The sequence below is a fragment of the Bacillus sp. RIT 809 genome (assembly GCF_016892495.1).
Lineage (GTDB): Bacteria > Bacillota > Bacilli > Bacillales > Bacillaceae_G > Bacillus_A > Bacillus_A cereus_U.
In genome coordinates this window covers 1-56387 of sequence record NZ_JAFEMR010000023.1, presented here as the reverse complement: position 1 = coordinate 56387, position 56387 = coordinate 1, and the positions used below count along the sequence as shown (strand labels likewise).

Below are 56387 nucleotides of genomic sequence, written 5' to 3'. Positions count from 1 at the left end.
CCTCCTTACAAACAAATTGAAATGTAATCACCTTCAGAAAGCGTTTTGTTTGGTTTCATTTGTTGTCCATTTAGTTGGATAGCTCCATTTTTAATTTTATCCACAATGATGGTACGGCTCCAATCTGAAATATATGTGGATAACACTTTATCAATCCTGTGGGAACCAAAAACGATGTCTAATACGATCGTTATTTCGGCTATACCACTTTCTTTGTATTGTGTAATGGAAATGGTAGTACTTGTTTCAGCCTGTTCTGGCTCAGTAATATCGACCGTTTCAACATGATCAGTAAATGATTTATAAATATGAAGTTTTTGATTCCACGTATGATCTTTCGGACATTTATAAATTGCAAATCGATATATGTTCTTTCCGTTTGCGTTATGCCTGCGAATGCTCGTGTCGGTAAAAAGGGTAGTACGCCTGCAATTTTTACAATACTTTTCGATTGTTGCTAGTTCGTTTTCATATAAACTCCAAGAAAGTTGTACTTTCTGCATTTTCCTTCACCTCTTATATATTGGTAAAGAAACGTAATACAGCTATTTGGATGTCTTGTAGTATGAAGACATGAGAAGTAGACAAAAATAAAAGGAGATTCCCCCAAGAGGAACCTCCGTAAACATCATACTACAGATGCGTTACGTTCCTTCGTAATGGGAATGGGCAGACTACTCCCTTGAAAAAGCACGGTGCTTTTTTGAGAGTAATGCTATCCAATTGCTGGTCCATTACAAAGTAAATGTTGGCATACGTAGATAACGTCCTTTCTATCCAAATAGATTTGTTCATAAGTATAACACGGAAGATTGAAAATTCAAAACTCTTATAATGAAAAAACACCAGCTATTTTAGCTGGTGCACCAGATAAATTATATAAGTTCAAATAAAAATGAGCGTAATTCTTCTGCATTTTCTTCAGACATCGAAAATGCATGCTCTAAGTAGCCTGGTTCGTTTAAATCGTCAGGACCGATGATAGCAAATTTGTTGCTCTGCATATCAAGGACTATCGTTTTACCGTAATGACGATCGGAGTATAGAAGCGCTAAATCATGACGCTCATTTTCCCCCAGAAAGCTAACGAAACGAGTTTTTGTAGCGACAGTATCGTCGTACAGAAAGAAACGTTCTTCCATACACATGGCTCCTTTATTAAATATCTAAGTTTAAGTGTGGTTTATGATCTAAATGGTGATGCGTTTTAATAAATCGTACCGTTCTTGTTTTGTAACGCATAACGATAGAATATGTTTCAGCTAAATCTCCGCCAAGGAATTTCACGCCGTCTAATAATTCACCAGCAGATACACCTGTTGCTGAGAAGATTGCGTCATCACCAGATACTAAGTCATCTAACATAAGAAGTTGACGAGGATCTTCTAATCCCATTTCACGACAACGAGCTTCTTCTTCTTCGTTCATTGGAACTAAGCGAGCTTGCATTTCACCTTCAAGGCATTTTAATGCTGCTGCAGAAATAACACCTTCTGGAGCTCCGCCTACACCTACGAATAAGTCGATACCTGTTCCAGGTAAAGCTGTAGCGATTGATGCACCAACATCTCCATCACCAAATAATTTTACGCGTGCACCTTTTGCACGAACACGGTCAATAATATCTTGATGACGTTCACGTTCTTGGATGATAACCGTTAGGTCACGAATTTTTTTATTGTTTGCTTCTGCTACAATATCAATTGTTTTTTCAATTGGATCATCTAAGCTAATTTTACCAGCTGCTTTTGGACCAACCGCGATTTTTTCCATGTACATATCCGGAGCATGAAGAAGGTTTCCTTTATCTGCGATTGCGATAACTGCCATTGCATTTGCAAGGCCTTTCGCAACGATGTTTGTACCTTCTAACGGGTCAACGGCGATATCTACTTCTGGACCGTTACCTGTTCCTAGTTCTTCACCAATATACAACATCGGTGCTTCATCAAGTTCTCCTTCACCGATTACAACTGTACCTGCCATGTTTACTGAATCGAACATATCACGCATAGCTGTAGTTGCTGCATCATCTGCTTCGTTTTTCTTTCCGCGGCCCATCCACTGTGCGGATGCTAAGGCTGCTGCTTCTGTTACACGGACAATTTCTAGTGCGAGTTCACGTTCCAAGGTTGCATTCCTCCAATTTCAAAAATCATACAAATATAACTATAACAAATAACGAGGAAAAGGTGAATTCGAAAAATTGTCGATTTTTTCAGAAGAAAGCGTTACAATTAAAATGTAAATGCTTTAATTTCCAGGTAGGTGACATTCATGTACTTCGTAGACAGAAAGAAAATAGAACAAATGCTAGTATGTTTAGAACGAGCAACAAATACATTTCAAGAGAAAAAGACATATGAAACCGAGTTTGAATTCTACGCATTAGAGCGCATGGCGCATCTTATTATCGATTGTATATTAGATGTAGGGAATGCGATGATTGATGGATTTATTATGCGCGATCCAGGAAGTTACGAAGATATTATTGATATTTTAATGGACGAGAGAGTTATAAGTGGAGAAGAGGGAGCGCATATTAAAGAAATTATTCTTCTTCGAAAAATGCTTACGCAAGATTATATTCAAATGAATCATGATGAATTATATAAGACGATTCAAAAACATATCGCCGTGGTAGAGAAATACCCAGCGAATATTCACAGTTATTTAGAAAAGGAATTAGGGCCTGTATCTGCATTTGTACCAGAATAATTGTGCTTATAAGATCCCCGGGGATTCCTTTGGGGATCTTATATTGTATATGAGAAAAGGGAGAAGGGCGAGTTATGGGGCAAGCACGTACGACGAAAGAAGAGATTGTACAATTGTTGAAGGTAAAGGGCGAGCATACTGTAGCAGAATTAGCCGAAGCTTTAGAAATTACGGAAATGGCAATTCGAAGGCATTTAAGTAATCTTGAGAAAGATGAGCTAATTTATTCAAAGATGGTAAGGCAGCATGTTGGACGACCAACATATTTGTATGGATTAAGTCAAAAGGGAGAAGATACATTCCCGAAAGAATATAAGCAGTTTGCTATTGATATGCTAGAAGATTTAGCTCGAATGGGCGATGAAAAAATGCTTCGTTACGTTTTACAAGCGAGAACGAAACGAATGGAAGAGCAGTTGCAAAAGAAGATAAGTAATCAAAGTAATTTAGCGTATAAAGTACAGGAAATAGCTGCTATGCAAGAGAAAAATGGTTATATGGTTCAAATAAAGAGAGATGGGGAACGTTCTTTCATACTTGAAAAGCAAAACTGTCCGTTAAAGGAAATAGCGGAGAAATTCCCGCAAGTGTGTGAAGATGAAAAAGATATGTACAAGCGGTTATTTACAGGTGCAAATGTGAAAACGTTAACGAACATGTGTGAAGGCGATTGTAATTGCTCGTATCAAATAAAAGAGAAAAAATGAACGTTATGGGACGCTTTAGGGTAAAGCGTTTTTTTCTTTTGAAAAAGGGGTTAATATAAGAGTGGTATGATAGGTGAGAACGTTAGCATAGAAGGAGAGACAAATAGATGTATAAAGGTTATTTAATTGACTTAGACGGTACGATGTATCGCGGAGAAGAACAAATTGAAGAAGCAAGCGACTTCGTAAAAGCATTAGGAGAACGTGGTATTCCATATTTATTCGTTACAAATAACTCAACTCGTAAACCAGAACAAGTTGCAGAAAAACTTGTTCGTTTCGATATTCCAGCAAAAGCGGAGCAAGTATTCACAACGAGCATGGCTACAGCGAACTTTATTTATGAGCGCAAACAAGATGCAACTGTATATATGATTGGTGAAGAGGGCTTACATGCTGCTCTTGTTGAAAAAGGATTTGAACTTGTGGATGAAAATCCTGATTTCGTCGTTGTTGGTTTAGATCGCGATATCACATATGAAAAGTTAGCAAAAGCATGTCTTGCTGTGCGTAACGGTGCAACGTTTATTTCAACAAATGGGGATATCGCAATTCCGACCGAGCGCGGATTATTACCGGGTAACGGTTCATTAACATCAGTTGTAGCAGTATCAACAGGTGTGGATCCAATCTTTATTGGAAAACCAGAATCAATCATTATGGAACAAGCGTTAAAAGTGCTTGGCGTAGAAAAAGAAGAAGCATTAATGGTTGGGGATAACTACGATACAGATATTTTAGCGGGGATAAATGCTGGTATGCATACCCTTATTGTCCACACTGGAGTAACAACTGTGGAGAAGTTAACAGAATATGAAGTACAACCGACGCAAGTTGTGCATAACTTGACGGAGTGGATTGAGAAGATGTAATGAAATGCAGGTAACCGGAGCGGTTGCCTGTTTTTTTTATGCATAATTGCATATGTACTATAGGCATATAAAATGTAAAATTTACATGTAATGATATAAAAGGGAGGGAATAAGAGTGTACTGGATGTCATGTATTATGTTTGTTTTTACATTATGTGTTTTGTTCTTTGTTCTATGGAAGATATATAAAATAAATGAAATGAAAAAAAGCGCGGGAAAACTTATTGCAACATATCCTCGGGTGAAGCGACGTTGGATTGCATTACTTGGACCAGCGTACTTCATCGGGCAATGTATGTATATATATGCTCAGTACATAAGTGGTGATATTGGTACAGTTGAACAGTTTCTCGTTCAGTTAGGTATTCATGCTGTAGCAAGTTGTTTTATGACTTTAATAGCTATCCATCTTATTAAAAGTGTACAAATATATGACAAAGGTGTAATAGACGGATTAAACTTTTATTCATACGAAGAATTAAAAGGCTATAAAACATCAACATGGGAAAATCCAAAAGAAAATATATTTTTATATCGCGGGCGAGAAAAAACGAATGACAATGTAAATTTACTTATTAGACAGGAAGATATGAATGAATTAGAAAGTATACTTCAAAGATATATTCCGAAATTGATGATGAAATAAAAAACTCCGGTTGTTATAACCGGAGTTTTTTATTAAAATGCACGATTCACAACGTCTTTAACTTCTTCAAGATATTGTTTACGCACACTGTCATCCACAGAAGGAACACTTGTATAGAATGTATGCTCAAGTGTTTCAATGCCTGTAAATTCAAAAATACCAACATCCGCTGTTTTCTTCATTGCGTCAAACATACCGCCTGCTGTGTATGCTTCTTTCGTATTACCCATTGTAGATAATAACAATCCTTTTTTACCGCTTAATAACTTTTCAATGCCACTTTCACCGTAAGCATAAGCGAAGCCGTGGCTAAATACACGGTCAACATATCCTTTTAAAATAGCAGGAAGTCCTGCCCACCAAACGGGGTAAATGAATGTAATGCTATCAGCCCAAGAGATATGCTCTTGTTCTTCTTTGATATCTTCTGGTGTATTTCCTTGAGAAAATGAGATGAAATCGGAAGCACCTAATACTGGATTGAAATTTAATTCGTATAGATCACGAACGCGTACTTCATGCCCTTTTCCTTCTAATTCACTTTTTACAGTTTCTAAAATTGCATGGTTGAAGCTTTCTGTATTCGGGTGTGCATAAACGATCACATGTTTCATTGTTCTTCCTCCTAATTGTGGATATGTGAATAGTTTTTATATATCCGTGTAACTATTATGGTTACCTCCGTTGCGAGAGTCAACTTTTCTGACGTGAGAAATAAAGTGAAATTTTAATCGGTGGGGGGTGTCTATCCCGCACTGATTATTTGCTCACACTAATCGGGCACTTACTGCCGGTTAATATAAATGTTAGTATGTGACAAAAAAATACAAAATAGTAGGTATTTTGCATTTTCGAATAGAATATATAGATTGGTAAATAGAGAGAAAAGGGGATATCGGGATGAATATTATTGAAATTGAAGGGTTAGAAAAATCGTTTGATATTGGGGATAGTAAAGATCTTAAAAGATATTAATGTTCAAATTCAAAAAGGTGACTTTGTTTGTATTATGGGGGCAAGTGGATCGGGTAAAACGACTTTACTTCAGCTGTTAGGTGGATTAGATATTCCATCGGTAGGTAGTATTCGAGTTGATGGTACGGAGATTTCAACATTAAAAGAAAAAGAGCTCGCTTTATTTAGAAGGCATAAAATCGGTTTTATTTTTCAGCAGTTTAATTTAATTCCAGTGTTTAATGCGGAGGAAAATGTAGGTCTGCCTTTACTATTAGATAATGCTTCGCAAAAGAAGGCAACGGTGACAGCAAATCGTTTATTAGAGCTCGTTGGATTGAAAGGAAAAGAAAAGCATTTACCAGCACAGTTATCAGGTGGGCAACAGCAAAGGGTTGCGATAGCAAGAGCTTTTGCAAATGAGCCAGCCATTATATTAGCGGATGAACCAACAGGGGCATTAGATTCAGAAAATAGCAAAAATATAATCGCGGCCCTTCGTAATGCATGCGATGAGTTAGGACAAACGGCTGTTATTGTAACGCACGATCCATTCGTAGCAGCCCATGCAGATAAAGTTGTTTTCTTACTAGATGGTGAAGTGATTCACGAACATGCAGAGAGTAAAGGATGGAAATTCCGTAATATTCAGCAGCAAGTTACTCACATTCAAGAAATTATGAATCATCACTTTAAAGTAGGAGGTAAAGGTGATGCGCTGGGTAATTAAGTATGCGGTGAAATCAATGAAACAAAATTGGTTAGGAAATATGTTGATTGCCCTTGGAGCAGCGTTAGGTGTTATGTTAGCGACTATGTTATTACTAGGTAATCAATCAGTCGAGCAAAGTGTGAAGGAACAAGTAGTAAGTCGTTATGGAGATTATAATTTGCAATTTGGATATATAAAAAATGATATGTATTTAAATAATGAAAGTTTAAAAGGGATAGATGGCTTAGAAAACGCTGAAAAAATATCAAAAGTACTTATACCGTATCCTTTACCAAATTATAAAGAGCTATCAGGAAAGCCATCTTATTGGGGGGTTGAGCAAGATTCTCCAGAAATGCGTTCTTATAAAGTTGCAGAAGGACGATATCCGAAAGAAGGTGCTGAAGTAGCACTGACAAAAGGGTATACAGACCGTGAAAATATACGTGTAGGAGATATGATCAAACTGCCGTTTCCGCCGCATGGAGAAAAGACTGTTAAAGTTGTCGGGATTTTGAATCCACCTTTAATGGCGGCAATGGGGCATGGTTCTTATTTTCCAATTAGTTGGCTTCAAAAAGAACTGAATCTACAAAATCAATTCAATCTCGTTCAAGTGAAAGCACAGGATGTAAATGTGAAAAGGGCAATTGCTCTTGATGTAAATAAGAAGCTTGAAAATATAAAGGTAGATCAACGTACATATGTAGATAAGGCGTTTGAACGACTAAATGTGATGAAGCCATTGATTTTTAGTTTAGGTGGTATTGCCTTATTTGTTGTAGCACTTTTAATAATGGGAAGCTTTTTCTTATCTGTTAGAAGTCGATTTAAGCAATGGGCATTATTACGTGCACTTGGTAGTAATCCAAATCAAATTATATTAGTCGTTTTATTAGAGGCTTTATGTATTGGGGCAATCGGATCACTAGCAGGAGTTATTCTTGGAGCAGGTACGCAAAAAATCGCCGCATCATTTATTAATAAATGGGTGAATATTGAGGGTGCAGGGAAAGAATCATTCTCGATTTCAGGCGAGATTTTACTCATTACGTTTTTACTAGGAATTGTTATGTCTATCATAGGGGCTATTATACCAGCCTTCATGGTTAGAAAGATTCCACCAGTTCAAGCGCTTAGGCCAGGTCTTCCTAGTAATGAGAAAAAAGAAAAAAGGTGGAGTGCTTTTAGTTGTAGCATTTTAATCATTGGTACTGTTATTGGACTAGCGGGTAACGTATTAGAGCGGTATATCGGTTTTAATCCAAGTGCGATAGGTGCGCTGTTATTTGCGGTCGGTTTGTTATTTGCGATTCCGTTATTTATTCGGATGATAGCACCAGTGATTGCAAAACCACTTCAAATGATATTACGAATTGAAACGACGATTAGTAGCCGAAATGTAATTCGTTATCGGAATAAGGCAGCTGTGTCTGTTGCTATATTAGCATTTGGTTTTATGTTAGCACTTGTTGGAACAATGTATGTAAACTCTATGTATGAAGGTACGAAGAAAGGATTACAAAAGCATTTACCAGCGGATTTAGTAGTACGTGTACCGATGGAGTCGCAAGGAATTGAGGTTCTACCGTTTAGTTGGATGGAGAAGATTAAAAAAGTTGCCGGTGTAGAAGCAAGTGTAGGGAATGCTACTGATTTCACAGCAAAACTTATAAATTATGACTTTAAAAAAGCTAATCAAGAATGGTATGAACATGTGAAAAAAAATAATCTTAACTATGACTCAATGGAAGTTATAGGTAATGATATTGTAGCGTATCAGAAAGTAACGAAGGCAAAAGTGATTTCAGGGCAAAATTTAAATAAGCCATTACAAGATGGTGAAGGAGTCGTTACGAAAGAAACGGCTAAAAATTTAGGGATTCAGTTACATGATACGATTGAAGTACAAGGGAAAGGGAAAGGGAAAGGGAAAGAAAAACAAACGATTAAAGTCGTTTCGATTATTGAGCAAGGATTAAGGCTAAGAGGATCAGATATTTTTGTGAATGAACAATGGGCCCGAGATAAGTTTCATGTACAAGGATATGAAGCGATTCAAATTATGACAAATTCTAATCAATCATTTGAAGAGATTAAGAAACAAGTAAAACAAATTACAAATAATAAAGATAACGTAGAGGTTATTAACAGCTACGATTTATTGAAGGAGCAGGAGCAGTTATTATCGCAAATGATGATGTTAATTCGCTTATTAGTTGTAATCGTTTTTATTATTTCAGGTATAGGACTAATGAATGCAATTGTTGCAAGTTTACATGAAAGACGTGCTGAAATTAGTATGATTCGTGCGGTAGGAGCTATTCCGAAGCAAATGAGACGGATTGTTTTATTAGAGGGCACTTTACTTGGAGCGATAGCTGGTTGTATTGGGGTTTTAGGTGGAATTGTATTTAGTTATATTGTGTTATCAAGCTTAGAGTTAACGGTTATTATCATTCCGTATAATCAAGTTTTAATATTGGCACTAGCTAGCATTATACTCGGAGCAGGAGCAGCAATGATTGCTTCATTACAATTAAGAAAGTTTAAATTGAGTGACACTTTAAAGGAGTTATCAGCATAAAAGATTACTATATCCCGCTCATACAAAGTACAAAGAAGACGAATAAAATGATAACAATACCAATACCGAAGTTAAATACGAGAGTACTATCCATATATGTAACCTCCTTGTTTGAAAGTAAAAAGCACTCTGGCTGGAGTGCTTTTTATTATCCGAATCTGTCGCAACGAACGCCGCAACATATAGAAAGGGAATAATGTGTTTAAGAGTTATATTAATTTATGCATTTATTTTGTAAATGAGCAGGTCCTTCTCAGGTATAGAAAAAAAGACACTCTTTCGAGTGTCTTTCATGATGACAACATGTGCCAATTGCTTGAATTTGATAAGACGTTAATTTTCCGGTTAACGGTCTTTCTTAATCAAGAAGTGTAACAACAGCGATTCAAATAAATTTTAGCATTTTTTAAATGGGTGTGCGCATGCAATTATGCATATTACGAGTAGAGGAGAATCAATCATGGAAAATGAATGAGTAAATACATATAGATTAGTAGAGTATTTGATAAGGAGCGAGATGAATGGATATACATAAGTTAACGGAGGCAGAAGCGAAAGAAATAAATACGTGGAAGTATGAAGAGTCGTATACGTTATATAGCTTTTCAGGAGATGCTGAAGTAATAGAAGAGTTGCTAGATGGGACGTATTACGGTTGTTGTGATGAGAAGGGAGAATTTATCGGCTATTTTTGTTTTGGAGAAAATGCACAAGTTCCAGGCGGAAGAGATGCCAATTTATATGCGAGAGAAGATGTTGTAGATATCGGACTTGGAATGAAGCCAGATTTAACAGGGAAAGGGATGGGGGAAATATTTTTTCAAGCGGGAATAGCATTTGCTACTGAGGAATTGAATTCGAAAATGTTTCGACTGAGTGTAGCGACATTTAATGAGAGAGCGATTAGGCTATATAAAAACATTGGATTTCAAGTAGGACCTGTTTTTTGGAGCCGTGGAAGAGAGTTTATGCTTATGGAATATGAAAGGCCGTCAGTATGAAACTGACGGCCTAGACACGTTACTCTGAATGCTCAGCACGGTGCGCTAAACGACTTGAAGCAGCGGCAGCGATTCCACCAACGATATCATCAAGGAATGTGTGCACCTTTCCAGTTGATTTATCATTTAAGTATTCTAAAATACCTGGTTTTAATTTATCGATATATCCAAAGTTCGTGAAACCGATAGAACCGTACACGTTAACGATAGAAAGCGCGATGACTTCATCAATGCCATATAGTCCTTCATCGCGTTTTACGATATCTTGTAACGGCGCGCTTAACATTCCCTTTTCAGCAAGGACATCAAGTTCAATGCCTGTAATAAGTGCGTTTTGTACTTCTCGTTTTGATAGTACACGCTCAACGTTATAGCGACATTCTGACATCTCTAAATTTGCATGGTATTTCTTTTGAAGAAAATGAACAAGATCAGCAATATCGTCAATTGTTACACCGCGTTCTTGTAATAGTTGTAATGCTCTTTCTTGTAGTTGATTTGAGTCTTTCATGTTTATCACCTTTTTTTCTTTTTAGTATTTGTATACGTTTCGTTGCTTTATCATGTGCATAGGAATGAAAGGCGAGCACAAGCTCATATATATAAAGAAAAACCATAGGTGGCGACTGCGATGATTCAGCATATTTATGAGCATTATCACATGCATGTTAAAGAATTAATCCCCCTTGGCCCCTATAAAAGCTTTTGGATTCGCAACAAAATTTATGTACTTGTTCCAATTGGAGAAATGGAGGAAGAAGTACTTGTAGAGATGAAAAAGCTCAGTGATTATATGAACCAGCAAGGGGATATAACTGTTGCGACTTTCGTTCCGACTATACACGGCTACCATGTAAGTGAGATAGAAGAAAAAAATTACTGCTTATTAAAAGGTATGCGTATGTTAGAGCGACATGCTACATCATTAGGAAGTGAGCTTTCTATATTCCATAAACGTGGTGCATTCTTTCCAGAAGAAGTTGAGCAATTAAGCCGCATTGGTGAATGGAAAGCATTATGGGAAAAAAGGCTCGACCAATTAGAAAGGTTTTGGCAATCGCAAGTGATGAACCATCCTTCAGACGTATTCGATCAATTGTTTATTGAATCCTTCCCGTATTACTTAGGAGTTGCAGAAAATGCAATTCAATATGTTGTCGATACAGAAATGGACGATACACCACAAATAACTGACGCAGCAACAATTTGCCAAGAACGATTTACACCGCTATTATGGCATCAAACGAAGCGCTTAAAACTTCCTTTTGATTGGGTATATGATCACCCAAGTAGGGATATAGCAGAATGTATTCGCTATATGATGATAGAGAAAAAGAAAGATTGGGAGCAAACGGTAGTTCAATTCATTACAGACTATGAACGTAATTATTCGCTCTCTTCATTTGGTTGGCGCTTATTATTCGCAAGGCTTCTGTTCCCGCTTCACTACTTTGAAACGGTTGAACGATATTATCAAACAGGAAACGAAGAACAAAAAGGCATCTATAGAGCTCGTTTAGAAATCATTTTACATGATGTGAAGCGCACTGAGCAATTTATGAATCATTTTTACGAGTCATTTCGTTTACCAGTTGATAAGTTAGGCATTAGGAAACTAGATTGGCTATCTTAAAAGTATAAAAAAGAGGCCAATTGAGGTCTCTTTTTTATACCACAACAGATACCCGTGTCCATCTTTATATAATAAGAAGCTATGCTCCTACTTTTTGATCTGTACATATAGTTAAAATAATGTGGTGTCTTTCAATTTTTTCATTTACCTTTTTTAATAATTCTTGTTGTATTTCTTTAAATAAAAATTGATAGCTCGTATTCCATGTCGGTATAGCGGGTGAAAGACTTAATAAATATTCTTTTTTCTGTTCTAATTCTTGAATTGTTACAAAAGTACTCCCTATTTTTGGCATACGTCGTCCCCCTATGTTTTTCGCTTTATATGTGTGAACGATTCACTATATATTAATTATCGCATTTTTTGAGAAGGATTTCCAATTTTGTTTTATGATGTTAATAGTGTAGGGGAGTATGTTTTGTTTGCGTACAAAAAAAGAGACCAAATATGGTCTCTTTTCTTAGAAGTAGCTTTGAACGAGCCGCTTCCGCTTTTAGATGTTATCTAGCTCCAGCGGCTAAAATGTTCGGTGGCTTCGCTTCTTCCGCCGAGGCAAAAAGCGCCTCTATGTCAGAAGCTCCATCCCCCTCACATTTTGAACGAGCCGCTTCTGCTTTTAGATTAAAATACTTGTTCTACTTCAATAACGCCTGGTACTTCTTCAAGTAGTGCGCGTTCGATACCAGCTTTTAGTGTGATTGTAGAACTTGGGCAGCTTCCGCATGCACCCATAAGGCGTAGTTTTACGATACCTTCTTCAATGTCTACTAATTCAACGTCTCCGCCATCGCGAAGTAAGAATGGACGTAATTTATCTAATACTTCTAATACTTGTTCTTGCATATGTGGGTTTTCCATTTTTATCGACTCCTTTCATCAGTTTTATTATAATCAAGATAGAGGGGAAAATCTATTTTTTCTGTTCTTGTTTTATTGTCGAAATATTTTATCATGTGTACAACGTGTTTTTTCAGTATAGGGGTATGGAATAAGTTTGTAAAATGATGTGCTTGTGCAATAAGACATCTGAATATACTGTTAGAACGAGAAGTGGGGGAGAAGAAATGGTTAATGTGCAAGTGTATGGGACGAAAGTGATTTGTGCGAGCTGCGTTGGAATGCCATCTTCAACAGAAACGTTTGAGTGGTTACAAGCGGCGATTGGTCGTAAATATGAAGGACAAGAAAATAAATTTCAGTTTGATTATATTGATTTTCAAGAAGAACAAGAAGATGAGGATAAAAAAGCATTCGCAGAGCGAGTAGTGGAGGAAGATTTATTTTATCCAGTCGTTCTTGTGAATGGAGAAATTGTTGGAGAAGGAAATCCTCGTTTGAAGGATGTTTACGAAGAAATCGAGAAATATTTATAAAACAGGAAGCCTTTGCGAATTTGCGAAGGCTTTTTTTAATGGAGGGATAGATGTGGAGAATGGAATAAAACATGCTTTACCAGAAGAAGTAAAGCAATTAATGGAGCAGTACATAGTAGAATTAAAAGAAATTTTTTCAGATGAAAAAATAGTGGGGGTATATATTTACGGATCCATCGCGCTAGGAGCATTTCATATAGAAACGAGCGATGTGGATTTTGTTACGGTAATAAGTGATTCCGTGAATGAAGCTGAAAAACAGCAAATTATAGAACTGCATAAAAAAATTAGGAAAAGTACGTTAGGTAAAAGAATGGACGGTATGTATATTCCGCTTGATGACTTAGGGAAATACAATCATGAAATCAATGAGTACGTGTATTGTGCAGATGGTAAGGCTGATATTGGTCATTGGGATATTAACGCGGTAACATGGTGGACATTGAAAAACCAAGGCATTACAGTTATCGGGAAAGAAGCAGAAGACCTTCCCTTTCAAATAAAATGGGACGATGTAGTAAATACAATGAAATATAACGTAGAACATTACTGGCTTGAAAAAGCGAAGCGTCCTTATTTATTTTTCATAGAAGAATGGGTAGAATCAGCTGTCGTTACGATGGGACGTATTTTATATACGTTAGATCATAAAACAATCGTTTCAAAAGATAGAGGATTGCAATATATGTTGGAACTTTACTCTCATAAGTGGGAGCCTTTATTAAGAGAAGTAGAGCGAATACGGCATAATCCAAAGGAAAAGCGAAAAATCTCTAGTTGGAGACGGGCTGATATGACGAAGAGGTATTTGCTTAGTGTGATTGAGGAGTGTAGGCGAAAGTGGTAGGTGAATAGTAAAAGCATCCTTTGTATGAAGGGTGCTTTTACTATTTTTATATAATGAAAAAGTACTTTACAAGGAATGAGAAGTCGAAAGATAATATTCAAAAACATATATATGCGGGGGAAGAGAATGAGTAAATATAACTTTCATATAAGTAAAGAACAACTATGGAAAGGATGTATTTTTAATTCGATTGCGAGTGCAATTAGTGTGGCGCATTATCCAGATTTCTCACCTGAAAGTTCGTGGGATGGTTTTAACTATAGTATGCAAGATAGTCAAGGCGGAAGAGGTACAATTACGTTTCATCCGAAGTACACAATCGTATGTCTTCAAGATGTGAATAGTGAGAGAGTTGACGAGTGGATTGATGCGGCAAATTATTTTGAAGGGGCACCTTCGGAAGTGATAGAAATTGCTAAAGAAGAAGCACTTCAATACGTATTAGAAGAAGTAGAAGGCGAAACAGTTCCTTTCATTACAACAGCGTTTTGGATTGATGATAACGGTGCATATTCAATCGATTCATTTGAAGAGATGGAAGAGCACGGTGGATTCTTATTAGAAATTCCACTACTTAATATGGAATCCGCAATTGAAAGATTGGAAGAAGAGTATGAACTGACAGAGGAGCAAATAGAACTTTTACAATTAGTGTATGAGAGAAAAATTCAAAATCCAACCGAGGGAATTACGTTGTCTAAAGAAGAGGTAGCGATGATTGGAACGGATGATGACGAAGGATTGGAAGTAAGTAAGGAGTCGTTTGAAGAAATGAATATTACTTGGGCGTTGTAGGAGAGGATATAAAAGGGGACTAAATATGTAGAACTGTGATAAAAAACTAGTAGAAAACAAATTGTGTTTTCTACTAGTTTTTTCATATGAAGCCCACATTTGAACCTAATCGAAAATGATAGAAAAATAATACGAAATATGGGAAGTTTCATGTGAAACATTTTTTATTATAAAATATGTAAAATGTTTAACTTAGTGTATTAAATGCATCATTCATAAGTATTTTAATATATTTAAAAGTAAAATGAAATATGAAACAGATAATTGTCGGAATATATTCGATTTCCGTTCATTTTTGTGAAATATATGTACTTTTTGTTAGATTCCTTCGATTTGTGCATATACAATAAAATTATATCGAAATAAGAGAAGGATGATGTACGTGAAGGAAACTGTTTTACAAGAAACCATCTCCCAGCAAGAACTACATAAAGGTGTTCGAAAGAATACAGCATATTACGATTTTAAGTGGGGACAAGTGAACAATCCCGAGAAAGAAAATACGTGGAATTGGGTAGCATTTATCTTCCCGCACTTTTGGTTAGCTTATCGTAAAATGTATCAGTTATTTATTATACTTACGTTATTAGCGGTACCTACTTTAATTACAGCTACTTTTATTGATATACCAATGTGGATAGATTTTATAATATATGTGGGGACGATGCTGTTTACTGGATGGCAAGGGAATCGATTGTATTATAAGCATGTTATCCGTATTTTACATAAGGCAGAAGATGTGCCTGATTATAAGAAAGAGTATTATTTACAATCAAAAGGCGGCGCTCATATCGGGCTTATGATTGGTTTACAAGCAATAGTAATTGCGGTATTTGGCGTGATAAGTTTCGGTTTAGCACATTTACCGACTGAATCTAATATTAAAAACGTTGTTCGCTTAAGTCTTGAAGGAGAGGCTTTAGAGTCTATCACAGACAAACCAAATTGGAAGTACGTTAAAAAAGAAAAAGATTATGACGTAGTAGAATTTACTGGTTATGATTATGAAGAAAAGAAAAATGTGAAAATTAAATTCGCTGTATATTTAAATGATGATTACTTTGAATGGCAAGAAATTTATTTAAATAATAAAAAGTTAAGTGAAGAAGAAGCAGAAGAGTATCAAATTTACGTTGAAGAAAATATGTGGTTTTTCTAGAGAGAAACTCGTTTATTTGGAAAGGAAGAATCTTGTAAAGGTTCTTCTTTTGTTTATTGGGAGCGGCATACTAATTAAAATTTTGTAAAATACAATAAAAAATGAGAATTTGAGGTAGGCTTGTCAATAACGTGAGACTATGGCAGTATAAAGAAATGCTATACAAATTTTATTTATCGACATGTAAACATCAGAAGTGATTTTTACGTATAAATAATGAACGGAGGAAATGAATTTATGGCTACTTTACCAAATTGTCCAAAATGTAATTCAGAATATACGTATGAGGATGGCGCTCTTTTCGTATGTCCAGAATGTGCCCATGAGTGGGGCCAAGAAGCGGAAGCTGAAAATAATGATGGTGCAAAAGTTGTAAAAGATGCGAACGGAAACGTTCTTCAAGATGGCGATGCTGTTACTGTAATTAAAGATTTAAAAGTAAAAGGAACTTCTTCAGTTGTGAAGATTGGTACGAAAGTAAAGAGTATCCGTCTAGTTGAGGGAGATCACGATATTGATTGCAAAATCGACGGTTTCGGAGCTATGAAGTTAAAATCACAGTTCGTTAAGAAGGCGTAAGTAAATAAAAAGAGGAGGCGAGTAGCCTCCTCTTTTTTTATTGTCAGTTTTTGTCGGTAAATCGATATTTCTAATAGAATCGTTGATATAATTTCATTTACTGTGACCGATGCATTATTCACCGCGCATCATAGTCCACTTCTTTCAACTGACACCTTTTATTAAAGAACGTTTTATACCCAAGCTGTAAGAAGATAATAACAGAGAAAGCTGTACTTCCAGAAATGCCAAGTATAATCGCAATTTGATATTGAATAGCTGTAAATGGTGATACACCGGATAAAATTTGTCCTGTCATCATGCCGGGAAGACTTATAATTCCCATTCCGACCATAGAATTAATTGTTGGTAAAATAGCAGAATCGAAAGCATCCCGAATGAGCGGAGCAGCTGCTTCTTTCGGTGTTGCGCCGAGCATAAGTGCACCTTCGATATGATCTCTTTGTGATTTCATACTGCTTAAAAAGGTATTTGCCCCGAGGCAAATACCTGTCATAGCGTTACCGATTAGCATGCCGGCAATAGGAACGATATATTGCGGAGCATACCAAGGATCGTGCCCGATAATGACAAAGATAAATAGTAGAAGAGGGCCAATTGACCCAGCAATCATGGAGAGGGCGGCTACTCGTTTTAATTCTTTTGACATTGGAATATTAATTCGTTTATAAATATTAAAAATTGCAAATGTAGTAATAGAAGTAATGAGAGCTATTGTATAAAACGGATTACTATTTTCAAATATGTATGTAAGAACATAGGCGACTAGTACAAGTTGAATCGTCATACGTAATGTAGCAATTGTAATTTGTTTCTCACGTGGTATTCCTTTTAATTTCACAAGCCCGATTAAAATAAGGATGAAAATATATGCAGCTGCAAGTTGCCAAATTTGTAATTCAATAACGCCCTTCAATTGATAGCACTTCCTTTCTAGTTGCACCGTTTGTTTTACTAATTTCAATAATATCGTCTGCAATTTCTTCCGGAAGTTGCTGTGAGTGTGTAATGAAGATAACTGTTTTTTTCTTTTCTCTTGCTAGTAGAGTGAATTGTTTCATAACGCGGCGTTCTGTATCACCATCTAGTGCCGAAGTTGGTTCATCTAATAAATAGACGGGCGGATCCATTAGTATAATGCGAGCGAAAGCAAGTCTTTGTTTTTCGCCACCTGATAAAGAAGAGGCGTTATCTTCTAATTTTTTATCTAGACTAACAGTCGTTAATGCGTCCCGCAGGGCATCGTCATTTGGAAATGGCTTTTCAGAAAATCGAAGTCCCATTAATAAATTATCTTTAATTGTTCCATCAAAAATAGGCGGAGTTTGTCCGAGCATGACAACTTCACGGCGTAATTGAATGGGAGGGTAATCTAAAATAGATTTTCCGTTATATTCAATTGTGCCAGATGTTGGCGATTGTAAATCGTTTAACATACGAAGTAATGTGCTTTTTCCGCTACCACTTTCACCGATAATACAAGTTATTTTTTCTTGTTGAATTTGTAAGTAAGGAATGTGTAGAATATCTTTATATTTGATGTCTTTTAATATAAACATAAATTGCTCCTTTCTAAATAGACGTGAAAAGGCTGACTACATAGTAGACAGCCCTTAAAGTATTAACCCTTATGATATTTGTACATCCAAAGAAGACCGGATTTTAATAATCTCGGTACACGCCCCATTAATGGTTGGTTTGCTAGTAAACCAAATCCGTGTTTTTTACCGAGAGAACCGAGGACACCTTTTAATTTAATAACAGGAAGTTCATCAGGAAGTGGTTCGTTATTCCAACGTTTTAATAATATTTGGACAATTTGTTCTCCTTGACCTTCAGCAAGTTGAGCAGATGGTGCGTGTGGAAGTGCTGCACAATCTCCTACAACATAAACGTGCTCGTTATTCGGAATATTGTGATATTTAGTTAAAACAACCCGTCCGCTACCATCTTGTTCAACTGGAAGGTTTCGAACAACTTCATTTGCTTGAATACCAGCTGTCCATACGATTGCATCACATTCAAGTGGTTCATCATGGTTGTATACAATGTTTGGTTCCACTTTTGTAATGTTAGAATTTCGTATAATGGTAACTTTATGTTTTACAAACCATTCTTCTACGTATCTACTTAATTTCTCTGGATACGGGAATAAAATTCTATCTTTTCGATCAAATAAATAGATTTTTAAATCTGAACGGCTCTCACGAAGTTCACTTGCGACTTCAACGCCGCTTAAACCAGCCCCAACGACAGCTACTGTTGCATTTGGTTCTAAGCTATTTAATTGTTCATATGTCTTACGTGTTTGTTCAATTGATTGTAGGCTATGTGTATATTCCTGCGCCCCAGGAACGTTGTGATATTTATCTTCGCACCCAAGTCCGATAATTAAATCATCATATGGGATTGCTTCGCCGCCATCGAGATGAACAGCCTTTTCTTCGAGATCAATATTTGTTATTGTGCCGTATTGAATATTGAGGCGTGGGTGTTCAGGAAACGGTATACGAATATGCGTTTCTGAAATTGTACCCGCAACTAATGCATAATATTCAGTTTTGAAGCAATGATATGGTACTTTGTCGATTAATGTCACTTGTACATCATTTGGAAGTTGATTGCTTGGAAGTAGCCGCTGCAGAATTCTCATTCCACCGTAGCCCCCACCCAGTATTACGAGGTGTTTCATGATGGATTACCCCTTTTCTGTTGAAATATCCCCTAATCATACAATTTTATATTAATAAAATATTTTGACTTTACACAATCAAATTATATCGAATTTGTGAACAAATAACAATGCATGAATGAATACTCTGTTGTACAATAAGAAGAAAAGTAAAGTAAACTGTTTTCATTTTCTAGTTACTATTTACTATTTCATTATGAGTAGTATGTTATATAAGGAAGACTATCTATTGTGAAGTGAAATAGTGAAGTAACTAAATAGTTTAGAATATATAACGAAAACAACAAGAAACAGCTTAGTTTTCTTCTTATAAATAAAGTGGAATGGTAACAAAGGGTTACTTATCCGTTTCGCAACTTAGGTATGCATTTCATGCCTGCTAAAGTAAATGGTAATTTGTTTAGAGATACAGGGGGGAGAGTTTTGATTAAACCATTAATCGAATTTTGTGTAGGTAACCTTGCAAGCGGTTCGCAAGCGGCTTTAGAAAAATTAGAAAAAGATCCTAATTTAGATGTCATGGAATATGGGTGTTTAGGGTATTGTGGCATTTGTTTTGAAGGTCCATTTGCACTTGTAAATGGTGAAGTTGTACAAGGTGCAACAGTAGAAGAACTTGTAAATAATGTATATGATTATATGGATGAAAATCCAATGTTTTAAAGCGTTGCAAACAGGCAACGTTTTTCTTTTTTCATTTATTAGGAGTGTTTATTTCGAAAAAAAAGGCCCTTTTAGAAGGGCTTTTTTCTTACGCGATTTGTGTAAGAACGGCTTATTGCCAAAATACTGTCAAATATGAGAAAGGGGGGACATTCGTATTGTGTTCTAAAAGCATGCATTTTATACTTGAAATAATAAATTATTTTTGGAGTGAATAAAAATGAGCCAATTTTCTTTTACAAAAATGCATGGTCTTGGAAATAGTTATATATATGTAAATATGTTTGAGGAACAAATTAGAGAAGAAGATTTAGCACTTGTAGCGGAGAAGGTTTCAAATATTAATACTGGTATTGGTGCAGATGGAATGATTTTAATTTGTCCTTCTGACGTGGCACCGGTAAAAATGCGCATGTTTAATAACGATGGTTCAGAAGGAAAGAGCTGTGGAAATGGTTTACGCTGCGTAGCGAAATATGCGTATGAGCATAAACTAGTAGAAGGTAAAGTTTTCACAATTGAAACGTTAGCTGGTATTGTTACGGCAGAAGTAACGGTAGAAGATGACAAAGTTACATTAGCGAAAATCGACATGGGGGCACCTCGTTTAACACGTGAAGAGATACCGATGCTTGGTGAAGGAGAAACACCATTTATTCGTGAAAACTTCTTATACAATAATCACCGTTATGCATTTACAGCTGTTTCAATGGGGAATCCGCACGCGGTTATTTTTGTTGATGATGTAGAAAAAGCGCCCCTTACAACGTTAGGACCAGTTCTTGAGACGCATGAAATGTTCCCAGAGCGAGTGAATGTTGAATTCATCGAGATTTTGAATGATGAAGAGATGAATTTCCGCGTTTGGGAACGTGGATCTGGTGTAACACAAGCTTGCGGGACAGGAGCATGCGCAGCTGTCGTTGCGGCAATTCTAAATGGAAAAATGGAACACGATAAAGAAATTACAGTTCACTTAGCAGGCGGCGACTTAATGATCGCATGGACAGAAGAAGGAAATGTATTAATGAAAGGACCTGCGGAAATAATTTGCCGCGGAGTGTATGAGTACAAGATAGAAGCGTAAAGATGTATAATAGAATGAGAACAGAAAGGATGGTGTATTTCATGATTGAAGTAACAGAACAAGCAGCTTTTCAAATTAAAGATATGTTAAAAGATGCTGAAGATGGAGAGAAGTACGTGCGCCTTGCTGTACATGGCGGCGGATGTAGTGGTCTTTCTTACGGCTTAGGATTTGAAGTAGAACCAAAGGAAGACGACACAGTTCTTGAGTTTTTCGGTGTTGAATTTGTTATCGATAAAGAAAGTGCTCCGATTGTTAAAGGAGTGAAAGTTGACTATAAGCAATCTATGCTTGGCGGCGGATTCACAATTGATAATCCAAACGCAATTGCATCATGTGGATGCGGATCATCTTTCCGTACATCGTCGAATGCTGGTAAGCCGGAAGAGTGCTAAGTTTTTTCATTCCGTTATGCTAAATGGAAATTGAATGGGTAGATTGCATATAAAGACCTTCTTAGCGATGAAATCAAATCGTTAGAAGGTCTTTTCTTTTGCCTTTAAAAAGAAAAAGAGCAGGACAAAGATAGTGAATATATGCAAGAAGAAGGCTAAAGAGGATACATGAAGGGGAAGGCCAATTTCTAGAGTGAAGAAATAATTATATTTGAACGGTTGTACATACGGATTTTTACTATCTTACAAAAGTGTAATGTTCATGTCATGTTTTTGAATTTCTTCTTTAGAGCTTAGGCTTTAAGATAACAATATAAGAAAAACACATGAGGTGAAGGAAATGAAAAGATATATTGCACTTTTTAGTATTTTAGTTGTATTCGCAAGTTTGTTAGTTGGCTGTGATTTAAACCGTATGGGTAAAGATGAGTACTACGTTCAAATTACTACTGATGGAATCGAAAAGAATGAAAAAGCTGATAATGGTCAGCCGTACAAATCATTCGAGTATAAGTTACCTGCATTTGATAAGGATGGTAAAGAAAAAGAAATGGAATTTACCGCTGCGAAAAACCTTCGTAAAGAAGCATTCTTACGCGTATTCCACTCAGATAAAAAAGGTGTAACAGCTTGGGAAGAAGTGAAGAAGGACGAACTTCCTGCGAAAGTGAAAGAAAAATTAGGTGTGAAATAAGACAGATAGAAAAGGAATTGACGAACAGGGTCAATTCCTTTTTTCGTTCTCAAAATCCTCTTCTGAAATGACTATAAATCCATGTCTTTTAAATAAAGCCGTTGTGACCCCGTAACCGATTTGTTTATTGCCATTAAATTCTCCTGTGTAAATAGTAGAACTACCACAAGATGGACTGCGTTCTTTTAAAATAATATATTCTGGGTTTAAACTTTTTATTTGTTCTAATGCTTTATAAGCACCAAGCACGAAAGCCTCCGTGACATCTTGGCCTTCTTTCGTTATCACTTTTGCTGTCCCGTCTAAAACGTCATCACCATTACCACCAATAATTTCAGCCGAAGGACGAGGTGTAGGTAAACCGCCCAATACTTCGGGGCAAACGAGGGTGGTGTCTTCCCTTTGTAATAACTCTTCTATTTTTGAAACGAGATTATCGTTGCCGTCATAACGACAAGCAATGCCACCTAAACAAGCGCTAATTACAATCATATTTTCATCTCCAATAAAAAATATTAAATATCCCGCCAATTTCTCTTCCTGACTCTTACCTATAAATGAGGTGATAAAAATGGGAAGCTTATATAATTTAATGAAACCATATAGTGAATTTCGAAGTAAAGAAGAGTTTAATGTATATCAAAAACAAGTTTTGAAGTGCTATCGATTTCAATTGAATAAAACGGATTCTATCATTATTCATTTTTTAGGAAAGTATGCGGTGAATGAGAAACAAAAAACAGTGGGGGTTGCTTGTCCGTTAATGGAGACAATTGCTACAAATGTTGGAAAGAGTATTCGTACGGTACGCCGCTCGATTGCGAAGTTAGAGGAGCTTGGAATTATAAAGCGTGTTGCGACAAAAGAAAGATATAAGCGCGGCGGATATAGTGCAAACTTATATGTATTTCTTAAATCTGCGATTGACCGCATGGATGACCGTATGAAGATGTCCGCATGTGAAAGTGATGATCGTGCAGATGGCTGTAGTGGAAATGAGCAAAAAAATGAGGGGGAAACAATTCTTTCTAAAAACATTCCACAAATAAAAGAGAAAAGAAAAGTAACGTACGAGCTTGATGAAACGTATTGTCGTCACGATATACCGAAGCCTTTTATATATGCGCTGGTGCCGATGACGAGTAATCCGAAGAAGATTAATATATTTTGGAGTAAGGTGGAACTTGCTTATAAAAAGAGCGGATTACTAGAACAAGGTGCTGTATTAGAGGGAATATTAGCTGATGAAGAAGTGCGGGGAAATTTAATTTGGAGGGTGAAAAGTGTTGTGAGAGCGTATAAGTACGGAGAAATTCGTAAAGATGTTGGAGCACTGTTGTATAGTACGATGCGAGATTTATTTTTAGAAATTGGATTAGAGTGGGGAGCGGCATTAAGGAGAAGTAAGGGAATACCGTTATTCGATCCATTTAAAAAAGAGTCATGCGTATAATACATGACTCTAAGTAGCTAATCGAACTTTCTTACAACTGGAACACGAATTGCTACAAATAGTACAAAGACGATAACAGCGATTGCACCGCTTTTCATAACCGTTACAATTGGAATGCCGATCCCAAGTGCAAGCGATGTAAATGCGTAAGAGAGCGGAATGAATCCCATCGATGAAAGCATGAGTAAACTCATAACGCGTCCCATCATCTCTTCTTTTACTGTTGATTGAATCATTGCCATAAGTGGAACGATAGCCATCGCAATTGTAATACCGTAAAACATTCCGGCTAATAATGCTTGCCAAAGTACGGTGCTAAAGTTAATGGCTAGGAAGAATATACCAGACAGTAGCATCATGATAATACAAAATAGACCACGTCTGCGGTTAATGTTTTTTAATCCGACAATGACAGCTCCTATCGCCATCCCGCCGCCAACAGACGCTTCTAAGTAACTAAACTGAAGTGAATCACCGTGCAGAACGTTTTTGACGAAGAGCGGGAAGCCTACTTGCATTGGGCCGATTAAAAATAAGTTTAAAAAGGCGCTACATATGAGGAAAGTTGAAAGAAATGGTGATTCTTTTACATATGAAATTCCCTCTTTAATAGAAGTAAACATGCCTTTATCTGTTTCATTTTTTTCGGGTACTGTAAATTGTATTTTTTGAACGAGTATCGCAGCGATAATGAGTAGCAGGATTGTAATTGAAAAAATTGTTTCATAGTTCGTAAATTTAATGAGAATACCGCCAAGTACAGGTCCTAAAATGACAGATGCTTGGTTTGTCATTTGAGTAAGTGAATTTGCTTGTGTTAAACGGCTTTTTTCTACAAGTTCAGGCAGAATAGATCCATCTGCTGACCAGAAGAAAGCGTCAGCAAGTCCGAAGAACAAAGCGAACAAAGCAAATGTATATAGTGTTACATCACCGACGATGAACCAGGTGAGAATAGTTGCGACAAGAATAGCGCGAATAATATTAGAGTAAAACATAATATTTTTTTTCGGGAATTTATCAGCTAATGCTCCGCCGATAATCATAAAGATGAGCCTTGGAACACTAAGAGCCACGAAAACAATACCGAGTGAAGCCTCAAGGTTTAATGTTTTTGCTATGTACCATGTTTGTGAAAAAGTAAAAAAGGCTAAAGCAAAACTTGAAAAGAGAGTAGCTGCCCAAAGAAAAAGGAAGTTCGTATTTTTTAATAACGGTTTTCCGCTTCCTTCTAAAGCAGATTTATTTTGTTGTAGTTCCTCCATAGTGCTTCCTTTCTATGTACCGATTTTAGACTGAAAAACCTATTAACAATCGTTTTACCCCGCGTTAACGGGCAGTAAAACTCCCACCTCAAAATTTGGCTCGAGCAAAGAAGTTAGGTGGGAGACCAACTGCCCGTAAACGCCCGATTGGTGAGGGCTAATACTCAGTGGGGGATGAACAAAACCCCCACTGAGTATAGTTTCACTTTATACAGTTTCTAATAGTTCTATACTGCACTTTCTCATTGTAGACAATAATAATGAATTTGCACAGTGGCTATTTCACGACAAAAAAAGAAGATACCAAGGGCATCTTCTTTTTTATGTTTTAGGCTAATGCAATATAAATATCCACTTGTACGTTAGTTGGATCTACTGCATTTTCGTCATAAAGCTCAAAATCTGTTGTAAAAGCACGCTTGTTTTCTTTCGACCATTGCCAAATATATTCCCAAGTTTCACAAATGACTTCAGAAACAGGACCTTTTCTCGTTGTAAATACCGCATACGTTGCGGCAGGTAATGTTAAAGTTGTCATATTTTCAGGAACATCTTCTAATGAAGAAACAGGCATGCCGATAGTAAATTGATATGTACCAGTTTCATCCGATTCGTAGTTTGAGTAGAAAGCGAATGTTTCTTTTGTTTGTTGATTTGGAATTTGGTGCATAATTTGTTCTTGGAAGTAGCGATTCCAAAGCATTGGAATCCTTCCTTCAGTCGATGCTTCTTTTTCGTTTGTAGTTGTAATAGAAACACCGATTGCTTGGAAAGCTCCTTTTTTTACGATAATAGGTTCTTTCATTAATAAAACCTCCCTTTATTAAATGAAACGTACGTTCTGTTTTTATTGTAACATATTTTGGAAGTAAGTAGTGTTTTTTATCAAATTGGAATGTATTTTAGTTAGGAAAAGAAGAGGGTATGAAAAGAACTCCTCTCATCTAAAAGGAGTTCTTTTCATTTCTATATTAAAACATACTTGAGCTATGCATTGGTTGAAGTTTTGCGTTTGGATCGAAGTAAGCTTTTGCATTGTTTACTGCTGTCGGTGCTTCACCAAAGCCACAAGCAATGAGTTTTACTTTTCCTTCATATGTACAAATGTCACCAGCAGCGTAAATGCCAGGAATATTTGTTTCCATTTTTGAATTCACGAGGATGCTGTTCTTTTGAATATCTAAGCCCCAGTTTTTAATTGGACCAAGCGAAGACACGAAGCCGTAGTTTACGATTACGTCATCAACATCAAGGATAACTTTTTCTTCTGTTTTTACGTGCTGAAGAACAACTTGTTCAATCGTGTCATCACCGATGAGTTCAACTGGAACATACGGTGTGCTTACTTCTGCACGGGAATTCATTAAGCTTTCTACGCTATGTTCATGTGCACGGAATTTATCACGGCGATGAACAATTGTAACTTTATCTGCAATCGGTTCTAACATCATTGTCCAGTCTACTGCTGAGTCACCGCCGCCGAATACAACGACGCGTTTTCCAGCAAATTTATTCATATCATCAATGAAATAATGTAAGTTTTTCTTCTCGTATTTTGCTGTGCCTTCTAATTCTAAGCGGCGTGGTTGGAAAGCACCATTGCCAGCAGTAATAATGACAGATTTAGAGTAGTGAGTTTGTTTATTTGTAACAAGTTTAAATATACCGTCAGCTTGTTTTTCAAGCGTATCAACAGCTTCTTCTAGGCAAACAGTTGGATCGAACTTTTTCATTTGTTCTTTTAAGTTATCAACTAACTCTTGTGCGCGCACTTTTGGGAATCCAGCTACATCATAAATATACTTTTCGGGATATAGTGCGGATAATTGCCCTCCAAGTTGAGGTAAGCTTTCAATAATTTTTACACTTGCTTGTCTCATTCCGCCATAAAATGCAGTGAATAGTCCTGTTGGGCCACCACCAATAATTGTTATGTCGTAAACCTTTTGATTTTCTGTCATTTTCATTCCCCCTATAGATGATGGAATTTTAATATTGATTTCATATATTGTTCATATGTACATGAAAATCCTGCAAATGATGACACTTTCAAATAAATGATAGCATATTTCAGTTAATAATACTTCTGAAAACGACTGAATAATAAGTAAGTTTGCGCATAGATGTTTTAGAATCGTATAAAATATAGCGAAAGGAAAATACATGAAAAAAAGGCTGAAAAACCCTTGAAAACGCTATGTTATTTTAAAATATTGATAATTCTCTAGGTGCTTGAATTATGGAATGAAACCGACTAATATAGGGAAGTATTATGTTAAATTTCTATGACAAATTTCGTACGATTTTTTGACTGCGTTTTGTTATGATATAGAATGTGATAAATTCCACATTCTTGACAAATAGAGTTTTTAGTACTTGGTATTATTTTTTATTACTATTATATAAAGAAAAGGGTTGTGATTTAGTGAAGACTCCAAAAATCGTAGTTTTAGGTGCAGGTTATGGCGGGATGATTACGACTGTTCGTCTGCAAAAAACATTATCTGTAAGTGAAGCTGAAATTACGTTAGTAAACAACAATAGCTATCACTACCAAGCAACTTGGTTACATGAGAGTGCAGCTGGTACATTACAAGATGATAAAATCTGTCTAGATATTCAAGACGTTATCGATACAAATAAAGTGAACTTTGTACAAGATACAGTAGTAGAGATTAAAGCTGCTGAAAAACGTATTATCTTAAAAAATGGTGAATTAGAGTATGATTACTTAGTAATCGGTCTTGGTTTCGAATCAGAAACGTTCGGAATTAAAGGGTTAAAAGAGCATGCATTCTCAATCACTAACATTAATGCAACTCGTCAAATTCGTGAGCATATGGAAGAAAAGTTTGCTCAATATGCGACTGAAAAACGTGATGAGTTAGTAACAATCGTTGTTGGTGGTGCTGGATTTACTGGTATCGAGTACGTAGGTGAGCTTGCAAACCGTATTCCTGAACTTTGCAAAGAGTACGATGTTCCACGTGAAAAAGCACGTATCATCTGTGTAGAAGCTGCTCCAACAGCACTTCCTGGTTTCGATCCAGCATTAGTAGAGTACGCTGTAAAACAACTTGAGAAAAAAGGTGTAGAATTCCGCATCGGTACAGCAATTAAGGAAGCAACTGAAGAAGGTATTATCGTTGCAAACGGTGATGATGCTGAACTTCTTAAATCTGAAACTGTAGTTTGGGCTGCAGGTGTTCGTGGTAACGGTATTGTGGAAGAGTCTGGATTTGAAGCAATGCGCGGACGTATTAAAGTGGATGAGTACATGCACGCTCCGGGTCATGAAGATGTATTCATGGTTGGTGACGCAGCGTTAATCATCAATGAGGAGATTAACCGTCCATATCCACCAACAGCACAGATTGCAATTCAAGAAGGTTATAACATTGCACACAATTTAACTGTGTTAGTTCGCGGTAAAGGTGAAATGAAAAAGTTCGCATTTGATAATAAAGGATCTGTATGTTCATTAGGTCATGACGATGCAATGGGCGTTGTTATGGGTAAAAAGTTAACAGGTTGGAAAGCTTCATTCATGAAGAAAGTAATCGACAACCGTTACTTATTCTTACTAGGCGGACCTTTATTAGTTCTTAAAAAAGGTAAATTGAAGTTCTTTTAATATATAGTAGAAAAAGCAGAAACGGCTATGAGCTGTTTCTGCTTTTTTCGTATTGAAAATATAGTATAATATATAAAAAAGAAAGAATATTCTGTTCGTTTGATGGAGGAGGTTATATCATGGGGAAGCGAGGGAAAGTGTGGTTAGCTGTCAGTGGCTTAGTAGCTACAAAAGATGGGAGATGGCTATTCGTTAAGAAAAAATACGGTGGATTGAAAGGGCAATGGTCTTTACCTGCTGGTTTTGTTAATGAAGGTGAGACTGTTGATGAAGCTGTAAAACGTGAAATTTTGGAAGAAACAGGAATTATTGCTCATGTAAAGGGGATTATTGGTATTCGCTCAGGTGTTATTCATAATGAAATTAGTGATAATATGATTATTTTTCTTCTAGAGCCAGAGGGAGAAGACATTATCGTACAGGAGAAAGAATTGTCGGAAGTAGCTTTTTTACATCCAGAAAATATTGCAGATGATCAAAATACTTCTGTACTCATCAAATATTTATTAGAAGGAAGAGCAGAGTCGCATTTTGAAATGGACAAAACATTAAATCCAGGAGAGCAATTTGGTTATACGGCTTATCATGTGTTTACGGCGTATGCGAAGGAGAGGGAGAAGAAGTGAGTATACCGGTACTACTTATTTCAATGATGTTGTTCTTTATTTTATTTTTTGGAATTGGATTTTTACTCAACATGATTTTGCGAGCTACGTGGGTAATGGTTATTGTGTATCCGATTATTTGTATGCTTATTATTAATAAAGCGAGTGTATGGGACTATTTTTCAAAGCCAAAAGAAACATTTTCTTCATTTGGGACGAGTGTATCGCATTTAGGACACGCAGATGTGTTTATTCTATCTACTGGATTAGTAGGTGCTGCTTTAGCAGGAATTATAATTAAAAAACTTCGGAAAAGTGGATATCAAATGTTTTAATCTCCAATCAATTTGGAGATTATTTTTTTGCATATTCCTTCATCGTATAGGGAATGATTAACGATGAAGGAGTGTGGAATATAAAAATGTTAAAACGATATTGTATTCGCATTATGATGACTTGTTTACTTGCATTCGCATTATGCGTAACATGGCAGGCTTTCACAGGAGTTTCTTTATTAGAGATTATAAAATCATATGAAGGAACAAGTGTAAAAGAAGTACATGCAGCAGAAATTGAGAAAAAAGTTGCTCCGAGTAAAGAAGTGATAAATGCTTTAGAACAGGCAAATGACTGGTCTAAATATCGTGTTATAGAAATGACTGCAACTGGTTATACATCAGGTATAGAGTCAACTGGAAAGAGGCCGGGGCATCCAGAGTATGGCATTACATATTCAGGTGTTAAAGCAAAAAGGGATTTATATTCCACAATCGCTGCTGACTTGCGCGTATTCCCGCTTGGGACAATTCTATTCGTGCCAGGTTACGGATATGGTGTTGTAGCTGATAAGGGCGGTGCTATAAAAGGAAATCGTCTCGATTTATATTATGATACGGTGAAAGATGTTTATAGCCAATGGGGTAAGAAAAAAGTAAATGTGTATATAGTGAAAATAGGAAATGGTAAGTTTTCGGAAGAAGAGTTAACAATGTTAAATCAAGACGAAACGATGCAAGTGTTTCGTGGGCAATATTTAAAACAAAGATAGTCTAGTGGTAATAACGCTAGACTTTTTTCTTGTCTTATTTCACCATAGGAGATAGCATCTTTATCCCGCTATTTGCCGGGCAGTAAAACTCCCCCCTCAAAATTCAGCTGGAGCAAAGAAGTTAGGTGGGAGTCGGGCTCCCCGTAAACGCCTGATTGGTGCGGGCTAATAATCAGTGGGGGATGAACAAAACCCCCACTGATTAAAGTTTCACCTTATATGAAATAACAGAATTTAGAATTGTCGCATTTTATCGAAAATAAAGTTATAATGGACGTAGAGAAATTTAGGGGGTCTGAACATGTTGCAAGTACAAAAAGAATTAGCAAGTCATGAAGCGGTAATTGTTGCCTTATTTGAAGAAGATAAAACGAGTAGCTTTGTACAAGAACTGGATAAAGCGTTTGAAGGACAATTACAAGTTTTATTAGAAGAAAAAGAACTTTCAACTAAGAAGAAAGCCATTTCAAAAGTACATAGCTTAGGAAAAACCAATGTTAAACGTTATTATTTTGTTGGTTTAGGTAAGAAAGAGTCATATACAACAGAAACGTTACGTGCAGCTCTTAGTAAAGCTTTTAAATCGTTACAATCAGCAAAAGTAAAAGACGCAGCAATCTTACTTGATTCTTTCGTAACAGAGAAATTAGATGCGATTGATGTAGCTCATATTGCAACGGAAGTATATTGCCTTGGTACATACGGATTACAAACATATAAAACGGATGAAAAAGAAAGAGTAGAGTTAGAAAAACTGATTGCTATTACAGCAGAAGATGCACAAGAAATTGAAGCAGCATTAACGGTAGGATACGTACATGGACGTGCAACGAATTCAGCTCGTACGCTTGTAAATATGCCGCCAAACGTATTAACAGCGACAAAGCTTGCTGAGTATGCAGTTGAATTAGCGGAAAAATACGATATGGATTATAAGGTTCTTGAGAAAGAAGAGATGGAAGAGCTTGGTATGGGTGCATTACTTGCAGTAAACCAAGGATCTACTGAACCGCCAAAAATGATCGCTCTTATTTATAAAGGAAAAGAAGAGTGGAAAGATGTAATTGGATTTGTTGGAAAAGGGATTACATATGATACTGGCGGCTATTCTTTAAAACCACGTGAAGGCATGGTTGGTATGAAAGGTGATATGGGCGGCGCTGCAGCTGTTCTTGGCGCGATGGAGATCATCGGTGAACTTCGCCCAGAGCAAAATGTAATTGCTGTTATTCCATCAACTGACAACGTTGTAAGTGGTACAGCATTTAAGCCAGATGATGTTATTACATCTATGAGCGGAAAAACAATTGAAGTATTAAATACAGATGCAGAAGGTCGCCTAGCGTTAGCTGACGGTATTACGTATGCGAAGAAACTTGGTGCAAATTACTTAGTTGATGTTGCAACATTAACAGGCGGTGTAATTGTTGCACTTGGAAATCATACAACAGGCGCAATGACAAATAATGAAGAATTATTTGAACAAGTGTTAGAGGCTTCGATGGAAACGGATGAGCCAATTTGGCAATTGCCGATTTTTGAACGTGATAAAGAACGTGTCAAAAACAGTAAATTTGCTGATTTAAATAACTCACCAGGCCGTGAAGGACATGCGGTTATGGCTGGGACATTCCTTGGTGAATTTGCAGAAGAAACACCATGGGTACACTTAGACATCGCTGGAACATCTGAAACAACAGGTGCACATGATTTAGGACCATCTGGAGCAACAGGTGCAATGGTGCGTACACTTGCAACACTTGTTGAGCGTTTCGGAGAAGAATAAAGAATGAAAAAAAACTGTCTGGAAAGGTCATTACATACTGAACCTTTCCGGAACAGCTTTTTTTATTTTATAGGTATTCTATAAAGAAATCGTATATAACGTCCCATTTAAAGCGAATGAAGTACGCCCTGTTTCCTCAGAGACAACTAATATAAGTGAATCGTTTTTCTCTGATAAGCCAATCGCAGCCCTGTGACGTGTTCCTAGCTCAGGATTGATTTCTGTACTTTTTGTTAATGGAAGAATATTAGCTGCTGAGACAATATGATTATTTTTAATGAGAACGGCTCCGTCATGAAGAGGGTTCCCTGGATAAAAGATCGATTCAAGTAGTGGCGCGGTTAAGTGTGCGTTTAATGTCGTTCCAGTTTGAATGAAAGAATCAAGAGCGTCACTTCGTTCCACAATAATAAGAGCACCGTGTTTTCGAGCGCTTAAATGTTGGACAGCTGTAGTGATGAAATGTGAACTTTCCGTATAAGGTGATAAATATGCTTGAATATAATATGTAGCTGCTAACGTCTGTACATTTGTTAACATATGATGAATATCTTCCATTTTACATAAAATACATTCATCTTCTTTATCGATTGCATGCTTCATGTTTGATAATTCTTTTTCAGCAATTTCAATCATCTGCTTTGTTTTTATTTTGAGCTCTTCTGACAAGCCCCATTCTTGCATAATCCTCATTCCCTTTGGTGGAGTATTTAACCATAGTGTATACAAATATTTATAGTAAAATCCTGTTAGATTATAAAAAATATTGAGATGCAGGTTGTTTTTTTCATATAATGAAGGTACGACAGGCGAGAGGAGATGGAAGTATGAATTGGAAACAAGAATTTAGTCGCTGGCTTTCATATGCAGAATTAGACACAGAATTAAAAGAACAGCTAGAAAACATGAAGCAAGATGAGAAGAAAATCGAGGATAGCTTTTATAAAAATCTAGAGTTCGGCACAGGTGGTATGCGTGGTGAACTTGGTGCTGGTACGAACCGTTTAAATGTATATACAGTTCGTAAAGCAACAAAAGGATTAGCTAGGTTTATTGAAAAATTAGGTGAAGAAGCGAAAAAACGTGGTGTTGTTGTCGCGTATGATTCTCGTCATAAATCACCTGAATTCGCAATGGAAGTAGCTGCTACACTTGGTGCGCAAGGTATTACAACATATGTATTTGAAAGCTTGCGTCCAACACCAGTGCTTTCTTTCGCAGTTCGTCATTTACATACAGTAAGTGGAATCGTTCTTACGGCAAGCCATAATCCGCCCGAATATAACGGTTATAAAGTATATGGTGAAGATGGTGGGCAGTTGCCTCCAAAAGAAGCTGATGAGTTAATTGGCTACGTAAATGCAGTAGAAAATGAATTAACAGTTGAAGTTGCTGATGTTGAGCAATTAAAAGCTGACGGTCTATTACATATAATTGGACAAGAAGTAGATGATGCATATGCGGCAGAATTGAACAATGTCATTATTAATAAAGAGATGGTGAAAGAAGTAGGAAAAGATTTGAAAATCGTCTTTACACCATTACATGGAACGTCAAATATTTCGGTACGCCGTGGTTTAGAAGAAGTTGGATTTACAGATGTAACAGTTGTAAAAGAGCAAGAGTTACCAGATCCAAACTTCTCTACAGTAAAATCACCAAACCCAGAAGAGCATGCAGCGTTTGAGTATGCAATTCGCGACGGTGAAAAAGTAGGCGCTGATGTGTTAATCGCAACAGATCCTGATGCAGACCGTCTAGGTGTAGCAGTTCGCAATCATGATGGTGAGTTCCAAGTGTTAACTGGTAACCAAACAGGTGCGTTAATGCTTGATTACTTATTATCACAAAAGAAGGAAAATGGAACGCTTCCAGAAAACGGTGTTGTTTTAAAAACAATCGTAACGTCTGAAATTGGCCGTACAATCGCAAAAGCATACGGTTTAGATACAGTTGATACGTTAACTGGATTTAAATTTATCGGTGAAAAAATTAGACAGTATGAAGAAAGTGGACAATATGAATTCCAATTCGGTTATGAGGAAAGCTATGGTTATTTAATCCGTCCATTCTGCCGTGATAAAGATGCGGTGCAATCAGTCCTATTTGCATGTGAAGTAGCTGCGTACTACAAATCAAAAGGTAAAACGTTATATGATGGTCTGTTAGAAGTATTTAAGAAGTATGGGTTCTTCCGTGAGGATCTTGTATCGTTAACGTTAAAAGGAAAAGATGGTGCCGAACAGATTCAAAAGATGATGGCAACATTCCGCGGGAATCCTCCGAAAGAAGTAGCTGGTTTAACAGTCGTTGCAGTTGAGGATTATAAGGAAAGCATCATTACAACGTTACAAGATGGAAATAAGGAAGAGATTCACTTACCGAAATCAAATGTGTTAAAATATCAATTAGAAGATGGTTCTTGGTTCTGCTTACGTCCATCTGGAACAGAGCCGAAAATTAAATTCTACTTTGGTGTACAAGATGATTCCTTACAAAATAGTGAACAAAAGTTACTTACTATTAAAGAAGATATTATGAATCGTTTATAATAGAGTAGAGTGATACTGATAGGAAAAGGGGAGAACGGCCTCCTCTTTTCTTGTAGTTTTGTTTGATGTAGAGGATTATTACGAGCGAGTGTTATAAATTTGCACTTTACTAAGAGAATTAGAATGAAAAGCGAGGGTATTTGTCATGAAAAAAGTGAGAAAAGCAATTATTCCGGCAGCGGGATTAGGAACACGCTTTTTACCAGCAACGAAAGCAATGCCAAAAGAAATGCTTCCAATTGTAGATAAACCAACAATTCAATACATCGTAGAAGAAGCAGTAAAATCAGGCATCGAAGATATTATTATCGTTACTGGTAAAGGAAAGCGCTCTATCGAAGATCATTTTGATAACGCATTTGAATTAGAGCAAAACTTATTAGAGAAGAAAAAGTATGAGTTACTTGAAAAAGTACAAGCTTCTTCTAAAATGGTAGATATCCATTACATTCGTCAAAAAGAACCAAAAGGATTAGGACATGCTGTTTGGTGCGCACGTAAATTCATTGGTGATGAGCCGTTTGCAGTATTATTAGGCGATGATATCGTTCAAGCTGAAAAACCATGTTTACGTCAATTAATGGACGAGTATGACAAAACACTTTCTTCTGTTATTGGTGTACAAACTGTTCCTGAAGCAGAAACACATCGCTACGGAATTATTGATCCGTTAGAGCAAGAGGGACGTCGTTATCAAGTTCGTCAATTCGTTGAAAAACCAACGAAAGGTACTGCGCCTTCAAACTTAGCGATTATGGGACGTTACATTTTAACTCCTGAAATCTTTATGTTCTTGGAACAGCAACAAGCTGGAGCGGGCGGCGAAATTCAGTTAACGGATGCAATTCAAAGCTTAAATGAAATTCAACGTGTATTTGCTTACGACTTCGAAGGAAAGCGTTATGACGTTGGTGAAAAATTAGGATTTGTTCAAACGACAATCGAAATGGCATTGCAACACCCAGAATTACGTGATGATATGCTAGTAATGATGAAGAAAATTTTAGAAGAGCAAATGAAGCAAGAGTCTTAATTTATAGGTTTTAATTTAGTGGTATAATCCCCTGTTAGATTTGCAGTAGAGACATGTAATTTACTGTGTAATCTAAAGGGGATTTTTTATAAGAAAAAGACACTCTGGAAAGAGTGTCTTTAATTAGAACTTAAATTTTTATCGGTAGGCTTCAATTCATTAGCTTTTGATTTAATTTCATCAGTAATAGCGATATTAATATTTCCAGCTGCTTTTTTGTATTCCTGAATTAATGTATTAACGTTTTGGTTGAATGTGATTAAACTGCCACTTGGAGATTGAGCTTGTTCATTGAGAGCGGTAATAATACCATATATTTTTTTATATTCTTCATAGGTTTCTTTATACTTATTTGGTTGTTCTTTTGCAGCTTCAGAGACTAACTTTAAATCCGTTCCCATATTGCTGTAAAACGTATCTACAGTTGCAACCATCCCATCAATTTCTGTTCTCTTAGATCTAAGCGCATTATTGAAGTCATTTCTTTGATCAATCGCTTTTGACCATGTAGTTGAATACTCGGATAACACATAAGAAGCTGAATATCTAAAGGTTTCTATATCATTATAAAAAGATGCCGCAGCAATTAAGTAATCAGCTTCTTTTTTCTTTTGGGCTTGAATTGCTTGATATTCTTCCTCCATATTCGTTACTTTTGTTATCGTAAAGAGAAGGATGATGATTGATATAACTGATGTAAGAAAGAGTATTATAGATGTTAATAAAGATTTTTTTGCTGGTAATTTTCGTACTTTCTTAATTAACCCAATAACAATAAAGATTAAAGCTGCGCATAAACTAATTATAGTAAGTATTAAAAAGAAAAATGCTAGACCGTTTCCAAAGGTATATTGCATTCCTAATTCGCTATTTCCATATAATTTGTAACTGATGCTCATACCTAGTATGAAAAATAAAGATAGTACTCCGACACTTATTTTAATAAGTGTATTTTTTGATAGCTTCACTGATTTTCCTCCAAAATATTGTTTTAATTAGATGTGCAAAATATAAGATTTGCTGAACAATCATAACAAAATTTATTTCTAATATGTGTCGTATATTGTCGAAAATAAAAAATGAGTTATTTCAGTATACTGAAATAACTCATTTTTTATTATGAAATCGTCGAATGAGAATGCTGATAAGCCGAACGACGTACAGCATAGTATATGCGAGGTGCGATAATAGCGCCGATAATTGTAAACGCAATATCTTTTACTGCAAACCACATCATAATCATCCAGGCAGCTTTATAACTCATATTACCATCCATGAAAATATTGACTGCCCCGTACATATAAGTAGTACCGATAATATAAGTTAAAATGATTCCGACGAAAGAAGCAATTGCAAAGGTGCTGAATGTTGGTCGTTCTTTTTGTTCTACTAGTTTTCCTGATACGTAAGCAACGATAATAAATGCGATAATAAAACCACCAGTAGGATCTAAAAGTGCCCCGAATCCAGCTTTGAAGTTAGCGAAGATTGGCGCACCCGCTACTCCAACAAGCATGTAAACAGTCATTGATAATGCCCCAAGTCTACTCCCAAGAAGAAGACCTGCTAAAATTGCGAAAAATGGTTGCATAGATAACGGGACGCCCGCTATTTGTAGGAATGGTGCCCACGATACAATATTTGCACCAATAGCCATAAGAGCGACGAACATGGCAGCTAATGCTAAATCTAAAACATGAAGCTTCTTCATAATGTTAACCTCCAGTTGTATTTAGGTTAACATTATCGTAGCGAAAGTATTTACTTGTTGTCAATCAAAATATTTTGATAAGAAGGCTTTAAATAGTCTCTAAGCAATGTGTATGGAATACGAAATTGCGGAATTCCGCTTGAATAAGGAGCAATTTCATATAAAGGGAAATAAATTACAAGATTATCCGGTTCTAAAAAGTAGTGAAACTTTTTAGTGCTCGTTACCTTTTCGGCTGCATCAGGAAAATAAATGCTTTCATTGTGTTTAATTTGTCTTATAATCTCTGTGCGAATTATTTCTTTATATTTATCCTCTTGCTGAAATAAATCGTCTAAGTGTAATAATTTTTTTTCGTTTAAATCAAATGTATTTGCCTTCCACGTATAAAGTCCGTGCGCTCCGCCTGTATATTGATAGTAATTCACATATAGACTTAGGAAAGGTGGTTTGTTTAAAGCTACTTTATAGTCAACATTTGCAACGTATGGATGAAAAGGTGTGCTAGATCCTTCTGTTTCTTTATAATATTTCTTCGCTTCTTTTTCTAATTTACTTTTAAATGTAGCGGTAGAGTTTTTGTAATAGGAATTTAGCTTATTTTGAAATTTCGAATCAGAAAAGTTGTGAAAGGAAGGCCTATTAATTTGATATTCTATATAAGGTTTCTTACCTTTTTGCGTTACAGTCTTAACATTGATTGTCAGGTTGGATGCTTTGGCTGCTATTGCACAATTTGGTACAATAGTCAGGAAGGAGAACATAAGCAATAGTATACAAAATTTCTGTTTCATTTAGGTGAAACCTCCTTATATAAGTGTTATAGGTAGTTTGAAATTAAACAGGTAAAATTATACATTTGATTTAAAGTGAGAGAGGTTGAAAACGATATGGCAAAAACTTTAATGGATTCGCTTGGAATTGAACTATTAGAAATGACAGAGGATAAAGTAGTTGCTACAATGCCTGTTGATGAACGTACGCATCAGCCGTTTGGATTTTTACATGGCGGTGCATCTGTTGCATTAGCAGAAACTGTGGCAAGTGTTGGTTCATACAATTTAATTGATCAAGAGAAATGTATTTGTTTCGGATTAGAAATTAATGCAAATCATATTCGCTCAAAGCAAGATGGAATTGTAACAGCAATTGGAACACCGATACATAGAGGACAATCGACAATGGTTTGGGATATTCGCATCATTGATGAAAATGATGATTTACTATGCATATCAAGATGTACAGTAGCAATTAAAGAAAAACGTGAAAAATAGAAAAGAGGCGGCTCTTATGAGCTGCCTCTTTTTTATCCCGCTATTTGTGGGCAGTAAAACTCCCACCTCAAAATTCGGCTGGAGCAAAGAAGTTAGGTGGGAGATCAACTGCCCGTAAACGCCCGATTGGTTCAACTAATAATCAGTGGGGGATGAACAAAACCCCCACTGATTAAAGTTTCACTTTATAATTAGAACTGGATTTTTTTCTCTAAGAAACCTTTTAGTTCGCTAATTGGCATACGAACTTGTTCCATAGTGTCACGGTCACGTACTGTAACAGCTTTGTCTTCAACAGAGTCGAAGTCGTATGTGATACAGAATGGTGTACCGATTTCGTCTTGACGACGGTAACGTTTACCGATAGAACCAGTTTCATCAAAGTCTACCACGAAGTCTTTAGCTAGTTCTGCGAATACTTCAGTAGCACCTTCAGATAGCTTTTTAGATAATGGTAAGATAGCTGCTTTATATGGTGCTAAAGCAGGGTGGAAACGAAGAACTGTACGAGAATCGTTTTCTAATTGCTCTTCTTCATATGCATCACATAAGAATGCTAATGTTACACGGTCTGCACCTAGAGATGGCTCGATGCAGTATGGCACGTAACGCTCATTCGTTTGTGGATCGATATAGTTAAAGTCTTCGTTAGAGTGTTCCATGTGACGTTTTAAATCGAAGTCTGTACGAGATGCAACGCCCCAAAGTTCGCCCCAACCGAATGGGAATCGGAATTCAATATCAGTTGTTGCGTTACTGTAGTGAGATAATTCGTCTTCACCGTGGTCACGAAGACGCATGCTTTCTTCAGTCATACCAAGTGAAAGTAACCAGTTTTTACAAGTTTCACGCCAGAATGCAAACCACTCTAAATCTTCACCAGGCTTACAGAAGAATTCAAGTTCCATTTGTTCGAATTCACGTGTACGGAATGTGAAGTTACCAGGTGTGATTTCGTTACGGAAACTTTTACCGATTTGGCCGATACCAAATGGAAGTTTCTTACGCATAGAGCGTTGTACGTTTTTAAAGTTTACGAAAATACCTTGTGCTGTTTCAGGACGAAGGAAGATTTCGTTTGTGCTAGACTCTGTAACACCTTGGAATGTTTTGAACATTAAGTTGAACTGACGGATTTCAGTGAACTCTTCACTACCGCAATCAGGACATTTTACTTCATGTTCTTTCATTAAGTCAGCCATTTGGTCGAAAGTAAGACCGTCAACGACCATTTCGATGCCTTTTGCGTCTAATGCATCTTCAATTAATTTGTCAGCACGGTGACGAGCTTTACATTTTTTACAGTCGATCATTGGATCATTAAAGTTACCAACGTGACCAGAAGCGATCCAAGTTTTTGGGTTCATTAAAATAGCAGCATCTAAACCAACGTTGTGTGGAGATTCTTGAATGAACTTTTTCCACCAAGCTTTTTTAACGTTATTTTTTAATTCGATTCCAAGTGGACCGTAATCCCAAGTGTTTGCAAGACCACCGTAAATTTCAGAACCAGGGAAAACGAAACCGCGATGTTTTGCTAAGTTTACAACTTGTTCCATTGAATACATAATAAAATCCTCCTTTTGAAAGTTAACGTATTTGCGATGACGTGATGGGTACTTTGGAAGCGGGAAATATATGCTTTAAAAAACATAAAAAAACGCTCATCCCAAGGCTTAATCGCCTAGGGACGAGCGTTTGCCCGCGGTTCCACCCTAGTTGATACACAAAATGTGCATCCACTTTATCACGTATTGCTCGAGACTGCCGTTTCCTCGCAGCTTCAGGCTTTCACTATCCCTGAATCGCTTTTTATGCAAGTACTTATAAGTCCGTCATCGCTACTTATATTAATAATAATGAACATATTCTAACACGTTCTTTTTTAAATCTCAATAGAGGAACGTGCCTATCTAGGATAGAGTCTCGCCTATTTTTTCGTTATTTATTCCGTAATTTTGCTTAATATGCTTAATTGCTTCGCGTCTGCTTAGTGGAGCGAGCTCGTTAGTTTGAACGTATGCCCAAACTACATCTGGCTTTGTTTTTGCGTATTCACGAAGGACCCAGCCGATTGCTTTTTGAATGAAAAATTCTTTTGAAGAATGTAGTTGTCCGATAATCCAGAAAAGGAGTTCTTCATCCATTTTTTGTTTATATTTCAGCTGGAATAAAATAGCGGCACGCTGTAACCATATGTTTTCTGATGCAATCCATTTTGGAATATATGCAGAAATTAATTCTGGATGTTTTAAAAAGATGGCACCTAAAAATGTAGGGACGATGCTATCAACAGAGTCCCACCAAGATTTTGTGACAATAAGTTCTTCTAGAAATGGGATATGAGTTTCGTTTATATGTTTTTTATATTTTTGCATGATATCGAGTGCGGCAGCTTGAAATTCACGTTCTGGTAAGTCCCAAAGCTCACGTATGATAATTTGGAAGTCCTTTTTATCTGGGAGCGTATGTATTTGAATGACGTCTTTCAATAATTGTCTTCTCTCGGGAGTTTGAATACCGAGAAACGGGAAGTGATTTTTCATATAACGTGCCATCGGTTCTGCTTTTTCGGGATTTTGATGAGCTGTAAAATGCTCTTGTAATGCCTTTACAAATGGATGCATAGGTATGTGCTCCTCTCTTATTATCTTTCTCATATTATTATACAAAGAGTTTGGGTGAATTTTAAAACATAACTTGCAATGTAATGAAATATGTTGAGAAGAGAGAGGAGAGGATAAGATGGAAGATCAAAGCGTACTAGCAGGTTTCTTTGCTCTTAGTTTTGCGTTTATTCTTGTTATAATAATTTGGGCAATTATTTCGTATTTGTTAACGGCTTTTGCACTTTATACGATGGCGAAAAATGATGGTGCAACTGATGGTGTTCTTGCTTTTATTCCGTTTATAAATAGTAAGACATGGGGCGATTTAGCGAAAGATAAATTACCAGATTTCTTGAAAGAAGAGGCAGGGTGGAAAGTATTTGGCATATATGTCGGATGTTTTATTTTTAATTTCGTACCAATTATAAGTTTGCTAGCAACAGCCGTATCGATTGTGCTGTCTATTTATCTCATCTACGCTATTTTGGATAGATACGGAACGAATTCCATACTATTTACGATCATTCATACAATCACGTTTTCGGTTTTCTTGCCGATTCATTTGTTCATTATTCGGAATGAGCCGGTGAGGTATAAAGAGTAGGCGTATCAAAGTTGTCGAGCGGTCGATATATTTGGTTCTATAATAATTCGGATATGCTGAAAAAAGAACGAAAGCGCCCTGCTAAGCGGGGCGCTTTTTTCTACTACATAAGATAGCGTAAGTAAATGTAAATGTGAGAAATGATTAATGAAACGATCATAATTGGGAAGCCGACTTTAAGGAATTCCATGTAGCTGAATTTATGTCCTTCACGACTTGCGATTCCGGCTACGATTACGTTAGCAGAAGCCCCGATTAATGTTCCGTTTCCACCTAGGCAAGCACCTAATGCTAATGCCCACCATAGTACATCGACTTGTGCGTCAGAAGGTGATAAACCTAGCCCAACTGCCATATCGTTAATAAGCGGAATCATTGTTGCAACGAATGGAATGTTATCGATTGTTGCAGAGGCGATACCAGATACCCATAGAATAAGGATAGATGCTTGAGAAATATCTCCGCCTGTTATTCCAATTACTTTTTGAGCTAACGTTTTGATAAGACCGATATCGATAAGTCCTCCAACGAGTACGAATAGTCCCGCGAAGAAGAAGATTGTTACCCATTCTACACTTGCGAATACCTCTTCAATTTCATGTTCTTTCACACCGATTAACATAAGGACAGTAGCACCAGTTAAGGCGATGATAGCTGCATCAATATGGAAGATGGAATGAGTCATGAAACCTAAAATAGTAAGTCCAAGTACTGTTAAAGATTTTTTCATTAATACTGGATCTTTAATGTATTGTTTTTCATCTAAGCTCATTAGCTTTTTAATTTGTACAGGATCAGCAATTAATTGCTTACGGTACATGAAGTAAAGCATTGTTGCTGTAACAGCAATAATGATGATTACGATAGGTGCTAAGTTGAATAAGAAAGCATTGAAGTCTAAATGTTTATTAGCAGAACCAATCATAATATTTGGCGGATCACCAATTAATGTTGCTGTTCCTCCGATGTTTGAAAAAATAATTTCAGAAAGTAAATATGGAACAGGATTTACTTGCAAGATGCGCGTAATAGATAAAGTAACTGGAACAACAAGAAGTACGGTTGTAACGTTATCTAAAAATGCGGAGCCAAGCGCGGTAAGTAAGGAAAGTGAAATTAAAATTTTAATTGGATTTCCTTGTGCTCCTTTTGCGGCTTTAATGGCAACGTATTGGAAGACACCTGACTTACTTGTAATGTTTACCAGTATCATCATACCGATGAGTAATGTAATTGTTCCCCATTCAATATGTTTCGTAAAGGCATTGTGTAAGTCAACGACCCCGGCAATTACCATGAATGCTGCACCAAGAAGTGCGATGACAGCGCGGTTAATTTTTTCAGAAATAATAATGGCATATGTAATTAAAAAGACTGCGATAGCGAAATAATACTGCCAGTTTGCGAGTTCTTGCGTTGTTTCGTGCAAAACTCTCATCTCCTTTCATTCACTTTTCTTAGTGTGTCAAAAAATTAACTAGATGAAACACACATAACGTCATTATAAAGTAGAAAAATGGCGGATGTAAATGAAAGGGTTTATTTTGTCATATTTTCTGCATAGGTCATTTTTTCTTATTTTTAAAAATATTTGTGGGCATTTGACATATATATAAGATACATCCAATCTGAATATTTAAAATTGAATCAGCATTCGAGCTTGTTCGTGTAGGAGTGTCAAATAGAAAGGAATGACAAAGATGATAAGGAAGGGATCGTATGGATGAACAACGATTTTTGTTTTTAGACTTTGAGTTTACGATGCCCCAGCATAGAAAAAAGCCAAAAGGTTTTTTCCCAGAAATTATTGAGGTCGGACTCGTTTCAGTTGTTGGTTGTAAGGTGGAAGATACGTATTCATCGCATATTAGACCGAAAACATTTCCGTCTTTAACGGATCGATGTAAAAAATTTTTAGGAATTAAACAGGAAGTAGTGGACAAAGGAATTTCTTTTCATGAACTTGTTGAGAAACTTGCAGAATATGAAAAGAGGTGTAAACCGACAATTGTAACGTGGGGAAATATGGATATGAAAGTCTTAAAGCATAACTGCGAAATGGCGGGAGTAGAATTTCCATTCTTTGGACAGTGTCGTGATTTATCGCTTGAGTATAAGAAGTTTTTTGGAGAGAGAAATCAAACAGGGCTGTGGAAAGCAATTGAGGCGTATGGAAAAGCAGGAACAGGAAAGCATCATTGTGCGCTTGATGATGCGATGACGACATATAATATTTTTAAGTTAGTAGAAAAAGATAAAGAGTATTTAGTCAAACCAGCACCTCCAACATTAGGGGAACTTGTTGATTTTTCAAAAGTGTTAAAGAAAGTAAGTACACAGTAACGACCAAATTGCAAAACATGTAATTTGGTCGTTTTGTTTTTTAAAGTTTGTAATCTTGCTTCAATTGCTGAAGTGTTTCTAGACTACGCCCCGCAAAAGGTGAATCATCTTCAGAAAATGAATTCATTTGAGTTTCTAATGCTAATTTTAGTGACTCTGTATAATCCGGAATTTCTCCTTCATATTTCTTCACCATTTGCTCTGGAATGTTCGTCTGTTCACGAAAAGCTAAAGCACGTCTTTCGTGGAAGAATGGTACTTCAGCTTGTTTTACATTATGTAAATCCCCTTGCACTGGATGTTTTAAAACAGCTAATACTTTTACGACGTAACTGCCAGGACGGTTATTTGTAATTTCGCCGATGTATTTTCCAGTTTTATAAATACCAGTAACGATTTCACCAATTTCAAATGTTTCTCTCATATTTTTCACCTCAAGTTTATAGTAAGGAAAGTGCGCGAAGGAGTCAAAGAAATCATTCGCTTTCGGAACGCCCCCTTGAGAATATGACAGGCTTCAACTATAATTTAAGGTGATATAACAGAAAATTCTGATGTTTATTCTTACTATAAATTCCCCGATAAGGAGTGTTTCATATGATGCCTTTATATTTTCCTGAAGATAAAACGGAGTATATTATTCCAGGTATTGTTTGCGTTCTATTTATCATCGGTGCGGTTGCTACGTGGCGTATGTTTATTCGTGTATCAAAACGAGAAGCAGAGCGATTACAGAAAGTAGAAGAAAAGCTTTTAGCTGAAAAGAAACAGTAATTCATTTTTGTATGTTTCCCTCTATGCTCGGACAATCTAAGGGCAGAAAGTATTCTGGAGGGAATTGAATGAAAAGACAGCTTTTTTTCAGTTGTTGTTTATTATTTCTAATGGCGGGTTGTGACCAAGGGAAGCCGAAAGAAATTGATGTGAAATTACATAATGCTTCAGGTGATGAAGTTGGGACTGCAAAAGTAGCGCAGCAAACAAGTGGAGTGAAAATTACGATTAAAGCGGAAGGCTTTACACCAGGATCACACGGGATACATGTACATGAAATTGGAGAATGTAAAGCGCCACGTTTCGAATCATCTGGGAATCATTTTAATCCGGATAATAAAGAACATGGGCTCTTGAATCCGAAAGGTGCGGAAAATGGTGATTTACCGAACGTAGTTGCAGACGGTTCTGGAAAGATTAAAGCAGAAATCGATGCTCCGCATATAACGCTTGAAGAAGGAAAAACGACGATTCATAGAAAAGATGGAGCGTCTATTATTATTACAGAAAACGCTGATGATGGTATGACACAACCAACGGGTAAATCTGGTGGCCGAATTGCTTGCGGTGTTATTGTTAAAAAAGCGTCGGATATGAAGAAAAAATAGAATCTACCGCGAATGGTAGATTTTGTTCTAAAACCACATGATGGTAAGTGGAATTATATCGATTTACCGAAAAAAGGAGGTTGTCCCAAAATCATTTTGGGATAGCCTCCTTTTTTGTTATGAGAATGTATGGTGTAGTCTGTTTAAAATTTCTTCTAAAACAGATCTAGGACAGCCAATGTTAATTCGGATATGGGCTTCTCCACCTGTTCCATATTTCTCACCAGGCTCAATAATGATTTTACCTTTCTCTTCAAGCAATGCTGTTCGTTCATCTTGAGAAAGGTCCAAGTGGGAACAATCAATCCACAGTAAAAAACTACCTTCTGGTTTAATTACAGAAAGAGCTGGTATGTGATTTTGAATATACTCACAAGCAAATTGAGCGTTATCTTCAACGTACAATCGAATTTCATTTAGCCAATCATTACATTCTGTATAGGCACTTTGCATTGCTGTATAAGCAAATGTATTTAATCCGTGGAATCCTTGTCTATATTGGATAGACATAAAGGCATTACGGAGATTTTCATTCGGAATAATAATGATCGATGCTTGTAATCCAGCGATATTAAATGTTTTGCTCGGAGCCATACAAGTAATAGTGCGTGCTGCTAATTCTTCAGATAAAGAAGCAAACGGTGTATGAGTATGGCCTTTATAAATAATATCGGCGTGAATTTCATCCGCGACAACGGTTACATTATACTGTGTACATAACGTACCGAGTTTTGTTAGCTCCTCTTTTGTCCAAACGCGTCCGATAGGATTGTGAGGGCTGCAAAGAAGCATTAGTTTTACACCTTGTTTAAATTGAGTTTCTAGATGCTCGAAGTCTATCTTATATATGCCATTTTGTTTAAATAAGGGACTCTCACATAATTGTCTATTATTTGTTTTGACCATTTCAAAAAATGGTGGATAAATAGGAGGTTGTACGAGTACGGCTTCTCCTTCTTTCGTTATAGCTTGTATGCTCGTACTAAGAGCTGGAACGATACCTGCGCTAAATACAATCCATTCTTTTTGTATTTCCCAATTGTATTGGCTTTTCGTCCAATTACAAATGATATCCCCAATATTTTCAGGAGGAAGTGTATAGCCGAAAATAGGATGTTCTGTGCGTTTTTGTAATGCAGTTTGAATTGGTTTTGGTACTTCAAAATCCATATCTGCAATCCAAGCGTGGATGAGCTCTTCATTTTTATATGTATCCCATTTTGTACTATGTGTTCCGCGACGATTTACCGTTTTATGAAATAGTTGCATATGTTTGCTCCTTTCTTCTGTCAAACTGTTAAATTATGAAAATTCTCACTCTTCTTATAGAATAGCTGATGTGATAGGATAAAGAAAAGCATTAAAAAGTGAAAAGGCGGGAAATAGATGGGTGCATATGACAAAATGATTGAGGTTGTGAAAAATTGGGATCCGTTTCAAATGGGACCGGAGTTTTATGAAACAGAAGCGAGCGATGTCGTAAACGTCGTAAGTGTGTTTGATGATCCGAAATACATCGCAAAGAAGATTCAACATATATACTTTATGTCTTTTGAAGAAGTACCTGCACTTGAAAAATGCGAAAAATTAGCAGTAGAGTTACTCGTACTAAAAGAAGGCGGAAGTTGTTCATTATAGGCTGTCGGAATTTACGACAGCCTTTTTGTTTATTTTCATTTGTGCGGTTTGATTAAAGCTTCACTTTATCCCGTTTTAACGGGCAGTAAGACTCCCGCCTCAAAACTCGGTTGAAGCAAAGAGGTTAGGCGAGAAATAAAACAATTGCCCGTAAAAACCCGATTGATGAAGGCTAATAATCCGTGGGGATAGAACCTCCCACGGATTAAAGCTTCACTTTATTGCGCCGCAAACGCAATAATTTCTTCATAAACATGATCGGGCTTTTCTTCAGGTAGTAAGTGTCCTGTATTTTCATAAGAAATGAAAGTGGAATTAGGTAGGTCTTTATGGAGACGGTGTCCTACATGTACAGGGACGACGCGATCTTTTTCACCCCAAATGAGTAATACTGGGGTTTCGATTTTTTGTAATTCAGTTGAAGATAAGTCACCTTCACGGTCTCTTATCATTCGAGTTAAAGCAGGGAATATACGATCATCATAAAAAGGAGCAGCATAGCCTTCCATCATTTCATTGTCAATTAATGAATGGTCATGAACGACATTCATTAAATTATGAACGATGCCCCTTCGAATAATCCAGTTCTTCACGTATAAGTGGAAGAACGGTAAATAAGAGGAGTACAGTAAAGGGAAGTTTGCGCGTGCTAAATAACTAGAGCTACATAGTAAAATCGTCTTTGAAATTAATTCAGGGCGTAGTCGGTTTACAAAGAGTGAAATTTGTCCGCCCATAGAATGACCAACTAATACAATATTTGAGAGAGATAAATGTTCGATTAAATCGATAATAATAGCTGCTAAATTGTGATAAGAATATTTAAAGAGATGAGATTTATCACTTTTTCCGAATGGTGGTAAATCAAGGGCAATTACTGTACCTTCCTTTGTTAGTAAAGGAATGAGTCGTCGATAGCTAAATGAGGAAGAGAGGAAGCCGTGAACGAGTACGAAAGTAGGTCGTTCTTTTTTAGTATTATTTTCATACAATTCGTAATGAATAGTAGTCCCGCGAGTGGAAAAAGTGAAGTAAGGGCATTTGCATTCATGGTTCATTTTTTGTCACTCCATTGATTTTTGTTCATATCATCTCCCGGCAAGAAACAAAATATGTTAACAAAAAAAGGCAAGATGACATCGTCATCTTGCCTTTTGCGTATTTATAATTACCCACGCACAATATTAGGTGGTGTTTTTCCTTGTAATCCTGCCACTAAATTTTCAGCAGCTGTCATAGCCATTTGCTGCCGAGTTTTTAATGTTGCAGATCCAATGTGCGGTAAAGTTACAGCGTTTTGTAATGATAAGAGCGGATTCTCTTTTTGAATCGGCTCTTGTGTAAATGTGTCGATGCCGGCTGCAAATATTTTCTTTTCTGTTAGCGCATGAATTAATGCAGTTTCATCTACTGTTTTCCCGCGAGAAGCATTAATGAAAATTGCTGTTTCTTTCATTAGTGAAAATTCCTTTTCACCGATAAGATGATACGTTTCATCTGTTAATGGAGTAAGAAGAATAATAAAATCAGATTGCTTGATTAGAGTTTGTAAATCACAATATGTAGCATCAAATTTTTGCTCAGCTTCTTCTTTACGGCGACGGTTATAGTAAAGGACATTCATATCAAATCCGAATTTCGCTCGTTTTGCGACAGCTTCTCCAATTCGTCCCATTCCGATAATACCGATCGTACTATGATGTACATCTAGTCCGAAGTGTTCTTTTCCGATTTCAGCGTTCCATTCACCATTTTTTACATAGGAATTGAGTTCGCAAACACGGCGACCAGCAGATAACATAAGAGCGAAAACGAGATCGGCTACTGTATCATCTAACACATATGGAGTATTCGTTCCGATAACATTTTGTTTTTTCATCGCTTTTAAATCAAAGTTATCATGGCCAACAGAAATGTTACTTACTACTTTTAAATTAGGAGCAGCCTGCAATAATTCTTCATTTATAGCAGATCCGAAATTTAATAACCCATCTTTATCTTTTATTTTTTCCAATAGAACATCACGAGGTACTTTCTCGTTTTGATCCCATTTTTCAAAATCACAGTGTTCTGATAAATAGTTTTCTACAAATGTTGGAACTGGTTCGGCAATATATACTTTTGGTTTCACGGTTCCATCCCCTTTCCTCTTTACCCGGATTGGTGTGTGCTAATAATCAGCGGGTATGAACCCTACCACTGATTAAAGTTTCACTTTACCCCGCTATTTGCGGGCAGTAAGCTTTCCGCCTTGAAGAACAGCTAAGGCAAAGAATATAAGTTGGAAAGCAACTGTCCGTAAAAGCCCGATTGGTGAAGGCTAATAATCAGTGGGGATGAACCCTCCCATTGATTATTAGCCTTCACTTTATTTTGACATAATTCTCAAAAAAAATCTTCTTTTCAAACTGGAAAGAGTATTTGTATAATTTAGACACAAACTAAAAGGAAGGATGATTTATATGGTGACAGAGAAAGAATTGGAATTATTAGCTTGTCTTGAAAAGAATAGTCGTTTATCTGTAGATACATTAGCGAAGTTGTTAAATATAGAAGTAGAAGAAGCGAAAAAAATGGTTACGAAATTAGAAAGTGAAAAGATTATCGTGGACTATGTAACACATATCGATTGGACAAAAGTGAAAGAACATACTGGTTTAACGGCGATGATTGATGTGAAAGTTACACCGAAGCGTGGTGTCGGTTTTGATGCAGTAGCTGAACAAATTTATCGCTATTCAGAAGTGAAATCCGTTTATTTAATGTCTGGGACATATGACCTTTCTATTACATTAGAAGGGAAGACAATGGGAGAAGTAGCAATGTTTGTTTCTGAGAAATTAGCAACAATTGAATCTGTCGTTTCAACGACAACTCATTTTATTTTGAAGAAGTATAAACATGAGGGGATTATTTATGAAAAGACAGATGATGATAAGAGAATTGTGGTGACACCGTGAAGCAATTTGACCTATCTAGAGTAGCAGAATCTTTACAACCGTCCGGTATACGAAAGTTTTTTGATTTAGCGGCAAGTATGAAAGGTGTTATTTCACTTGGAGTGGGGGAGCCGGACTTTGTTACACCTTGGAATGTAAGGCAAGCATGTATTCGTTCTTTAGAACAAGGATATACGTCATATACAGCAAATGCAGGATTATTGGAGCTCCGTCAAGAAATAGCAAAGTATCTAAAAAAACAATTTGCAGTATCTTATGATCCGAATGATGAAATCATTGTTACAGTTGGAGCGAGTCAAGCGCTAGATGTAGCGATGCGTGCTATTGTAAACCCTGATGATGAAATACTTATTATTGAACCAAGTTTCGTTTCGTATGCACCGCTTGTTACGTTAGCGGGCGGGGTCCCAGTTCCAGTGGCGACTTCATTAGAAGATGAATTTAAAGTACAGCCAGATCAAATTGAAGCAGCTATTACAACGAAAACAAAGGCAATATTACTTTGTTCTCCCAATAACCCAACAGGCGCAATGTTAAATAAATCCGAATTAGAAAAGCTAGCTGTTATTGTTGAGAAGTATAATTTAATCGTGTTATCGGATGAAATTTATGCAGAGCTCGTATACGACGAAGCATATACGAGTTTCGCGAGTATTAAAAATATGCGTGACCATACGATTTTAATTTCAGGATTTTCAAAAGGGTTTGCGATGACGGGATGGCGTCTTGGGATGATTGCAGCCCCTGTTCAATTTTCAGAATTAATGCTCAAAATCCACCAGTATTCAATGATGTGTGCACCGACGATGTCTCAATTTGCAGCACTTGAAGCATTACGCGGGGGAAATGATGAAGTAATTCGAATGAGAGATAGCTATAAAAAACGTCGTAATTTTATGACGACATCTTTCAATGAAATGGGCTTAACATGTCATGTGCCAGGCGGGGCATTTTATGTCTTCCCTTCTATAGCTTCAACCGGACTATCTTCAGCAGAATTTGCAGAACAATTATTATTAGAAGAAAAAGTGGCTGTTGTTCCTGGAAATGTGTTTGGCGGGAGTGGTGAAGGATTTATTCGTTGTTCATATGCAACATCGCTTGAGCAACTTATGGAAGCAATGAAGAGAATGGAACGGTTCATAGAGAATAAAAAAAGGACAAAACACAATACGTTTTGTCCATAAAAAGGGGGGGAATACTAGAAAGCCATGTGTTAGTATTCTATCCTAATATTGGAGAATTATACGTATTACAGGAAATTTTTTCGTGAATTTTGAATGAGTTCTATCAAAGTGGTATAATTTACTAATATAAGGTGGGAGTATCCTCGGTGTTTTACTTAGGATACTTACTCACCAATCGGATATTTAATAATAAATACATCTGCTTTGCTATTTACAATTGTAGAGAAAATGGTAAACGTATGGGAGTGTTTCACATGTCAGAACAATATACAACGGGAGTGGTTGTAACAGGGAAAGTAACTGGAATTCAAGATTACGGTGCATTTGTAGCTTTAGATGCAGAAACACAAGGACTTGTGCATATATCTGAAATTACAAATGGATATGTAAAAGATATTCATGACTTTTTAAAGGTCGGGGATACAGTAGAAGTAAAAGTACTTTCAATTGATGAAGAACACAGAAAAATGAGTTTATCGTTAAAAGCGGCGAAAAGAAAGCAAGGACGAATTCTTATACCGAATCCATCAGAGAACGGATTTAATACACTGCGAGAAAAGCTAGCAGAATGGATTGAAGAGTCGGAGGTAATAAAGTAAAAGAGGAACGCATATGAGCGTTCCTCTTTTACTGTGACTTATGATATATATATTTGCAAATATGATTGCATGCAATCATATTCGTATGTCGGAGGCGAAAAAGACATACTGACTATTGAATTTCATGTGTTTCTGGGTGAGTACCAAGATTCTCGGATGGTTTAAATAGTAAGCCGAGATTGATAAGCCCAGAAATACCAACGATGCCGTAAATAATACGTGCAAGAGCTGAGTTCTGTCCACCGAAAATAGTCGCTACTAAGTCAAACTGGAAGAACCCGATTAGTCCCCAGTTAACAGCGCCGATTACAGTGAAGACTAATGCGATACGTTGCAAGGTACTCATGAAAAGTCCCCCCTTAATGTGAAGCGTGAGCAAGCAAGGAGTTAATAAGGAATTTTAACTCCTTTATAGAATGGTATAGTTTTGTTGTTTTTATACATGAAAAATGTACGAAAAAAGGACGTATATACATCTATACCGAAAAATGCGAATTTTTATGCGAAAAATGAACTTTTTCTAAAAAATAAATAATGGTTACGTTTACAATTGTTGAATCGCTTGATTTACAACTTTAGTTTCGCTAAAGTGAATACAGAAATACATATACATAATTGGAGGGAAAAAGATGAGTACACATGTAACGTTCGACTATTCTAAAGCGTTATCCTTCATCGGTGAAAATGAACTAACTTATTTACGTGATGCAGTAAAAGTAACACATCATGCAATCCACGAAAAAACTGGGGCTGGGAACGATTTCCTTGGGTGGGTAGAGCTTCCGCTTCAATATGATAAAGAAGAATTTGCTCGCATTCAAAAATGCGCAGAAAAAATTAAAAATGACTCTGACATTTTACTTGTTGTAGGTATTGGTGGTTCTTACCTAGGAGCACGCGCAGCAATCGAAATGTTAAACCATTCTTTCTATAACACGCTTTCTAAAGAACAACGTAAAACTCCACAAGTGCTATTTGTTGGACAAAACATTAGCTCCACTTACATGAAAGATTTGATGGACGTACTAGAAGGTAAAGACTTTTCTATTAACGTTATTTCCAAATCAGGTACAACAACAGAGCCTGCAATCGCATTCCGTATTTTCCGTAAATTATTAGAAGAAAAGTATGGAAAAGAAGAAGCTCGCAAACGTATTTATGCAACTACAGATAAAGCGCGTGGTGCATTAAAAACATTAGCTGACAATGAAGGTTACGAAACATTTGTAATTCCAGATGATGTTGGCGGTCGTTTCTCTGTATTAACACCAGTAGGATTATTACCAATCGCAGTAAGTGGCCTAAACATTGAAGAGATGATGAACGGTGCAGCTGCTGGTCATAATGACTTCGCGAAATCAGAACTTGAAGAAAACCCAGCTTACCAATACGCAGTAGTTCGTAATGCCCTATACAATAAAGGGAAAACAATTGAAATGCTTGTTAACTATGAGCCAGCACTTCACTACTTCTCTGAGTGGTGGAAACAGTTATTTGGTGAAAGTGAAGGAAAAGATCAAAAAGGTATTTTCCCATCTTCAGCAAACTTCTCAACTGACTTACACTCATTAGGTCAATACATTCAAGAAGGTCGTCGTGACCTATTCGAAACAGTTCTTAAAGTAGGTACATCTACACACGAACTAAAAATCGAATTAGACGACAACGATTTAGATGGATTAAACTACCTTGCTGGTGAAACGATAGACTTCGTAAACACAAAAGCATACGAAGGTACATTACTTGCACATAGCGATGGCGGAGTACCGAACTTAATCGTAAACATTCCAGAACTAAACGAGTACACATTCGGTTACCTTGTATACTTCTTCGAAAAAGCATGTGCGATGAGCGGCTACCTATTAGGCGTAAATCCATTTGACCAACCAGGAGTAGAAGCGTACAAGAAAAATATGTTTGCTCTACTTGGAAAACCAGGATTTGAAGAGTTAAAAGCAGAATTAGAAGAGCGTTTAAAATAATAAAAAGCGATCGGGTCTCCGATCGCTTTTTATTATTTTACTGAAAAGTACACCGGTATATTCAAACTAGAATGGGTATGCTAAAGGAAAAGTCTAGGAGGGATGGGATTGATTCCGATTCAATCAAATTTAGAAGGACGTACATATGCGTTATATAAGTTAGAAGAGGTTATGAAACCACTTGGATATAGTATTGGTGGTAATTGGGATTATGATAAAGGATGTTTTGATTATAAAATCGACGAAGAAGATGGTTATCAATTTTTACGAGTACCATTTACAGCGGTGGATGGAGAACTAGATGTGCCTCAGGTAATAGTCCGTCTTGAAACGCCGTATATTCTTTCGCACGTATATCAAGACGAACTAGATGATAATGTTAATTCTTTAACAGCTGGAACGAGTGGAGTTGATCAATTTGCTGAGCCGAAAGATCCCGATGGAGACGTGAAAAGAAAATATATCAATATTGGTAAAGTACTAGTACAAGAACTAGAAAGTCATTTTTTTAATGGTGAATAACGATGAGTATGTCGCTTTCGATGAGAATGAAAGAATGAACTGGATTGATCATATATTGTTCGTCGCGCTTTACACCTAGTAAGAGAATATTTTGTTTTAAAAGAGTATAGTTACAATTCGCAAAGGATTGTCCGGTGCAGGACGGGGAAATCTCCATCAGTTGTAATTTGTTATCAGAGATTTCATCGTAAAGGGAGAATAGTACGCCTGAAATGGAAGGGAATAAAAGAGAAGCAGTAAATACATAGCTCGTTAATTTATTTCCTTCTATAATTTCTGATACGCCAGCTCTCATTGCATTTTGGATTTGTTCAGAAGTAAGAAGTTCAGCGATGCAGTGAATGTTTGGATTAAGTCCTTTTGCAGTTAAAATATTTAAAATGGACTGTGTATCTGCTAAGCTTTCGTTCTTCTCTTTATCTGATGTTATTAATATAGTGTGAGCTGTTGTAATGTTAGCTTTTAATAAAGTTTGATCGTGATGCGGACAACCTTTTATAAATTCTAAATGATGAAATGGCTTTGGAAGTAAAGAAAGTGTTTCATCAATTAAAACGATATCAAGGTTCGGTTGTAATATGTGCATTTGTTTTACAACATGTTTTGCACGTTCATTCCAGCCAACGATAATCATATGACCATTAGAGGTAGCAGCTTCTTCTCCTTTAATTTTCATATATTGTTTATTAATCATATCGGTAGCGAATAGAACCATATAATAAGAACAAAATCCCGTTCCTAATAAAATGATGCCTATCCCGATAATTTTTCCTATTGTTGTATGGGGGGCGAAATCGCCGTATCCAACGGTGAAAATGGTAACGATTGACCACCAAATCCCGTCGAACCATGTGGTGAAGTGATCTGGCTCGAGTGTATGTATAAGAAAGCCAGAAAAAGCAGTAAGTACAATAATAAAACTAATTAAACGAAAAATAATGGAATCACGAAATGTATCTACTAAATTCGGGCGGGATTTCAAGTTTCTATTCCTCCTTACGTTTCAGGACTACATTCATTGTTACCATTATAGAAAAAAGAAAAACTCTCTAATTAAAAAGAGAGTTCGTTTCATAATTAATACATACTTTCAACTTCAGTTTGTTGAACACTTTCAAGATGTTGGAGAGCATAGTAAACATCGGCAGTATGTCTTTTTTGATCGATAGACAATTTAAGATGTAAGTAGTGAGCGCCGCTTTCTAATGTTTTAAGCTTCATATTTTTAACCTTTATATCCATTTCTTTTATTTCTTCAATTACAATGGGGATATTGTCCATATTTCGTACAACAAGTTTCACTGCGATATCACGTTGGCGAAATGATCTAGGACCGACGAATTTCATCGTTAAGGGTATAAGTTCTACACTAATCATAAGGAAACACATTCCGAAAGTAGCCTCGATATAGAAACCAGCTCCAACGGCAATGCCAATACCAGAAGCACCCCAAATCATAGCGGCGGTCGTTAATCCCGCAATACTATCGTTTCCTCTGCGTAAAATTACACCGGCACCTAAAAAACCGATTCCTGATACAATTTGAGCGGCAAGTCGAAGTGGATCCATATTCATATGATCGGTATGTGGTAAGTTGTAAGCTGCTTTAATAGAAACAATCGTCAGGAGGCAACTAATTATAGAAATAACTAAACACGTTTTTAAACCGAGTGGTTTACGTTTTAATTCGCGCTCTAAACCGATGGCGAATCCTAAAATAGCCGAGAGACCTAGTTTTATTAATAAGTCGGTGTAGTCCATGTATATTCCTCCTTGTATGATATGGTATATGAATAAAACGTTTATATAGAAAGAAACGCTTTTTGGCAGAGTGACTTTATATAGAATATATGTAGGAATTACTTAGAAATGAAAGAGATATTTCGTTTAAGTATATGATATTAAAAAAGAAATGTAGTTGGTTTGAAAAAAGTTTTCAAAAGGTGTTGCATTTCATTTTTTCACATGATATATTAATAACCGTCGCTGATGCGGAAACGCAGAAAACGACAAAAAAGAAATTAAAAAACTTAGTTGACATCGAAAAACGAAGATGTTAACATAAGGAAGTCGCAAATGAGCGACT

At 36.5% G+C, this 56387-nt stretch carries 63 protein-coding genes and 1 pseudogene; 36 read left to right on the top strand and 28 right to left on the bottom strand.

The features are described 5' to 3' along the window. Window positions 1-5: 5 nt before the first annotated feature. The 3 genes from JTF23_RS21635 to glpX all read right to left on the bottom strand — a co-directional run bounded on the left by JTF23_RS21635 (window position 6) and on the right by glpX (window position 2130). On the bottom strand, window positions 6-503 hold the full coding sequence (locus JTF23_RS21635) for a cytoplasmic protein (protein WP_199715675.1): 498 nt from the start codon (window positions 501-503) through the stop codon (window positions 6-8). Between the two features lie 372 nt (window positions 504-875). Beyond that, the gene (locus JTF23_RS21630; protein WP_002112635.1) at window positions 876-1142 is read right to left on the bottom strand and encodes a DUF3055 domain-containing protein; all 267 of its coding nucleotides are present in this window, start codon (window positions 1140-1142) and stop codon (window positions 876-878) included. A 16-nt stretch (window positions 1143-1158) separates the two neighbouring features. Further along, a complete protein-coding gene (glpX, locus tag JTF23_RS21625; protein ID WP_002015911.1) occupies window positions 1159-2130 on the bottom strand; it encodes a class II fructose-bisphosphatase in 972 nt (323 codons plus the stop codon). 147 nt (window positions 2131-2277) lie between these two features. Here glpX and JTF23_RS21620 point away from each other — a divergent pair, with 147 nt between their 5' ends. The 4 genes from JTF23_RS21620 (at window position 2278) to JTF23_RS21605 (ending at window position 4943) form a co-directional block, all read left to right on the top strand. Then, a complete protein-coding gene (locus tag JTF23_RS21620) occupies window positions 2278-2718 on the top strand; it encodes a DUF86 domain-containing protein (protein ID WP_002015910.1) in 441 nt (146 codons plus the stop codon). A gap of 74 nt (window positions 2719-2792) precedes the next feature. Next, window positions 2793-3425, top strand: a complete 633-nt coding sequence (locus JTF23_RS21615; protein ID WP_199715673.1) for a helix-turn-helix transcriptional regulator — start codon at window positions 2793-2795, stop codon at window positions 3423-3425. A 107-nt stretch (window positions 3426-3532) separates the two neighbouring features. Further along, window positions 3533-4297: a TIGR01457 family HAD-type hydrolase gene (locus tag JTF23_RS21610; RefSeq protein ID WP_204209656.1), complete on the top strand. Its 765-nt coding sequence runs from the start codon at window positions 3533-3535 to the stop codon at window positions 4295-4297. A gap of 115 nt (window positions 4298-4412) precedes the next feature. Next, on the top strand, window positions 4413-4943 hold the full coding sequence (locus JTF23_RS21605; protein ID WP_199715670.1) for an iron ABC transporter substrate-binding protein: 531 nt from the start codon (window positions 4413-4415) through the stop codon (window positions 4941-4943). A 32-nt stretch (window positions 4944-4975) separates the two neighbouring features. Here JTF23_RS21605 and JTF23_RS21600 read toward each other — a convergent pair whose 3' ends face one another. After that, entirely contained in the window at window positions 4976-5557 is a 582-nt protein-coding gene (locus tag JTF23_RS21600) for an NAD(P)H-dependent oxidoreductase (protein WP_016106522.1), read from the bottom strand. Window positions 5558-5843: 286 nt separating this feature from the next. Here JTF23_RS21600 and JTF23_RS21595 point away from each other — a divergent pair. The 3 genes and pseudogenes from JTF23_RS21595 (at window position 5844) to JTF23_RS21585 (ending at window position 10197) form a co-directional block, all read left to right on the top strand. Next, window positions 5844-6627: pseudogene (locus JTF23_RS21595) on the top strand (ABC transporter ATP-binding protein). After that, entirely contained in the window at window positions 6611-9196 is a 2586-nt protein-coding gene (locus JTF23_RS21590; protein WP_204209654.1) for an FtsX-like permease family protein, read from the top strand. The pseudogene JTF23_RS21595 and the gene JTF23_RS21590 overlap by 17 nt, the downstream one beginning before the upstream one ends. A gap of 521 nt (window positions 9197-9717) precedes the next feature. Next, window positions 9718-10197: a GNAT family N-acetyltransferase gene (locus JTF23_RS21585; protein ID WP_204209653.1), complete on the top strand. Its 480-nt coding sequence runs from the start codon at window positions 9718-9720 to the stop codon at window positions 10195-10197. Between the two features lie 19 nt (window positions 10198-10216). Here the strand turns inward: JTF23_RS21585 and JTF23_RS21580 are convergent, their stop codons facing one another. Continuing rightward, window positions 10217-10708, bottom strand: coding sequence for a phosphatidylglycerophosphatase A family protein (locus JTF23_RS21580; protein WP_016102213.1), 492 nt, complete (start codon window positions 10706-10708; stop codon window positions 10217-10219). 120 nt (window positions 10709-10828) lie between these two features. Here JTF23_RS21580 and yutH point away from each other — a divergent pair, with 120 nt between their 5' ends. Next, window positions 10829-11830 carry a spore coat putative kinase YutH gene (yutH, locus tag JTF23_RS21575; RefSeq protein WP_002198965.1) on the top strand — a complete coding sequence of 334 codons (1002 nt, stop codon included), beginning with the start codon at window positions 10829-10831 and terminating at the stop codon, window positions 11828-11830. Window positions 11831-11909: 79 nt separating this feature from the next. On the opposite strand, the gene JTF23_RS21570 is transcribed toward yutH, so the two are convergent. Together JTF23_RS21570 and JTF23_RS21565 are read right to left on the bottom strand one after the other, a co-directional pair. Further along, window positions 11910-12125, bottom strand: a complete 216-nt coding sequence (locus JTF23_RS21570) for a carbonic anhydrase (protein ID WP_070129118.1) — start codon at window positions 12123-12125, stop codon at window positions 11910-11912. A gap of 326 nt (window positions 12126-12451) precedes the next feature. After that, entirely contained in the window at window positions 12452-12688 is a 237-nt protein-coding gene (locus JTF23_RS21565; RefSeq protein WP_000431159.1) for a NifU family protein, read from the bottom strand. Window positions 12689-12894: 206 nt separating this feature from the next. Between JTF23_RS21565 and JTF23_RS21560 the strand changes: the two genes are divergently transcribed. From JTF23_RS21560 to phnA, 5 genes are all read left to right on the top strand, one after another. Continuing rightward, the gene (locus JTF23_RS21560; protein WP_002160015.1) at window positions 12895-13203 is read left to right on the top strand and encodes a YuzD family protein; all 309 of its coding nucleotides are present in this window, start codon (window positions 12895-12897) and stop codon (window positions 13201-13203) included. A gap of 52 nt (window positions 13204-13255) precedes the next feature. Beyond that, on the top strand, window positions 13256-14050 hold the full coding sequence (locus JTF23_RS21555) for a nucleotidyltransferase domain-containing protein (RefSeq protein WP_204209651.1): 795 nt from the start codon (window positions 13256-13258) through the stop codon (window positions 14048-14050). Window positions 14051-14176: 126 nt separating this feature from the next. Further along, entirely contained in the window at window positions 14177-14845 is a 669-nt protein-coding gene (locus tag JTF23_RS21550; protein ID WP_204209650.1) for a hypothetical protein, read from the top strand. A gap of 373 nt (window positions 14846-15218) precedes the next feature. Continuing rightward, window positions 15219-16004, top strand: coding sequence for a DUF2628 domain-containing protein (locus JTF23_RS21545; protein ID WP_176107962.1), 786 nt, complete (start codon window positions 15219-15221; stop codon window positions 16002-16004). Window positions 16005-16241: 237 nt separating this feature from the next. Continuing rightward, window positions 16242-16583 (top strand): alkylphosphonate utilization operon protein PhnA, encoded by a 342-nt coding sequence (gene phnA / locus JTF23_RS21540; protein WP_002112620.1) that lies wholly within the window; start codon window positions 16242-16244, stop codon window positions 16581-16583. A 118-nt stretch (window positions 16584-16701) separates the two neighbouring features. Here the strand turns inward: phnA and JTF23_RS21535 are convergent, their stop codons facing one another. The 3 genes from JTF23_RS21535 to JTF23_RS21525 all read right to left on the bottom strand — a co-directional run bounded on the left by JTF23_RS21535 (window position 16702) and on the right by JTF23_RS21525 (window position 19275). Further along, window positions 16702-17499 (bottom strand): ABC transporter permease, encoded by a 798-nt coding sequence (locus JTF23_RS21535; protein ID WP_002160020.1) that lies wholly within the window; start codon window positions 17497-17499, stop codon window positions 16702-16704. Beyond that, entirely contained in the window at window positions 17483-18142 is a 660-nt protein-coding gene (locus JTF23_RS21530) for an ABC transporter ATP-binding protein (RefSeq protein WP_002112619.1), read from the bottom strand. The genes JTF23_RS21535 and JTF23_RS21530 overlap by 17 nt, the downstream gene beginning before the upstream one ends. Before the next feature lie 62 nt (window positions 18143-18204). Next, on the bottom strand, window positions 18205-19275 hold the full coding sequence (locus JTF23_RS21525; protein ID WP_002112618.1) for an NAD(P)/FAD-dependent oxidoreductase: 1071 nt from the start codon (window positions 19273-19275) through the stop codon (window positions 18205-18207). A gap of 423 nt (window positions 19276-19698) precedes the next feature. On the opposite strand from JTF23_RS21525, the gene JTF23_RS21520 reads away from it, so the two are divergent. The 4 genes from JTF23_RS21520 to JTF23_RS21505 all read left to right on the top strand — a co-directional run bounded on the left by JTF23_RS21520 (window position 19699) and on the right by JTF23_RS21505 (window position 22114). Beyond that, on the top strand, window positions 19699-19938 hold the full coding sequence (locus tag JTF23_RS21520; RefSeq protein ID WP_002015892.1) for a YuzB family protein: 240 nt from the start codon (window positions 19699-19701) through the stop codon (window positions 19936-19938). Window positions 19939-20158: 220 nt separating this feature from the next. After that, on the top strand, window positions 20159-21025 hold the full coding sequence (gene dapF, locus JTF23_RS21515) for a diaminopimelate epimerase (protein WP_002145090.1): 867 nt from the start codon (window positions 20159-20161) through the stop codon (window positions 21023-21025). 41 nt (window positions 21026-21066) lie between these two features. After that, window positions 21067-21420 (top strand): HesB/IscA family protein, encoded by a 354-nt coding sequence (locus tag JTF23_RS21510; RefSeq protein ID WP_016106515.1) that lies wholly within the window; start codon window positions 21067-21069, stop codon window positions 21418-21420. A 340-nt stretch (window positions 21421-21760) separates the two neighbouring features. Further along, entirely contained in the window at window positions 21761-22114 is a 354-nt protein-coding gene (locus JTF23_RS21505) for a YxeA family protein (protein WP_016106514.1), read from the top strand. Between the two features lie 30 nt (window positions 22115-22144). On the opposite strand, the gene JTF23_RS21500 is transcribed toward JTF23_RS21505, so the two are convergent. Continuing rightward, window positions 22145-22606, bottom strand: a complete 462-nt coding sequence (locus tag JTF23_RS21500) for a 2-thiouracil desulfurase family protein (protein ID WP_204209649.1) — start codon at window positions 22604-22606, stop codon at window positions 22145-22147. A 79-nt stretch (window positions 22607-22685) separates the two neighbouring features. Between JTF23_RS21500 and JTF23_RS21495 the strand changes: the two genes are divergently transcribed. After that, window positions 22686-23567 (top strand): helix-turn-helix domain-containing protein, encoded by an 882-nt coding sequence (locus tag JTF23_RS21495; protein WP_204209648.1) that lies wholly within the window; start codon window positions 22686-22688, stop codon window positions 23565-23567. A gap of 17 nt (window positions 23568-23584) precedes the next feature. Here the strand turns inward: JTF23_RS21495 and JTF23_RS21490 are convergent, their stop codons facing one another. The 3 genes from JTF23_RS21490 to JTF23_RS21480 form a co-directional block, all read right to left on the bottom strand. Next, complete coding sequence (locus JTF23_RS21490) at window positions 23585-24832, bottom strand: MFS transporter (protein WP_078173464.1); 1248 nt, start codon at window positions 24830-24832, stop codon at window positions 23585-23587. 328 nt (window positions 24833-25160) lie between these two features. Next, on the bottom strand, window positions 25161-25637 hold the full coding sequence (locus tag JTF23_RS21485) for a GyrI-like domain-containing protein (RefSeq protein WP_016106511.1): 477 nt from the start codon (window positions 25635-25637) through the stop codon (window positions 25161-25163). Window positions 25638-25803: 166 nt separating this feature from the next. Next, window positions 25804-26793 (bottom strand): NAD(P)/FAD-dependent oxidoreductase, encoded by a 990-nt coding sequence (locus tag JTF23_RS21480; RefSeq protein WP_016106510.1) that lies wholly within the window; start codon window positions 26791-26793, stop codon window positions 25804-25806. 464 nt (window positions 26794-27257) lie between these two features. On the opposite strand from JTF23_RS21480, the gene JTF23_RS21475 reads away from it, so the two are divergent. From JTF23_RS21475 to JTF23_RS21455, 5 genes are all read left to right on the top strand, one after another. Continuing rightward, on the top strand, window positions 27258-28466 hold the full coding sequence (locus JTF23_RS21475; RefSeq protein ID WP_002112603.1) for an NAD(P)/FAD-dependent oxidoreductase: 1209 nt from the start codon (window positions 27258-27260) through the stop codon (window positions 28464-28466). Between the two features lie 119 nt (window positions 28467-28585). Next, window positions 28586-29092, top strand: a complete 507-nt coding sequence (locus JTF23_RS21470) for an NUDIX hydrolase (RefSeq protein ID WP_002112602.1) — start codon at window positions 28586-28588, stop codon at window positions 29090-29092. Next, window positions 29089-29406 (top strand): YuiB family protein, encoded by a 318-nt coding sequence (locus JTF23_RS21465; RefSeq protein ID WP_002089308.1) that lies wholly within the window; start codon window positions 29089-29091, stop codon window positions 29404-29406. Before JTF23_RS21470 ends, JTF23_RS21465 begins: the two co-directional genes overlap by 4 nt. A gap of 86 nt (window positions 29407-29492) precedes the next feature. Further along, complete coding sequence (locus JTF23_RS21460; protein ID WP_002089307.1) at window positions 29493-30119, top strand: 3D domain-containing protein; 627 nt, start codon at window positions 29493-29495, stop codon at window positions 30117-30119. A gap of 301 nt (window positions 30120-30420) precedes the next feature. Beyond that, a complete protein-coding gene (locus JTF23_RS21455) occupies window positions 30421-31905 on the top strand; it encodes a leucyl aminopeptidase (protein ID WP_078173467.1) in 1485 nt (494 codons plus the stop codon). A gap of 78 nt (window positions 31906-31983) precedes the next feature. Here JTF23_RS21455 and cdaS read toward each other — a convergent pair whose 3' ends face one another. Further along, on the bottom strand, window positions 31984-32589 hold the full coding sequence (gene cdaS / locus JTF23_RS21450) for a sporulation-specific diadenylate cyclase CdaS (RefSeq protein ID WP_078173468.1): 606 nt from the start codon (window positions 32587-32589) through the stop codon (window positions 31984-31986). A 143-nt stretch (window positions 32590-32732) separates the two neighbouring features. On the opposite strand from cdaS, the gene JTF23_RS21445 reads away from it, so the two are divergent. Both JTF23_RS21445 and galU read left to right on the top strand, forming a co-directional pair. Next, complete coding sequence (locus JTF23_RS21445) at window positions 32733-34457, top strand: phospho-sugar mutase (protein ID WP_204209647.1); 1725 nt, start codon at window positions 32733-32735, stop codon at window positions 34455-34457. A 145-nt stretch (window positions 34458-34602) separates the two neighbouring features. Beyond that, window positions 34603-35490: a UTP--glucose-1-phosphate uridylyltransferase GalU gene (gene galU / locus JTF23_RS21440; RefSeq protein WP_002160035.1), complete on the top strand. Its 888-nt coding sequence runs from the start codon at window positions 34603-34605 to the stop codon at window positions 35488-35490. Between the two features lie 119 nt (window positions 35491-35609). On the opposite strand, the gene JTF23_RS21435 is transcribed toward galU, so the two are convergent. The 3 genes from JTF23_RS21435 to JTF23_RS21425 form a co-directional block, all read right to left on the bottom strand. Then, window positions 35610-36458 (bottom strand): hypothetical protein, encoded by an 849-nt coding sequence (locus JTF23_RS21435; protein ID WP_088060348.1) that lies wholly within the window; start codon window positions 36456-36458, stop codon window positions 35610-35612. 149 nt (window positions 36459-36607) lie between these two features. After that, on the bottom strand, window positions 36608-37201 hold the full coding sequence (locus JTF23_RS21430) for a biotin transporter BioY (protein ID WP_204209646.1): 594 nt from the start codon (window positions 37199-37201) through the stop codon (window positions 36608-36610). Window positions 37202-37251: 50 nt separating this feature from the next. After that, window positions 37252-37995 (bottom strand): DUF3298 and DUF4163 domain-containing protein, encoded by a 744-nt coding sequence (locus tag JTF23_RS21425; RefSeq protein ID WP_002112588.1) that lies wholly within the window; start codon window positions 37993-37995, stop codon window positions 37252-37254. Window positions 37996-38091: 96 nt separating this feature from the next. Here JTF23_RS21425 and JTF23_RS21420 point away from each other — a divergent pair, with 96 nt between their 5' ends. Continuing rightward, window positions 38092-38475: a hotdog fold thioesterase gene (locus JTF23_RS21420; protein WP_002160038.1), complete on the top strand. Its 384-nt coding sequence runs from the start codon at window positions 38092-38094 to the stop codon at window positions 38473-38475. Between the two features lie 191 nt (window positions 38476-38666). Here JTF23_RS21420 and JTF23_RS21415 read toward each other — a convergent pair whose 3' ends face one another. Both JTF23_RS21415 and JTF23_RS21410 read right to left on the bottom strand, forming a co-directional pair. Continuing rightward, window positions 38667-40043 (bottom strand): glycine--tRNA ligase, encoded by a 1377-nt coding sequence (locus tag JTF23_RS21415; RefSeq protein ID WP_204209645.1) that lies wholly within the window; start codon window positions 40041-40043, stop codon window positions 38667-38669. A gap of 345 nt (window positions 40044-40388) precedes the next feature. Continuing rightward, window positions 40389-41102 (bottom strand): DNA alkylation repair protein, encoded by a 714-nt coding sequence (locus JTF23_RS21410; protein WP_204209643.1) that lies wholly within the window; start codon window positions 41100-41102, stop codon window positions 40389-40391. 118 nt (window positions 41103-41220) lie between these two features. On the opposite strand from JTF23_RS21410, the gene JTF23_RS21405 reads away from it, so the two are divergent. Next, window positions 41221-41688 (top strand): hypothetical protein, encoded by a 468-nt coding sequence (locus JTF23_RS21405; RefSeq protein ID WP_002160040.1) that lies wholly within the window; start codon window positions 41221-41223, stop codon window positions 41686-41688. Window positions 41689-41791: 103 nt separating this feature from the next. Here JTF23_RS21405 and JTF23_RS21400 read toward each other — a convergent pair whose 3' ends face one another. Further along, the gene (locus JTF23_RS21400; protein WP_002112581.1) at window positions 41792-43117 is read right to left on the bottom strand and encodes an ArsB/NhaD family transporter; all 1326 of its coding nucleotides are present in this window, start codon (window positions 43115-43117) and stop codon (window positions 41792-41794) included. 290 nt (window positions 43118-43407) lie between these two features. Here JTF23_RS21400 and kapD point away from each other — a divergent pair, with 290 nt between their 5' ends. After that, on the top strand, window positions 43408-44031 hold the full coding sequence (gene kapD, locus JTF23_RS21395) for a 3'-5' exonuclease KapD (RefSeq protein WP_078181322.1): 624 nt from the start codon (window positions 43408-43410) through the stop codon (window positions 44029-44031). A 40-nt stretch (window positions 44032-44071) separates the two neighbouring features. Here the strand turns inward: kapD and kapB are convergent, their stop codons facing one another. Next, window positions 44072-44455: a kinase-associated lipoprotein KapB gene (kapB, locus tag JTF23_RS21390; RefSeq protein WP_204209641.1), complete on the bottom strand. Its 384-nt coding sequence runs from the start codon at window positions 44453-44455 to the stop codon at window positions 44072-44074. A 173-nt stretch (window positions 44456-44628) separates the two neighbouring features. On the opposite strand from kapB, the gene JTF23_RS21385 reads away from it, so the two are divergent. Both JTF23_RS21385 and JTF23_RS21380 read left to right on the top strand, forming a co-directional pair. Then, the gene (locus JTF23_RS21385; RefSeq protein WP_000982763.1) at window positions 44629-44805 is read left to right on the top strand and encodes a hypothetical protein; all 177 of its coding nucleotides are present in this window, start codon (window positions 44629-44631) and stop codon (window positions 44803-44805) included. Window positions 44806-44873: 68 nt separating this feature from the next. Next, the gene (locus JTF23_RS21380) at window positions 44874-45413 is read left to right on the top strand and encodes a superoxide dismutase family protein (protein WP_204209639.1); all 540 of its coding nucleotides are present in this window, start codon (window positions 44874-44876) and stop codon (window positions 45411-45413) included. 117 nt (window positions 45414-45530) lie between these two features. Here JTF23_RS21380 and JTF23_RS21375 read toward each other — a convergent pair whose 3' ends face one another. After that, window positions 45531-46682 (bottom strand): MalY/PatB family protein, encoded by a 1152-nt coding sequence (locus tag JTF23_RS21375; protein WP_078178519.1) that lies wholly within the window; start codon window positions 46680-46682, stop codon window positions 45531-45533. A 117-nt stretch (window positions 46683-46799) separates the two neighbouring features. Here JTF23_RS21375 and JTF23_RS21370 point away from each other — a divergent pair, with 117 nt between their 5' ends. Continuing rightward, window positions 46800-47051, top strand: coding sequence for a YugE family protein (locus tag JTF23_RS21370; RefSeq protein WP_002015854.1), 252 nt, complete (start codon window positions 46800-46802; stop codon window positions 47049-47051). 218 nt (window positions 47052-47269) lie between these two features. On the opposite strand, the gene JTF23_RS21365 is transcribed toward JTF23_RS21370, so the two are convergent. Both JTF23_RS21365 and JTF23_RS21360 read right to left on the bottom strand, forming a co-directional pair. After that, window positions 47270-48109, bottom strand: a complete 840-nt coding sequence (locus JTF23_RS21365; RefSeq protein WP_078181325.1) for an alpha/beta fold hydrolase — start codon at window positions 48107-48109, stop codon at window positions 47270-47272. A 110-nt stretch (window positions 48110-48219) separates the two neighbouring features. Next, entirely contained in the window at window positions 48220-49212 is a 993-nt protein-coding gene (locus JTF23_RS21360) for a 2-hydroxyacid dehydrogenase (protein ID WP_204209668.1), read from the bottom strand. Window positions 49213-49513: 301 nt separating this feature from the next. Here JTF23_RS21360 and JTF23_RS21355 point away from each other — a divergent pair, with 301 nt between their 5' ends. From JTF23_RS21355 to yugI, 3 genes are all read left to right on the top strand, one after another. Beyond that, window positions 49514-50011: an Lrp/AsnC family transcriptional regulator gene (locus JTF23_RS21355; protein WP_016106498.1), complete on the top strand. Its 498-nt coding sequence runs from the start codon at window positions 49514-49516 to the stop codon at window positions 50009-50011. Then, complete coding sequence (locus tag JTF23_RS21350) at window positions 50008-51198, top strand: aminotransferase (protein WP_002129685.1); 1191 nt, start codon at window positions 50008-50010, stop codon at window positions 51196-51198. The genes JTF23_RS21355 and JTF23_RS21350 overlap by 4 nt, the downstream gene beginning before the upstream one ends. 254 nt (window positions 51199-51452) lie before the next feature. After that, on the top strand, window positions 51453-51797 hold the full coding sequence (gene yugI / locus JTF23_RS21345) for a S1 domain-containing post-transcriptional regulator GSP13 (RefSeq protein ID WP_002015848.1): 345 nt from the start codon (window positions 51453-51455) through the stop codon (window positions 51795-51797). A 112-nt stretch (window positions 51798-51909) separates the two neighbouring features. Here the strand turns inward: yugI and JTF23_RS21340 are convergent, their stop codons facing one another. Next, complete coding sequence (locus tag JTF23_RS21340) at window positions 51910-52143, bottom strand: DUF378 domain-containing protein (RefSeq protein WP_204209637.1); 234 nt, start codon at window positions 52141-52143, stop codon at window positions 51910-51912. Window positions 52144-52426: 283 nt separating this feature from the next. On the opposite strand from JTF23_RS21340, the gene JTF23_RS21335 reads away from it, so the two are divergent. Together JTF23_RS21335 and JTF23_RS21330 are read left to right on the top strand one after the other, a co-directional pair. Continuing rightward, complete coding sequence (locus JTF23_RS21335) at window positions 52427-53779, top strand: glucose-6-phosphate isomerase (RefSeq protein ID WP_002112570.1); 1353 nt, start codon at window positions 52427-52429, stop codon at window positions 53777-53779. Window positions 53780-53887: 108 nt separating this feature from the next. Continuing rightward, the gene (locus tag JTF23_RS21330) at window positions 53888-54301 is read left to right on the top strand and encodes a YugN-like family protein (RefSeq protein WP_002160047.1); all 414 of its coding nucleotides are present in this window, start codon (window positions 53888-53890) and stop codon (window positions 54299-54301) included. Here the strand turns inward: JTF23_RS21330 and JTF23_RS21325 are convergent. Then, window positions 54288-55283 carry an ion channel gene (locus tag JTF23_RS21325; protein ID WP_204209636.1) on the bottom strand — a complete coding sequence of 332 codons (996 nt, stop codon included), beginning with the start codon at window positions 55281-55283 and terminating at the stop codon, window positions 54288-54290. The two genes, JTF23_RS21330 and JTF23_RS21325, sit on opposite strands and share 14 nt — an antisense overlap. Window positions 55284-55378: 95 nt before the next feature. After that, complete coding sequence (locus JTF23_RS21320; RefSeq protein WP_002160049.1) at window positions 55379-56062, bottom strand: MgtC/SapB family protein; 684 nt, start codon at window positions 56060-56062, stop codon at window positions 55379-55381. Between the last annotated feature and the right edge of the window lie 325 nt (window positions 56063-56387).

Excerpts from the sequence above, each read along its gene's own strand:
- JTF23_RS21635 (WP_199715675.1), bottom strand. The coding sequence starts at position 503 with ATGCAGAAAGTACAACTTTCTTGGAGTTTATATGAAAACGAACTAGCA.
- JTF23_RS21630 (WP_002112635.1), bottom strand. The coding sequence starts at position 1,142 with ATGGAAGAACGTTTCTTTCTGTACGACGATACTGTCGCTACAAAAACT.
- JTF23_RS21620 (WP_002015910.1), top strand. The coding sequence starts at position 2,278 with ATGTACTTCGTAGACAGAAAGAAAATAGAACAAATGCTAGTATGTTTA.
- JTF23_RS21615 (WP_199715673.1), top strand. The coding sequence starts at position 2,793 with ATGGGGCAAGCACGTACGACGAAAGAAGAGATTGTACAATTGTTGAAG.
- JTF23_RS21610 (WP_204209656.1), top strand. The coding sequence starts at position 3,533 with ATGTATAAAGGTTATTTAATTGACTTAGACGGTACGATGTATCGCGGA.
- JTF23_RS21600 (WP_016106522.1), bottom strand. The coding sequence starts at position 5,557 with ATGAAACATGTGATCGTTTATGCACACCCGAATACAGAAAGCTTCAAC.
- JTF23_RS21590 (WP_204209654.1), top strand. The coding sequence starts at position 6,611 with ATGCGCTGGGTAATTAAGTATGCGGTGAAATCAATGAAACAAAATTGG.
- JTF23_RS21585 (WP_204209653.1), top strand. The coding sequence starts at position 9,718 with ATGGATATACATAAGTTAACGGAGGCAGAAGCGAAAGAAATAAATACG.
- JTF23_RS21580 (WP_016102213.1), bottom strand. The coding sequence starts at position 10,708 with ATGAAAGACTCAAATCAACTACAAGAAAGAGCATTACAACTATTACAA.
- yutH (WP_002198965.1), top strand. The coding sequence starts at position 10,829 with ATGATTCAGCATATTTATGAGCATTATCACATGCATGTTAAAGAATTA.
- JTF23_RS21570 (WP_070129118.1), bottom strand. The coding sequence starts at position 12,125 with ATGCCAAAAATAGGGAGTACTTTTGTAACAATTCAAGAATTAGAACAG.
- JTF23_RS21565 (WP_000431159.1), bottom strand. The coding sequence starts at position 12,688 with ATGGAAAACCCACATATGCAAGAACAAGTATTAGAAGTATTAGATAAA.
- JTF23_RS21560 (WP_002160015.1), top strand. The coding sequence starts at position 12,895 with ATGGTTAATGTGCAAGTGTATGGGACGAAAGTGATTTGTGCGAGCTGC.
- JTF23_RS21550 (WP_204209650.1), top strand. The coding sequence starts at position 14,177 with ATGAGTAAATATAACTTTCATATAAGTAAAGAACAACTATGGAAAGGA.
- JTF23_RS21545 (WP_176107962.1), top strand. The coding sequence starts at position 15,219 with ATGATGTACGTGAAGGAAACTGTTTTACAAGAAACCATCTCCCAGCAA.
- phnA (WP_002112620.1), top strand. The coding sequence starts at position 16,242 with ATGGCTACTTTACCAAATTGTCCAAAATGTAATTCAGAATATACGTAT.
- JTF23_RS21530 (WP_002112619.1), bottom strand. The coding sequence starts at position 18,142 with ATGTTTATATTAAAAGACATCAAATATAAAGATATTCTACACATTCCT.
- JTF23_RS21525 (WP_002112618.1), bottom strand. The coding sequence starts at position 19,275 with ATGAAACACCTCGTAATACTGGGTGGGGGCTACGGTGGAATGAGAATT.
- dapF (WP_002145090.1), top strand. The coding sequence starts at position 20,159 with ATGAGCCAATTTTCTTTTACAAAAATGCATGGTCTTGGAAATAGTTAT.
- JTF23_RS21510 (WP_016106515.1), top strand. The coding sequence starts at position 21,067 with ATGATTGAAGTAACAGAACAAGCAGCTTTTCAAATTAAAGATATGTTA.
- JTF23_RS21505 (WP_016106514.1), top strand. The coding sequence starts at position 21,761 with ATGAAAAGATATATTGCACTTTTTAGTATTTTAGTTGTATTCGCAAGT.
- JTF23_RS21500 (WP_204209649.1), bottom strand. The coding sequence starts at position 22,606 with ATGATTGTAATTAGCGCTTGTTTAGGTGGCATTGCTTGTCGTTATGAC.
- JTF23_RS21495 (WP_204209648.1), top strand. The coding sequence starts at position 22,686 with ATGGGAAGCTTATATAATTTAATGAAACCATATAGTGAATTTCGAAGT.
- JTF23_RS21490 (WP_078173464.1), bottom strand. The coding sequence starts at position 24,832 with ATGGAGGAACTACAACAAAATAAATCTGCTTTAGAAGGAAGCGGAAAA.
- JTF23_RS21485 (WP_016106511.1), bottom strand. The coding sequence starts at position 25,637 with ATGAAAGAACCTATTATCGTAAAAAAAGGAGCTTTCCAAGCAATCGGT.
- JTF23_RS21480 (WP_016106510.1), bottom strand. The coding sequence starts at position 26,793 with ATGACAGAAAATCAAAAGGTTTACGACATAACAATTATTGGTGGTGGC.
- JTF23_RS21470 (WP_002112602.1), top strand. The coding sequence starts at position 28,586 with ATGGGGAAGCGAGGGAAAGTGTGGTTAGCTGTCAGTGGCTTAGTAGCT.
- JTF23_RS21460 (WP_002089307.1), top strand. The coding sequence starts at position 29,493 with ATGTTAAAACGATATTGTATTCGCATTATGATGACTTGTTTACTTGCA.
- JTF23_RS21455 (WP_078173467.1), top strand. The coding sequence starts at position 30,421 with ATGTTGCAAGTACAAAAAGAATTAGCAAGTCATGAAGCGGTAATTGTT.
- cdaS (WP_078173468.1), bottom strand. The coding sequence starts at position 32,589 with ATGCAAGAATGGGGCTTGTCAGAAGAGCTCAAAATAAAAACAAAGCAG.
- JTF23_RS21445 (WP_204209647.1), top strand. The coding sequence starts at position 32,733 with ATGAATTGGAAACAAGAATTTAGTCGCTGGCTTTCATATGCAGAATTA.
- galU (WP_002160035.1), top strand. The coding sequence starts at position 34,603 with ATGAAAAAAGTGAGAAAAGCAATTATTCCGGCAGCGGGATTAGGAACA.
- JTF23_RS21430 (WP_204209646.1), bottom strand. The coding sequence starts at position 37,201 with ATGAAGAAGCTTCATGTTTTAGATTTAGCATTAGCTGCCATGTTCGTC.
- JTF23_RS21425 (WP_002112588.1), bottom strand. The coding sequence starts at position 37,995 with ATGAAACAGAAATTTTGTATACTATTGCTTATGTTCTCCTTCCTGACT.
- JTF23_RS21420 (WP_002160038.1), top strand. The coding sequence starts at position 38,092 with ATGGCAAAAACTTTAATGGATTCGCTTGGAATTGAACTATTAGAAATG.
- JTF23_RS21415 (WP_204209645.1), bottom strand. The coding sequence starts at position 40,043 with ATGTATTCAATGGAACAAGTTGTAAACTTAGCAAAACATCGCGGTTTC.
- JTF23_RS21410 (WP_204209643.1), bottom strand. The coding sequence starts at position 41,102 with ATGCATCCATTTGTAAAGGCATTACAAGAGCATTTTACAGCTCATCAA.
- JTF23_RS21405 (WP_002160040.1), top strand. The coding sequence starts at position 41,221 with ATGGAAGATCAAAGCGTACTAGCAGGTTTCTTTGCTCTTAGTTTTGCG.
- kapD (WP_078181322.1), top strand. The coding sequence starts at position 43,408 with ATGGATGAACAACGATTTTTGTTTTTAGACTTTGAGTTTACGATGCCC.
- kapB (WP_204209641.1), bottom strand. The coding sequence starts at position 44,455 with ATGAGAGAAACATTTGAAATTGGTGAAATCGTTACTGGTATTTATAAA.
- JTF23_RS21385 (WP_000982763.1), top strand. The coding sequence starts at position 44,629 with ATGATGCCTTTATATTTTCCTGAAGATAAAACGGAGTATATTATTCCA.
- JTF23_RS21380 (WP_204209639.1), top strand. The coding sequence starts at position 44,874 with ATGAAAAGACAGCTTTTTTTCAGTTGTTGTTTATTATTTCTAATGGCG.
- JTF23_RS21375 (WP_078178519.1), bottom strand. The coding sequence starts at position 46,682 with ATGCAACTATTTCATAAAACGGTAAATCGTCGCGGAACACATAGTACA.
- JTF23_RS21370 (WP_002015854.1), top strand. The coding sequence starts at position 46,800 with ATGGGTGCATATGACAAAATGATTGAGGTTGTGAAAAATTGGGATCCG.
- JTF23_RS21365 (WP_078181325.1), bottom strand. The coding sequence starts at position 48,109 with ATGAACCATGAATGCAAATGCCCTTACTTCACTTTTTCCACTCGCGGG.
- JTF23_RS21355 (WP_016106498.1), top strand. The coding sequence starts at position 49,514 with ATGGTGACAGAGAAAGAATTGGAATTATTAGCTTGTCTTGAAAAGAAT.
- yugI (WP_002015848.1), top strand. The coding sequence starts at position 51,453 with ATGTCAGAACAATATACAACGGGAGTGGTTGTAACAGGGAAAGTAACT.
- JTF23_RS21340 (WP_204209637.1), bottom strand. The coding sequence starts at position 52,143 with ATGAGTACCTTGCAACGTATCGCATTAGTCTTCACTGTAATCGGCGCT.
- JTF23_RS21335 (WP_002112570.1), top strand. The coding sequence starts at position 52,427 with ATGAGTACACATGTAACGTTCGACTATTCTAAAGCGTTATCCTTCATC.
- JTF23_RS21320 (WP_002160049.1), bottom strand. The coding sequence starts at position 56,062 with ATGGACTACACCGACTTATTAATAAAACTAGGTCTCTCGGCTATTTTA.